This window comes from Serinicoccus kebangsaanensis, assembly GCF_008919445.1.
In the GTDB taxonomy this organism is placed as follows: Bacteria; Actinomycetota; Actinomycetes; order Actinomycetales; family Dermatophilaceae; genus Ornithinicoccus; species Ornithinicoccus kebangsaanensis.
In genome coordinates this window covers 56,462-112,301 of sequence record NZ_VSLG01000010.1, presented here as the reverse complement: position 1 = coordinate 112,301, position 55,840 = coordinate 56,462, and the positions used below count along the sequence as shown (strand labels likewise).

Sequence of the window (55,840 nt, the reverse complement as noted above, 5' to 3'; positions counted from 1 at the left end):
CGCGAGGTGCTCCAGCTCCGCCGGGCCCACGCCGTGCTCCACCGCACGCATCAGCAGGTCCCGCAGCTGTCCGCGGAAGCCGGCCGTGGACCGCGCCAGGTCGAGGTCGGCCGGCCAGGGTGGACCACCGCCGGTCTCCTCGTGGCCGGCGAGCAGCTCGCGCAGCACGGTGTCCTGCTCGGCGCCCGAGATCAACCGCGGCATGGGCTCCCGGTCCCGGGCCGCCACGAGGCGGAGGATCGCGAACGCCAGCGAGGCGGCGGTGCGGGCCAGCGGCTCGGTGTGCGTGGCGCCGAGGTCGCGGCCGATCGCCCCACGCAGCCGGGTCGCGCCCTGCCGGGTGGCGGCGACGACCAGGCACTCGTCCGGGGTCAGACCCTCACCGATGCGATCCTGCACCTGGCGGGTCAGCACGCTCGTCTTGCCGGTCCCGGGGGCGCCCAGGACCACCATCACCCCGCCCCGGTGCCGGACCACCCGCGCCTGCTCCGGGTCCGGCGCAGCGGCGCTGGTGGTGGCGGGTGGCATGGCCCCATCACACCACCCGCTGCGGACATACCGGCGTCCAGCCGTGACGTCGTAGAATGGTCGGTCCCACCCTGGAGAGGCACCCGTGACCGTCCCCCCGCCCCCCGACCGCCGGGTCCGCCTGCCCCGCGCCGAACGGCGCGCGCAGCTGCTCGGGGCCGCGCTCGAAGCCTTCGCCGAGTCGGGGTACCACGCGTGCGCGATGGACGACATCGCCGAGCGCGCGGGGGTCAGCAAGCCGGTGCTGTACCAGCACTTCAGCAGCAAGCTCGACCTCTACCTGGCCATCGCCGAGAGCGTCTCCGACGAGGTCGTGCGCACCATCGACACCGTGCTCGAGACCGCCGAGGGCAATCACGACCGCATCGCCGGCTGCCTGAGCAGCTTCTTCGAGTTCGCCGCGCGCCCGGCCTCCGGCTTCTCCGTGCTCTTCCAGTCCGACATGGGCTCCGACCCCGAGGTCGCGGCCATCCTGGACCGCACCCGGCAGGCCTGCGGGGAGTCGATGGGGCGGGTGCTGGCGGAGGAGACCGATCTCGCCTGGGACGAGTGCGTGCTGCTGGGGACCGCGATGGCGGGGATGGCGCAGGCGGCGGCGGTGTCCTGGTACGCCCGGCGGGACACGCTGCCCCGGGAGCGCGTCCTGGAGCTGCTCTCGACGATCGCCTGGCGCGGCTGGGGCGCGGTGCCCCCACGGGCCGGCGCGTCGGTGCACCCGGGCTAGGCTGTGCCGGTGTCCCGTCCCGGGACGCCTCGCCCCTGACCCGCGCTGGAGGTAGCCGTGGAGGTCCGCATCGGAATCCGAGACGTCGGTCGTGAGGTGACCTTCGAGTCGGCGCAGACCCCCAAGGTCGTCAAGCAGGCCGTCACCGAGGCGCTCACCACCGAGGCCCTGGTCCTCGAGCTCGAGGACGACAAGGGGCGGTCGATCCTCGTGCCCACGGCCGCGCTGGCCTACGTCGAGATCGGCGCCCAGGACAAGGGCCGGGTGGGCTTCGGCAGCCACTGACGCCGGTCCGGCCCGCAGCAGGGTCCCGGACCCCACGTCACGGATAGATCACAGTTGTGCCGACGCCCGCCGCGTCGGCTGGCGCGCCTGGCACCCGGTCATTACTGTGTGGGCCGATCAGAGCGGGCGTGCTGCGTCCGCCGCGATCACCCAGAGGGTTCTTCCCCTCCTGGGCTGACTTGTTCGAAAGGTTCGTAAGCCATGCTCTGGACCATCATTGTCGCCCTCCTCGCCGGATGCATCGTGGGCCCGTTGGCCCGTCTCATCCTGCCGGGTCGGCAAAACCTGTCGGTGCTGATGACGGTTGTCCTTGGCGCCGTGGGGTCCCTGCTGGGGTCCTTCCTCGGATCGCTCATCTTCGACTACAGCGGTGGGGCCTTCAACTTCTGGGGCCTCATCCTGGGCATTATCGGAGCCATCATCGTCATCCTCGCCTACGGGGCCATCACGGGCGGCAGCCGGGGACGCGTCGAGCGCTGACTCCACCCCTGGCTCAAGGCGGCGCGCCCTGCGTGAGCGGGGCGCGCCGTCCCGCGTGTGACGGGGGGCACCGGGGCAGCGGGTAGACTGAGGAGGTACACCGGTGCCCGGTCGGCCGCCCCGTCACGTCAGACGGGCGGTTGTCGCGGGTCGGGCGAGGCGCCCGACCCTCCCCATGGTTCATCTCCGATCGGCCCGGACCGCCGCCGTCTCCCGACGTGCAGGTGGCCGCCCCGATCGAGAGGACATCCATGCAGGAAGACCGCGCATTCTCCGACTTCGCCATCCACCCCGACATCGTGCGGGCACTGGCCGACGGCGGGATCACCCACCCCTTCCCCATCCAGGCCATGACCTTGCCGGTGGCCCTGTCGCGGCACGACATCATCGGGCAGGCCAAGACCGGCACCGGGAAGACCCTCGGTTTCGGGCTCCCCCTGCTCAACGGCGTCGTGGCCCCGGGTGATGACGCCTTCTCCTCGCTCGAGCGTCCGGGGGCGCCGCAGGCCCTGGTCGTGGCGCCGACCCGCGAGCTCGCGGTCCAGGTGGCCGGCGACCTCACGAAGGCCAGCACCCACCGCGGGATCCGCGTGCTGACGGTCTACGGCGGCCGCGCCTACGAGCCGCAGATCGATGCGCTCACCCGCGGGGTGGAGGTCGTGGTCGGCACACCGGGACGCCTGCTCGACCTGGCGTCCAAGGGCCACCTCACCCTCGCGCACGCGCGCACCGTGGTGCTGGACGAGGCGGACGAGATGCTGGACCTCGGCTTCCTCCCCGACGTCGAGCGGCTGCTCGCGCTCACCCCGGCGGGCCGGCACACCATGCTCTTCTCGGCCACCATGCCTGGGGCGGTGGTGTCCCTGGCCCGCGGGTACATGACCCAGCCGACCCACATCCGCGCGGTGAGCGAGGACGGCGAGGGGCACACCGTGGCCGCGGTGGAGCAGTTCGCCTATCGGGCGCACGCCATGGACAAGGTCGAGATGCTGGCCCGGATCCTGCAGGCCGACGGCCGCGGGCTGACCATCATCTTCGCCCGCACCAAGCGCACCGCCGCGAAGGTCGCCGACGAGCTCTCCGACCGGGGCTTCGCGGCGGCGGCCATCCACGGCGATCTCGGGCAGGGCGCGCGGGAGCAGGCCCTGCGGGCCTTCCGCGGCGGGAAGGTCGACATCCTGGTCGCCACCGACGTGGCGGCCCGCGGCATCGACGTGGAGGCCGTCACCCACGTCATCAACTACCAGTGCCCGGAGGACGAGAAGACCTACCTGCACCGCATCGGACGGACCGGCCGCGCCGGCGCCACCGGTGTCGCGATCACCTTCGTCGACTGGGACGACATGCCGCGCTGGGGCCTGATCAACAAGGCGCTGGACCTGGGCTACCCGGAGCCGGAGGAGACCTACTCCTCCAGCCCGCACCTGTTCGAGCAGCTGGGCATCCCGGAAGGGACCCGCGGCACGCTCCCCCGGTCGGCGCGGACCCGCGAGGGGCTCGCCGCCGAGCAGGTCGAGGACATCGAGGGCCCCGGCGGCCGGGAACACCGCGGCCGCTCGGGCCGCGGTGGCGGCTCGCGCGGTCGGGGGGACCGCGGTGGCGGTCGCGACCGGCGCGGCGGCGGCCGCGACCGCTCCGAGGACGGCACCGGTGGACCCGGGCAGCGGCGCCGCGAGCGCAGCAGCTCGACCAGCGAGACCGGTGGCGCCGGTCGCCGTCGTCGTCGCCGCCGCACCCGCAGCGGTCAGGGCGAGGCGCCCAGCAGCTGACCGTCCGTCTGCCCGACGAGGGCCTCGAGGACGGACGACGGCGTGAGGTTCTCGCCCAGCCGGTTGGGCTTGCCCGCCCCGTGGTAGTCGCTGGCCCCGGTCATGAGCAGCCCGTGCCGTCGCGCCAGGTCCCTGGCCCGGGCACGGTCCTGCGGTGCGTGGTCCCGGTGGTCGACCTCGATGCCCGCGAGCCCGGACGCCGACAGCTCCTCGACGAGCGAGTCCGGGACGGTATGCCCGCGGTGCTCGGCGAAGGGGTGTGCCAGCACCGCCGCACCCCCGGCGGCGCGGACCAGCCCGACCGCGTGACCGGGGTCCGGCGCGTAGTGGGCGACGTGGAACCGGCTGCGGGAGTGCAGCACGTCCCGGAACGCCGCGTCGCGGTCGGGGTAGCGGCCGTTGGCCACCAGGACGTCCGCGATGTGCGGGCGCCCCAGGGACCGGACGTCGCCGGCGAGGCCGAGCACCTCCTCGAAGGTCACCGGGTAGCCGGCACCCGCCAGCCGCTCGACCATCCGTCGCAGCCGCCCGTGCCGGCTGTCGCGGGTGCGGTCCAGCTCGGCCACCAGCGCCGGGTCCAGCGGGTCGAGGAGGTAACCCAGCAGATGGACCGACCTCCCCCGGAGGCTGCAGGAGATCTCCACCCCGGGCACCACCACCACCCCGAGCTCCTGCCCCGCACGGTCAGCCTCCTCCCAGCCGGACACGGCATCGTGGTCGGTGAGCGCCAGCGCGTCCAGGCCCGCGGCCTGCGCCTCACGCACCAGGTCGGCCGGACGTTGCGTCCCGTCGCTGTGGGTCGAGTGGGTGTGCAGGTCGATCCTGGCCGTCGACGCGAGGGTGGGCATGAGGACACGGTAGGTGCTCCCCCGAACCCGTCATACTGGACAGGACCGACACTCGACGCGCCGTCCGGCGCGCCCGATCATCAGGAGAAGCATGACGACCACCCGAGCCTCCCTCAGGAACGCCGCGGCCGCCGGCCTGCTGGCCGTGCTGGCCGTCGCCGGCTGCGCGCAGGAGGAGCCCGTGGCCGAGCCCCCGGCGACCAGCACGGCGAGCGAGGAGCCCTCCCCGAGCCCGTCCGACGACGCGGAGCAGACCTCCGCCGCCGACGAGGAGAGCCAGACCGAGGAGGCCGCCGCGACCAGCGAGCCGGAGGAGCCGGAGGCGCTCGAGCTCAGCCCGGAGGGCGACGCCTTCACGGTGACCCTCCCCGGGACCTGGGAGGACGCCACCTCGACGGCCCAGGAGCAGACGGAGACGGCGGTCCTGGCCGGTCGCGACAGCGAGCGCGTCGACGACTTCTACAGCAACATCGTCATCACCGAGGAGGAGTACGTCGGCAACCTCACCTCCGCCGTGGAGCGGGCCGCGGAGGACCTGGCGGGTGAGGACGGGGAGTACGAGCTGCTCGACCCGGCCGAGGTGGACGGGAACCGGGCGCCGGGCTACACCCTGGTCCGCGAGGTGCAGGACGCGACCGTGCACCAGACCCAGCGGTGGATCTCGCACGACGGCACGCTCTACGTCGTGACCCTGTCGGCCGTCGACAGCCAGGCCGAGGACGCTGCCCCCGTGCTGGAGGAGCTGCTCGCCAGCTGGACCTGGAACGACTGAGGCTCCCGCGCCCGGGCGGGGGCTCAGGCCTCTGCGACGTAGGTGCCGCGGGAGCGGCGCCGCGCGCGCAGGGCCGCCGGGTCGAGGCCGAACCGGCGCCGGGCGGCGAAGCTGCCGATCGCCAGGCCCGCCGCCAGGCCCAGGCCGGTCGCGACGGCGCTCACGAAGTAGATGACCGCCGCCGGCACGGTCGCCTCGTTGTTCTGCATGATGAGGTAGAGCGCGCGGTAGACCGCCAGCCCCGGCAGCAGCGAGACGATCCCCGCGGTGGCGATCGCGGCCTCGGGCACGCGGAAGACCTTGAACGAGGCGAAGGCCAGGGCGCCCACCACGGCGGCGGCCACGGCGACACCGGCCGGGGTCGCCAGCCCGAGGACCAGGGCCGCCTCCAGCACCAGCCAGGCGCCCGAGGCGACGACGATGCTCAGCACGACGACGCGCGCACCCGAGTAGGTGCTCAGGCAGAACCCGAGCGCGATGAGCGCCGCGCCGACGGTCGAGATGAGCGGGGTCCCACCGAGGGCCACGAACGGGGCAGCCTCCATCGACACCCCGAACCGGCGGGCGATGCCGAGCACGAGCGCCACCCCGACGGCGATCCCCAGGGTCATCATCATCACCTCGAGCCCGCGGGCACCGGCCGTCACGTAGTACCCGTCGATCGCGTCCTGCGCGGCGCCTAGCACGCTCAGCCCGGCCAGCAGCACGACGATCCCCGAGATGACCACCACGGACGGTGTCTCCCGCCCGATGGCATACATGAGCAGCGCGATCCCTGCAGGGATGGCGGCGCTCAGCACCTGGGTGAAGAAGGCCGCGATCCCCCAGATGTAGAGCAGCCGCTGGACGCGGTCGACGATGGCGGCGGACAGCGCGGCGACCACCCACATGAAGGGCCCGGCGCCATAGAGCATGACGACACCCACCGACATGAGGGCGACCCCCGCGGTGACCACCCACCGGCGGTACGGGTGCGGGGAGGCCAGCAGCGTCACCAGCTGGTCGGTGGCGGCCTCCACGTCGATCGTCGGACCGGTGCTCGTCGCCTCCGCCGAGCGGACGATGTCGTCGATGTGCCGTTGCACGGCCTCCAGCCGGGTGTAGTCCGGCGAGCGGTCCGTGATCACCCGCATCACGGTCAGGGAGTCCTCGAGGACACCGCGGTGCACCGACACCGAGATCGAGGTGTAGGTGATGTCGATGTGCATCGACCTGATGCCGTAGGCGTGGCCCAGCCGGAGCACGGTGGCCACGGTGTCCGCCGCGGACGCCCCGGTGGACAGCAGTGCCTCGCCGACCCGCAGCGCCAGGTCGCACACGGCCCGCGCGTGCCGCTGGCTCGCCTCGTCGGCCGTGCCACCCACCCCGATGGCGGTCGTGGGCGGCGAGCTGGAGCGGACCACGTGGACGGCGGCGTCCTTGAGATGGCGTCGCAGCCGGGCGGCGGGGATGAGCTGCGGGCGGGCGATGCGCTGCGGTCCGGTCACCTCGCCGGGCATGCTGGTGAGAGGGGTGTGCTCGTTCATCGAGGCACAGCCTAGGGCCGCATGCTGACCGCCCGCTCGGGGGTCGCTGGGCACGACCTACGATGGCCGACGTGAGTGAGAAGCAGCACAAGGCAGAGCACCGCAACCGTCCGACCGGGGCCGCGTTCATGGCCTTCATGCGCGAGGGCTGGGCCCCCAGGGCCGCCGGTCTCCCCGAGCTGAGCGAGGCGGCACGGTATGCCGCGGACCGCCGCGCGGCGGTGTCCGCGCAGTTCCCGGGTGAGCGGCTGGTGATCCCCGCCGGGGGCCTGAAGATCCGCAGCAACGACACCGACTACGTCTTCCGGCCGCACAGCGCCTTCGCCCACCTGACCGGGCTCGGCGCCGATCGGGAGCCGGACGCGGTCCTGGTGCTGGAGCCGTCGGACTCGGGCACCGGGCATGACGCGTGCCTCTACTTCGTCCCGCTCGCGGACCGGGACAGCGAGGAGTTCTTCGCCGACTCCCGGTCGGGCGAGTTCTGGGTCGGCTCCCGCCCGACGCTGCAGTCGGCGTCCGCGGAGCTGGGCCTGCCGACCCGCCACCTCAGCGAGCTGCCGGACGCGCTGGCCAAGGACGTGGGGCCCTCGGGCCTCGCGGTCCGGGTGGTGCGGGAGGCCGACCGCGAGGTGGCCCAGCAGGTGGACGAGATCCGCACCCAGGCGGGCCTGACCTCCGAGGAGCAGGTGAGCGCGGCGCAGGAGTCGGACCAGCAGCTGACGCGCACCCTGTCCACGATGCGGATGGTCAAGGACGCCTGGGAGGTGCAGCAGATGCAGGAAGCGGTCGACGCCACCGCCACGGCCTTCGACGCCGTCGTCGAGCAGCTGCCCGAAGCCGTCCGCCGGGGCAGGGGGGAGCGCTGGATCGAGGGGGTCTTCGGCCTGCACGCCCGGCACGCCGGCAACGGCGTGGGCTACGACTCCATCTGCGCCGCCGGTGACCACGCGACGACGCTGCACTGGATCCGCAACACCGGCGAGGTGCAGGACGGGCAGCTGCTGCTGCTCGACGCGGGCGTCGAGACCGACGCGCTCTACACCGCCGACGTCACCCGGACGGTGCCGGTCTCGGGCACCTTCACCGCGCCGCAGCGACGGGTCTACGAGGCGGTGCTGGAGGCCCAGGAGGCCGGGTTGGCCGCGGTGCGGCCGGGCAACCGCTTCAAGGACGTGCACGCCGCGGCCATCGAGGTGATCGCCCGCCACCTGCTGGACTGGGGCCTGCTCCCGGAGGACGTGACCCTGGAGCAGACCCTGGACGCCGAGGAGGGCCAGTTCCACCGGCGCTGGATGGTCCACGGCACCAGCCACCACCTGGGGATCGACGTGCACGACTGCGCCCAGGCGCTGCGCGCCGACTACGTCGATGCCGAGCTGCGCGAGGGCATGGTCCTCACGGTCGAGCCGGGGCTCTACTTCAAGGCCGACGACCTGCTGGTCCCGGAGGAGCTGCGCGGGATCGGGGTCCGCATCGAGGACGACGTGGTGGTGACCGCCGACGGCGCGCGCAACCTGTCCGCCATGCTGCCGCGCACCCCCGACGAGGTGGAGGCCTGGGTCCGCGCCGGCGGGGTCAGGTGAGCCGGGAGTCCAGCAGGTCCCGCGCGCGCTCGACCAGCTTGTGCTCGGTGAGCACCTCGTAGCGGGTGGCGACCACCTGGGTGACCGAGGTGAAGTCCCGCCGGCCGCGGGTGAAGGCATACCCGATCAACCCCCAGACCAGGCCGAAGACGGCGCCGAAGGCCGCGGTCCAGGCCACCGTCACGAGGGCGTCGGCGGGCGCGGCGAAGAGCGCGAAGACGAGCCCGACGAAGAGCCCGAGCCAGATCCCGGACAGCGCGCCGCCGAGCGCCACCCTCCCGGTGGTGAGCCGGCCGGTGACCCGCTCCACCTGCTTGAGGTCGGTGCCCACGATCAGCACCTGGTCGACCGGGAACTCCTGGTCGGAGAGGTAGTCGACGGCCTCCTGGGCCTGCTCGTAGCGGTCGAAGACGGCCAGGCTCTTGGGGTAGTCGAGGTCCAGCGTGGGACCGGTGAGCGGGCGCCGGGCGCCGGTGGGAGAAGTCACCCCGCCATTGTGCCAAGGGCCGACCTGCCTCGGCGACCGGTGCCGCCGCCCGGGCCCGGCGCCGTCGTATTCTTCCTCAGGTGAGCACCCACCGCGTCTTCGTCGCACGCCTCAACGGCCTGAGCGTCTTCGACCCGCTGGGTGACGAGGTCGGGCGGGTCCGGGACGTGGTGGTCACGCTGACCGGGCGGGCCGCCTCCCAGGGCCCGAGGGTCATCGGGCTGGCCGTCGAGGTGCCCGGCCGGCGCCGGGTGTTCGTGCCGATCACGCGGGTCACCTCGATCGAGGCCGGGCAGGTCATCACCACCGGCCTGGTCAACATGCGCCGGTTCGAGCAGCGGGCCGGGGAGACCCTCGTGGTGGGCGAGCTCTTCGACCGGCAGGTCACCGTCTCCGACGGTGAGCAGCGTCACCCGGCGGTGGTCGAGGACGTCGCCATCGACCAGCAACGCGGCGGGGACTGGCGGATCACCAAGCTCTTCGTGCGCAAGGGGCGAGACGAGGCACCCCGGCGCGGGCTGCTGCGTCGACGCCGGGGCGAGACGCTGCTGGTGGACATCGACACGGTCGCGGGGCTGCAGGAGCAGGGACCTCCGCAGGCCGCGACCGCGCTGCTGGAGGCCTACGAGGACCTCAAGCCGCAGGACCTGGCCGAGGCGGTCCACGAGCTCTCGACCAAGCGCCGGGCCGAGGTGGCCGACGCCCTCGACGACGAGACGCTCGCCGACGTCCTGGAGGAGCTGCCCGACGACGACCGGCTGGAGATCCTCATCCACCTGCCGACCGAGCGCGCGGCGGACATCCTCGAGGTGATGCAGCCCGACGACGCGACGGACCTGCTCTCCGACCTGCCCGAGGACGTGCGGGAGGAGCTGCTGGCCCTGATGGAGCCGGACGAGGCCGCGGACATCCGCAGGCTGCTCACCTACGACGAGAACACCGCGGGCGGGCTGATGACGACCGAGCCGGTCATCCTCGGGCCGGAGGCCAGCATCGCCGAGGCGCTGGCCCTGGTCCGGCGCGAGGAGATGCACCCGGCGACGGCCTCGCTGGTCTACGTCACCCGCCCGCCGCACGAGACGCCGACCGGCCGCCTGCTCGGCAGCATCCACATCCAGCGGCTGCTCCGGGAGGCGCCGCACCAGCCGGTGGGATCGATCCTGGACACAGACATCGACCCCGTCTCCCCGGGAGCGAGCCTGGGCGTGGTCACCCGGGCGCTCGCGACCTACAACCTGGTCGCCCTCCCGGTGGCCGACCCCGAGGGTCGGCTGCTGGGGGCGGTCACCGTCGACGACGTGCTCGACCACATCCTCCCGGACGACTGGCGCGAGGCGGATCTCGGGGAGGTCGAGGATGTCTGAGCCGACGCGGCACACGGCGCGCTCCCGCGGCGGCTCCCGGCGCAAGGAGGAGTCCAAGGCCGGGCCGCGGCTGGACCAGCCCCTGGCCAAGCAGTCCCGCTGGATGCCGCAGACGAGGATGGACCCGGAGAACTTCGGGGCCTTCGCCGAGCGCTTCGCCCGGTTCATGGGCACGGCGCGGTTCCTGGTGTGGATGACCCTGTTCGTCCTGGTGTGGATCGCCTGGAACACCGTGCTCCCGGCCGACGCGCGGTTCGACCCCTACGCCTTCATCTTCCTCACCCTCATGCTCAGCCTGCAGGCGTCCTACGCCGCTCCGCTCATCCTGCTGGCGCAGAACCGGCAGGACGACCGGGACAAGGTGCAGATGGAGCAGGACCGCGCCCGCGACGAGCGCACCCTGGCCGACACCGAGTTCCTCACCCGCGAGGTCGCCGCGCTGCGGCTGGCGATGCGGGACGTCGCCACGCGGGACTTCGTCCGGTCCGAGCTGCGCGACCTGCTCGACGAGCTGCGCGAGGAGACCGACGGCCAGGCCGAGGACCCGGACCGTGAGCCCCCGGCCGGTGGTCCTCGGCACCCGGGGGGTCCCCGCGACGGGTCGGGCTGAGCCCCTCCCCGGCCGTCGGCGCACCCAGCGGCGGCGCCTACCATGGAGGGTATGCCCGCCCCGAGTACCGACGCCCTGCACGCTGCCCTCGCCCGGGTCAACGACCCGGAGATCAAGAAGCCGATCACCGAGCTGGGGATGCTCGAGGCGGTCGACGTCACCGACGAGGGGCATGTCCAGGTCACCGTCCTGCTCACGGTGCCGGGGTGCCCGCTGAAGGACACCATCACCCGCGACGTGACCTCCGCCGTCGGCGAGGTCGAGCACGTCACCGGCGTCGACGTCCGGCTCGGGGTGATGAGCGACGAGCAGCGCGGCGCCCTGCGCGACCAGCTCCGCGGCGGGCAGGCCGAGCGGGAGATCCCGTTCGCCCAGCCCGACTCGCTGACCACGGTGTATGCCGTGGCCTCCGGCAAGGGCGGCGTCGGCAAGTCCTCGGTCACCGTCAACCTCGCGGTGGCGCTGGCCGACGAGGGCCTACGGGTCGGGGTCGTGGACGCCGACATCTACGGCTTCTCGGTCCCCCGGATGATGGGCGTGACCCAGCCTCCCACGCAGGTGGACGACATGATCCTGCCCCCGGTCGCCGAACCGAGCGGGGTCAAGGTCATCTCCATCGGGATGTTCGTGCCGGGCAACCAGCCGGTGGTCTGGCGCGGACCGATGCTGCACCGTGCCATGCAGCAGTTCCTCGCCGACGTCTACTGGGGCGACCTGGACGTGCTGCTGCTGGACCTGCCCCCGGGCACCGGCGACATCGCGATCACGGTGGCGCAGCTGCTGCCCAGCAGTGAGCTGCTGGTCGTCACCACCCCGCAGCAGGCGGCCGCCGAGGTGGCCGAGCGCGCCGGCGCGATCGCGTTGCAGACCCACCAGCGGCTGGCAGGAGTCATCGAGAACATGTCCTGGCTGGAGCTGCCGGACGGCTCCCGGTCCGAGATCTTCGGCAGCGGTGGTGGACAGGCGGTGGCGGAGTCGCTGTCGCGGTCGATCGGCGCCGAGGTCCCGCTGCTGGGGCAGGTCCCGCTCGACGTCGCCCTCCGGCAGGGCGGTGACCAGGGATCCCCCGTCACCGCCGACCCGGAGCAGCAGGACTCCCCCGCGGCGACCGCGCTGCGCGGCGTCGCCCGTCAGCTGGCGCGCCGTGGCCGGGGGCTGGCCGGACGCAAGCTCGGCATCACGCCCACCGCCCGACGCTAGGTCGCGTCGGGGTCGAAGGGCGTCGGCACCGACGGGTCGTGGACCTGCCCCGACGCCGGCTGCATCCTGGCGGAGACCGGCTTCTCCTCGGGCTCGTCGTCGTCCTCCCCCGGACGACCCGCTCCCGGCTCGCTGAGCGCCTCCCGCACGATCCGGCGGGGGTCGTACTGCCGGGGGTCGAGCTGACGCCAGTCGATGTCGTCGAAGCCCGGTCCGAGCTCGTCCCGCAGCTGGCCCTTGGCGCCCTCGGCCAGATCACGCAGGTAGCGGACCCCCTGACCGAGCTTGGCGGCATACCCGGGCAGCCTCGTGGGACCCAGGATGACCAGCGCGGCGAGGATGAGGAGGACCACCTCCCACCCGTGCAGGGTCCCTATCACGCCTGTCCTTCCGCTCGCCGGTCCTGTCCGGGTGCCTGCTCGGCCACACCGGCGCAGCCCAGCGTACCTACCCTCCGGACCCGACCAGCGTGATGCTCACGCTGCGCTGGTCGCCACCCTCGTCCTGGATCTCCAGCTCGACCGTGTCACCGACGGCGTAGGAGCGCAGGACCACGATGAGGTGCTGCGAGTCGCGGATCCTCGTGCCGTCCACGGACAGGATGATCTCGCCCGGGCGGATGCCCGCCAGGTCGGCCGGGCCACCGTCCACGACGGGCGGCTCCTCGCCCGCCGCCTCGCGGCGGACGCGGGCTCCGTCGCCGGTGTAGGTGAGGTCCACGAGGACCCCCATCACCGGGTGCTCGCTGGTCCCGGTCTCGATGAGCTGGGTCGCGGTGCGGTCGGCCAGCTCCGCCGGGACGGCGAAGCCCAGGCCGATGCTCCCGGAGGGGCCGCCGAACCCGGCAGCCTGAGGGATCTGGGCGATCGCGGAGTTCACCCCGACCACGCGCCCGGACAGGTCGAGCAGCGGCCCGCCGGAGTTGCCCGGGTTGATCGCGGCATCGGTCTGGATCGCGCTGATGTAGCTCGTGCTCTCCTGCGTGTCGCCCGCCACCACGGGCCGGTCGAGCGCGGACACGATGCCGCTGGTGACCGTGTTGTCCAGTCCCAGCGGGGCACCCACGGCCACGACCGTCTGCCCCACCTGCACCCCGTCGGAGTCGGCGAAGGCCAGCGGTGACAGGTCCTCCCGGTCCACCTTGAGCACGGCGATGTCGTAGGCCGGGTCGGACCCGACCAGCTCTCCGTCCATGGGGTCCTCGCCGGGCAGCTCCACGACGATGGAGTCACCGTCCGCGACCTCGATCACGTGGTGGTTGGTGAGCAGGTACCCGTCCTCGCGCACGACGAACCCGGAGCCCTGACCGAGGGCGCCGTCCTGCCCGACCGAGATCAGCGCCACGCTGGGCAGCACCGCGCGGGACAGCCCGCTGATCGTCCCGTCCGCCTGCACCGGGGCCGGCGGGGGTGCGGGCGTCGTGGGCTCGGGCGCGGCCACCGGGGTCTGGGCCTCCGGCTCGAGCAGGTCGGCGAGGACGGCACCACCCATGCCGCCGAGCAGTCCACCGAGGACCGAGACCACGACCACCGGCGCCAGGCTGCGCCGGGGGGCGGGGCGGCGAGGGCCGGTCCTGACCGCGGGGGCGGCCGGGGCGGGATGCTGCGGCTGGGGTGGGCGCCACGCGCCAGGGTCGGTCATGGAAGCCGATTGTGCCAGCGCCGGCCCTCAGCCGAGGGCTGCGGCCGGTCGACCCAGCGCGGGTCCGCCGCGGCTGGGGCCACGCGTCGGGCGACGGTGCGCCAAGGACTGCCGGAGCAGGGCCCGCCCACGGTGGATCCGGGAGCGGACGGTGCCCATCTTGATCCCGAGCGTCTGGGCGACCTCCTCGTAGGAGAGGCCCTCGATGTCGGACAGCACGACGGCGGCACGGAACTGCGGGGGCAGGGCGTTCAGCGCCTCCTGGATGTCCCCGTCCAGGTGGGTCATCGCGTAGACCTGCTCCGGGTCGGTGCCCGAGGCGCGCAGCGGCAGCCGGGCGGACAGCTCGTCGGTGAGGGCGTCGAAGCGGATGCGCTGGCGCCGGCGGACCTTGTCCAGGAAGAGGTTGGTGGTGATCCGGTGCAGCCAGCCCTCGAAGGTCCCGGGACGGAAGGAGTCCAGTGACCGGAAGACGCGCACGAAGACGTCCTGGGTGAGATCCTCGGCCTCGTGCGGGTCACCGGTCAGCCGGTAGGCCAACCGGTAGACGCGCGGCGAGTGCTCGCGCACGATCTCCTCCCAGCTCGGGGGGACCCAGTCTTGCGCCGACATGTCACCACGGTGGCAGACCTGGCTGGGAGCAGGCTGGACGCCGCTGACCTGCGGTGGCGCTAGGCTGACGCCCATGGCTGCACCCAAGGCTTCCTCGATCGCCTACGCCGAGGACTTCATCTCCCCCCATCCCGTCATCGAGTCGGCGCAGCGCCGTGGCGAGGAGCTCGGCGCGACCCCGCTGGGCAACGGCGCAGGCGCGACGCTGCGTCTACTGGCGGCCGCGGTGCAGGCCACGCACGTGGTCGAGGTGGGCACCGGTGCGGGGAGCTCCGGCCTGTGGATGCTGCAGGGCATGCCGCGGGAGGGGGTCCTGACGACGATCGACAGCGACCCGGAGAACCAGCGGGCGGCCCGGGAGGCCTACACCTCGGCGGGGATCCCGCCGCAGCGGACCCGGGTGATCAGCGGGGACGCGGCGGCGGTGCTGAGCCGGTTGACCGACGGCGCCTACGACCTGGTCCTGGTCGACGCCGACAAGGACGGGTACCCGGTCTACGTGGAGGCCGCGCTCCGGCTGCTCCGCCCGGGCGGGCTGCTGGTGCTGGACAACATGCTGTGGCACGACAAGGTGGCCGACCCCGCGGCGCGGGACGAGACCACGACGGTCCTGCGCGACCTGGGCAAGTCGCTGCGGGACGAGGAGGGGTTGGTCCCCGCCCTCCTGCCGGTCGGCGACGGCCTGCTCGTCGCGGTCAAGCGCTGAGCACACGACAGCCCCCGGACCGCTCGTCCGGGGGCTGGTGGTGGTCGCTCTGGGGCTCGGCGCTCAGCCCACGCAGTCCTTGATGGCGTCGCCGAGGGCGCCCGCCTCTTCGGGGTTCATCTCGACGACCAGCCGCCCACCGCCCTCGAGAGGCATGCGGAGGACGATGCCGCGACCCTCCTTGGTCACTTCCAGAGGACCGTCCCCGGTGCGAGGCTTCATTGCTGCCATGGTTGCCCTTCCTTGTGGCGCGGCCGCATGCCGCTCGTCCGCCGCGGTGTCGACGGAGCCCTTCCTCCCCTGATTATCCCCCCTCGCGCTCCGGCCGCATAATCGGGGTGGCCCTGGCCTGCAGCGGGACGGCGGCCAGGGTGCGGCACACTGGCACCGTGCACGCCCGCTCCGCCGTCGTCGACCTCTTCGGCGACCACCTGCGGCGACGCGGCTGGTGGGCGCCGGTCTCCGCCATCGTCACCCTCACCGGGACGGTGGAGGTCGGCGGCCCGGCGACCCGCACCGCCATCTCCCGGCTCGCGGCCCAGGGCTGGTTGGAGCCGCGCACCGACAGCGGTCAGCGGGGGTATGCCGCGACCGCCCGCGCGCAGGACCGCTGGCACCGCGCGCACGACCGGATCTATGCCCTCACCGCTCCCCCGTGGGACGGCCGGTGGCACGTGGTCCACGTGGACACCGGCGGGGACCGGCGTCGTCGCGAGCAGGTCGCGACGACGATGGCCTACCTCGGCTACGGGCGGCTCGGCGTCGGCGGCTGGGTGAGTCCGCGGCCCAGCCCGGAGCTCGCCTCCTCGCTGCGTCCGCTGGGGGTCGGGTGGGTCGCCGTGCACGGTGACCTCCAGCCGGCGCAGGACGGCGCCCGGCTGGCCGGCCGCGTCTGGGACCTGGCCGACATCGCCACGGCGCACCGCCGCTTCGAGCAGGGCCTCCCGCACCCGGACCAGGTCGCCCGGTCCGGGCCGGAGGAGTCCTACCGCGACCGGACGCTGCTGGTGCACGAGTGGCGACGGTTCCTCTTCCGCGACCCCGAGCTGCCCCCGGAGGTGCTCCCGCACGACTGGCCGGGGCACCGGGCCAGGATGCGGTTCCTCGAGGTGGCACGGGCGCTGGCGCCGGCGGCCGACCGCTACGTCGATGAGGTGCTGGCCGCCACGAGCAGATAGGTTGGGCAGATGCGCACCGACGCCTCACCCGTGCACGTGGAGCGCGAGTCAGGGGTGGCCACGCTCACCCTGAGCCGCCCCGACGCGATGAACTCGCTGGACGTCGCCACCAAGGAGGCCCTGCTCGCCGCGCTGCAGGACCTCGCGTCCGACCCGGAGGTCCGGTGCGTGGTCCTGACCGGCTCGGGGCGCGCGTTCTGCGTCGGACAGGACCTCAAGGAGCACGTCGGCCTGCTGAGCCAGGACGCCGAGTCGTTGTGGCGCACGGTGGCCGAGCACTACAACCCGGTCGTGGAGCTGCTGGCCACCATGGACAAGCCGGTCGTGGCCGCGGTCAACGGGGTGGCAGCCGGCGCCGGGGCGGCCTTCGCCTTCGCCTGCGACCTGCGCTACGTCGCCGAGTCGGCGGGCTTCAACCTCGCCTTCACCGGCATCGCGCTCTCCTGCGACTCCGGCACGTCCTGGTCGCTGCCGAGGCTGGTCGGCACCGCGCGGGCCAAGGAGCTGCTGCTCTTCCCGCGCACCGTCCCGGCGCAGGAGGCTCTCGACCTGGGGCTCGCCACCGAGGTCGTGCCGGACGCAGAGCTGGCCGGGCGGGTGGCGGAGGTGGCTCGCCGGCTGGCCGAGGGCCCCACCGTGGCCTACGGCGCGGTGCGCCGCGCGATCGCCTACTCCGCGGGCCACGGCCTCGCGGACTCGCTGGCCGTCGAGGAGCAGCTGATGACCCGGACCGGGACCAGCGCCGACCACCGGGCCGCCGTCGACGCCTTCCTGGCCAAGGAGAAGCCCGGCTTCACCGGTCGCTGACCCCGGCCCCCCACCGTCACGGCGGATAGTCGCTGGGCGGGACGAAGCGGAAGAGGTACCACCCCCACCACACCTGCCAGCCGAGCAGGAGCAGGGCGAGGACCACGGTCCTGACGGTCAGCAACCAGCGGGGCTGGTGCGGCCCCTCCCCCGGGCTCCAGCCGGCGCCGGCCGCCACGACGAAGAGCGGGAAGAGCAGCATCAGGTAGCGGTAGAGGCTGGTCCAGGGATCCAGCGCCGCGAAGAGGTAGAGCGCGTAGCCGAGGCACCAGGTGCGCAGGGCCAGACCCAGCCCGGCGGCCCACGGTCCGAGCACCGCGAGCACGAGCAGCCCGAGGCCTCCCGCGAGCACGACCAGGCCGAGGAAGTCGCCCCACAGCCACTGCGCCCGCTCGATGCTGGGCAGGAAGGGCAGGACGTCCGCGCCACCCCGCCACGCGGACATCGTCGCGGTGTAACCGTCCGGGCGGCCGGTGCGCGCCCACGCGACCGCGGGCCAGACCAGTCCCGCCAGCCCGCAGCCGAGCAGCGCGGACGCCATCGCGGCATACTCCCGGGGGGCGAGGGGTCGACGGTCCCGGTCGCGCCACCGGGCGAGGACCACCACGAGCGCCACCAGCCCGAGCGGGAGCGCCACCGGTCGGGCCAGCCCGGTGAGCAGGGCGACCGCCCCGGCGGCCCACCACCGCTCGCGGACGAGCAGCCACAGGGCGGCCGCGAGGACGAGCAGGGCCAGCGACTCGGTGTAGGCCACCTGGAAGGTCGGCGAGCTGGGGTAGGCGCCGAGCAGGGTCACGCCGGCGAGCGCTCCCGCCCTGCCCACCTTCTCGGCCAGCAGACCCGCGACGACGACGGCCGCGGCATACCCGAGCACGGTCGCGACGACCGGTCCGGCGACGGCGAACGGCCACCCGGTCAGCGCCATCACGCCGCGGGCGAGCATCGGGAACACGGGGTAGAAGGCCCACGGGTTCTGCTGGACCTGGCCGTCGGCTCCCACGGGCAGCGTGTCCGGGTAGCCCTGCGTCGCGATCCGCTCGTACCACTGTCCGTCCCAGAGGGTGGCGAACTGGAAGTAGCGGGCCACGCCCGGGTCGTCGTAGACGGAGGGGTCCTGGTGCTGGGTCGCCAGCCGCCACAGCAGGAGCGCGCTCACCGCGCGCAGCAGGGTCCACAGCAGCAGGACGGAGACCACGAGGCGCAGATCCAGGGGCCGGCGGCTGGTCGCGCCCCGCTCGGTCGGCGCCGCGGTCATGAGGTCGCGCGCATCTCCGTCAGCCGGGAGCCGGACCGGGAGGACCCCGCGCGGAAGCAGCCCACCAGGTGGTCGTCGACCAGGCCGCAGGCCTGCATGGTGGAGTAGAGCGTGGTGGGCCCGACCTGCTCGAAGCCGGCCTTGCGCAGCCGCTTGGCCAGGATCTCGGACTCGGTGGTCTGGGTCGGGACGTCCGCGAAGGTGCGCGGCCGAGGCGTCGGCTCGGGTGCGTGCGTCCACAGCAGCTCCTCGAGGCCGCCGTGCTCGCGCAGCTCCAGGGTCGCGCGGGCGTTGGCGACGGTGGCCTCGATCTTGCGCCGGTTGCGCACGATCCCCTCGTCACCCAGCAGCCGCTGCACGTCGGCCTCGCTGAAGCGCGCCACGATGTCGGGGTCGAAGCCGGCGAAGGCGGCGCGGAAGCCGGGTCGCTTGCGCAGGATGACCAGCCAGGACAGGCCGCTCTGGAAACCCTCCAGGCAGAGCCGCTCCAGCAGCGCGGTCTCCCCGTGGACGGGCTTGCCCCACTCCCGGTCGTGGTAGTCGCGGTAGTCGGCGTGGTGGATCCCCGGCCAGCCGCACCGGGTCACGCCGTCCTGGGCGACGAACAGGTCACCGTCGTTCGCTCGCTGCATCACTCCCCCTCTCGCGCTCGCTCGTCGTCGGCCCCTCCGGCTCGCCCCGCAGCCGCTCGATCTCCGCGTCTCGCTCGGCCAGCTCGTCCGCCAGCCGCTGCAACGCCTCGTCGACCTGCTCCATCCGGTAGCCCCGCACGGCCTGGTCGAAGCGGAGGGCGTGGACCTGGGCGGCGTCCACCGGCCCCGCGGCCAGCGCCCGGGCCGACTGTGTGCCGACCGCCTCGGGCACCCCGGGCACGTCGCGTCGGGTGATCGCCCACGCCAGCAGAGCCCCGAGGGCGACCACCGCGGCCACAACCCCGACGATGATCACGGCACAGATCATGGCACGTCAGGCCCCGCGGACCAGAACCCGCCCTGCGAGGTCAGACGTCGCGTTCCTCCGGCTGCGGACGACCGAGGCGATGGCTCGTCACCCAGCGGACGACCTCCTGCACGTCGTCGGTCACCCGCATCAGGTCCAGGTCGCCCGGCGAGATCATCCCCTCGGCCAGCAACGTCTGCTCGAGCCAGTCGAGCATCGGCGCCCAGTAGGCGCGTCCGACCAGCACGATCGGGAAGTTGGTGACCTTGCCGGTCTGGATGAGGGTGACCGCCTCGAACAGCTCGTCCAGGGTGCCCACCCCGCCGGGAAGCACCACGAAGCCCTCGGAGTACTTCACGAACATCGTCTTGCGCACGAAGAAGTAGCGGAAGTTGATGCCGAGGTCGACGTGGGAGTTCAGACCGGTCTCGAACGGCAGCTCGATCCCCAGGCCGACCGAGGTGCCACCTGCCGACCGCGCCCCCTGGTTGGCGGCCTCCATCGTCCCGGGGCCGCCGCCGGTGATGACGGCGTACCCGGCCTCGGCCAGGGCGGCCCCGACCCGCACGCCGAGGGCGTAGTAGGGATGGTCGGAGGGCGTCCGTGCCGAGCCGAAGACGGACACGGCCGGCCCGACCTCGGCCAGCGCGCCGAAGCCCTCGACGAACTCGGCCTGGATCCGCATGACCCGCCACGGGTCGGAGTCCATCCAGCTGACGGGTCCGGTGTCGTCGAGCAGCCGCTGGTCGGTCGTGGCCCGCGGACCCGGTCGGCCGGGCACGGGCTGCGGGCGCTGGTCGTCGTCGCTGCCTGGCACGCAGCCGACCCTACGCCAGTGGGTCGGGCGCCCACAGCCTCCCTAGACTGGTCCGGTGCCCCCCTCCCGTGCCTCCCGCGCCGTCGCCCCGGTCCTCGTGATCGGGCTGACGGCCTGCGCCGCGGTGCTGGGCGCCCGGTGGGTGTCGTCCGAGCTGGCTCCCGCCCGCTGCACCTTCGCCGCCGCCGGCAGGGAGGTGTCCCTCACCCCCGAGCAGTCCGCCAACGCCGCCACCATCGCAGCTGTGTCGGTGCAGCGCGGCCTTCCCCCACGGGCGGCCACCATCGGGCTGGCCACCGCGATCCAGGAGAGCAAGCTGCGCAACCTGCGCTACGGCGACGCCGACAGCCAGGGCCTGTTCCAGCAGCGGCCCAGCCAGGGCTGGGGCACGGTGGAGCAGATCACCGACCCGGTGTATGCGAGCAACGCCTTCTACGACGTGCTCATCGAGGTCGAGGGCTGGGACCAGGGGGTCGTCACGGAGGTGGCCCAGGAGGTGCAGCGCAGCGCCTACCCCGACGCCTACGCCGACCACGAGTGGGAGGGCCGGGTGCTGGCCTCGATCCTCACCGGGCAGGAGGGCGGAGGGAGCGACCTGACCTGCCGGCTGGGCGACCCGGCCGGCGCGGGGTCGGCCCAGGCGGTGTCGGACAAGGCCCTGGCCCAGCTGGGCATGCAGGCTCAGGTCGAGGAGCAGCTGGTCCGGCTCGACCCTGGTGAGGGGTCCAGGGCCTGGGCGGCGGCCACCTGGGCGGTCGCCCATGCCGAGGCCGAGGACGTGAGCGCGGTCAGCGTCGCGGGGCGCACCTGGGACCGCGGGTCCGGGCAGTGGTCGGACGACGAGCAGCCCGCGGCCGGGTCCTCGACCGCCGTCGTCATCGAGGTGGGCTGAGGCCGATCAGCCCCGCTGGTCCATCGGGGCGTAGGAGCGCTCGCCCTCCCCGATGTAGACCTGACGCGGACGGCCGATCTTGGTCGCCGGGTCGGCGATCATCTCGCGGTACTGCGCGATCCAGCCCGGGAGCCGACCGATCGCGAAGAGCACCGTGAACATGTCCGTCGGGAAGCCCATGGACTCGTAGATCAGCCCGGTGTAGAAGTCGACGTTCGGGTAGAGCTTGCGCTCCACGAAGTAGTCGTCCTCCAGGGCCTTCTGCTCCAGCTCGCTGGCGAGCTCCAGCAACGGGTTGTCCCCGGCCTTCGCGAGCATCTCGTGGGCCGTGTCCTTGACGATGGCGGCGCGGGGGTCGTAGTTCTTGTAGACGCGGTGGCCGAAGCCCATGAGCTTGACCCCGTCCTCCTTGTCCTTGACCTTCCGGACGAACTCGCCCACGTCGCCACCGTCGGCCTTGATCTGCTCCAGCATGGCGAGCACCGCGCTGTTGGCCCCTCCGTGCAGCGGCCCGGACAGCGCGTGGATGCCGGCCGAGATGGCGTTGAACAGGTTGGCCTCGGACGACCCGACCAGCCGCACGGTCGAGGTGGAGCAGTTCTGCTCGTGGTCGGCGTGCAGGATGAACAGCTGGTCCAGGGCCCGGGCCACCACCGGGTCCATCTCGTACTGCTCGGTGGGCTGGCCGAAGGTCATCCACAGGAAGTTCTCGACCAGGTTGTAGTCGTTGTTCGGGTAGAGGATCGACTGGCCCCGGCTCTTGCGGAAGGCGTAGGCCGCGATCGTGGGCAGCTTGGCCATCAACCGGATCGTGGAGATCTCGACGGCCTCGGGGTCGTGCGGGTCGAGGCTGTCCTGGTAGAAGGTGCCCATCGCGGACACCCCGGAGGAGAGCACCGACATGGGGTGCGCGTCCCGGGGGAAGCCGTCGAAGAAGTTCTTCATGTCCTCGACGAGCAGGGTGTGGCGACGCAGCCGCTGGTCGAACTCCTCCAGCTCGGACGCGGTCGGCAGGTGCCCGTAGATGAGCAGGTAGCTGGTCTCCAGGAAGGTCGACTGCTCCGCGAGCTGGTCGATCGGGTAGCCGCGGTAGCGCAGGATGCCCTCGCCACCGTCGATGTAGGTGATCTCGGACTGGCAGGAGGCGGTGTTGACGAAGCCCACGTCGAGCGTGACGTCTCCGGTGGTCTTCAGCAGGGCGCTGATGTCGAGGCCGTTGTTGCCCTCGACGGCCGGCACCACGGGCAGTGACAGCTCCTGGCCGCCGTGGGTGAGACTGGCCGGGGTCGGGCTGGTGGGCGTGTCGGTCATCAGGTCCTCCTGGTCGTGGTGGGCCGTGCGCGGGGTCGAGGTCGGCTGGGGGCTACTCGTCGTGGGACTGCGGAGGCAGGCCCGCGACGATGGGGTGGTCCTTGGCGATGACACCCATCTTGGCTGCGCCGCCGGGGCTGCCCAGGTCGTCGAAGAACTCGACGTTGGCCTTGTAGTAGTCCGCCCACTCCTCCGGGACGTCGTCCTCGTAGTAGATCGCTTCGACCGGGCAGACCGGCTCGCAGGCTCCGCAGTCGACGCACTCGTCGGGGTGGATGTAGAGCGAGCGCTCTCCCTCGTAGATGCAGTCGACCGGGCACTCCTCGATGCAGGCCTTGTCCTTCAGGTCCACACACGGCTGGGCGATCACGTACGTCATGGGCGACAGACTACGGCGTCCGGGGCGGTCCCGGACCCGTGGGGCTGCTGCGGCCCCCTGGCGCAGCGCGCTCAGGAGCCGGCGCGCGGGTTCGTGCAGATGATCTCGTCGGCGGCGTCGTAGGTGGTGGTGAAGTCGTCCCGGCCGACCTCCTCGCCACCCTGCCGCAGGATCCGGATGTTCCGGATGGTGAAGCCGTCCGCCGGGGACTGCGGCACGCAGTCGGCGCGGTCGTCCTCACGCCGCTCCCCGGTCGTGGTGTTCCGCCGCGGCCCGTCGATCGTCTCCACGGCGTACTGCCGGTCACCGAGGAAGACCATCTGGATCTCGTCTCCGCTGATCCAGCTCTGCACCACGATCGGGGTGCTCGTGTCGTTGGTCCACAGGTTGTCGATGACGGGGACGGCCAGCGTCGCCTCCCGGCCCGCGGGATACCGGGAGATGTAGAACGAGTGCGTCGTGTGGGCATCGAGCTGCACACCGGCGAACCAGCTCACGTTGAAGACCACGGTCGAGATCTGCGACAGGCCGCCACCCAGGCCCATGACGAGCCGGCCGTCCACGATGACCGGTGCCTCGACATACCCGTTCGCCTCCTCGATGGCACCCAGCGCGGCACCGAGGCTGAACTGCTCCCCCGGCATGACCACGGTCCCGTTGACGTTGGTGACACCTGCGCGCAGGTTCGCGGTGCGCGCCGCGTTGCTCTCCCCGGTCGGGAACTGGGAGGAGAAGGAGGCCATCTGGGTGAAGCTCCAGTTCTCCGACACCGAAGTCGGGATCTGCGGCTCGATCGTCTCCACCTCCGCCTCGACGGTGCGCCCGTCCCCCCGCTCCGGCAGTGCCGCCCGGACGGCGTCGACCAGACCGTCCTCCCTCAGGGCATACCCCACCTGGGCGCCGACGACCTGCACCGACGAGCCCTCGAGCCGGACGGTGGCGTCGCGCGGGCCCCGCTCCAGCCGTCCGAGGTCCTGGCGGATGCGGGCCAGCGTCGCCTTCTCCCTGACCCCCAGCGAGAGCGAGCCGTCCTCCTGCTCGACCCGCAGCAGCTGCAGCAGGTCGCGTCGCGCCAGCTGGGCCTCCGCGCGCTCCCTGCCCTCTCCCCGGCCCCGACCGGCCTGGACCACCACCGGCGCGTCGAGCGCCGGGGTCACGACCTCCTCGGTGAAGCGCTCGACCTCCTCCGCCGTGAGCTGCGGCCGCTGCCCGCTCGCGACGCCCGCGACGCGACGCTCCCCCTCCGTCGCCGACCGGTCGTCCCACACCTGCTCGGTCCACGCCTCGGAGACCGCGTCCGCGCTGGCCCCGACCTCGAGGGTGCGACCGTCCTGCGCATCCACCACCTGCACGCCGTCCTCGCTCAGGCTGACCTCCCCCTCGACAGGGGTGGTGTCGTAGTCCTCCGCCAGCCGGCTCAGCGTCGCCTCGAGGGCCGCAGGGTCCACGGCGCCGTAGAGCGGCAGGTCCTCGTCCGCCCCCGCCACGTGGTCCCACATGCGGGCCGGGTTGAAGGACAGTCCGGTCACGCCCCGGAGCGTCCGGTCCAGGTCGAGCGAGAGGCCGGCGTCCTCGGGCACGAGCTCGACCTCGACCGGCTCGGCCTCGCTCCCGGCACCGCCATCACCCTCGGGCACGAGCTCCACGACGATCGGCTCGGTCGTCCGGTCCTCGAACTCGCGTCCCAGCTCGGCCCGGGCCTCCTGGTCGGTGAGCGAGCCGATGTCCACCCCCGCGACGCTGACCCCGGACGGCGGGCGGTCCTTGAAGTAGAACGCCGCGCCGACGTAGATGAGCCCGAGCACGAGCAGCGCCGCGGCCAACCGACCGACGACGGCCCACCAGCCGCGGCCGTCGCCCTCCTCCCGCAGGGTGGCCGGTCGATCGCTGGCGTCAGCCATCAGCTCTCCTCGTCGTCACGGTGGTCCGGGAGGCACCGGGCGGCCCTGGCCTAGCGCAGCTCCCCGAGCCGTCCACGGTAGTGCACCAGGGCACGGTTGTCGGTGGGGCGCGCCTCGAGGCCGACGACCTCGCCCAGCACCAGGTGGTGGTCGCCCGCCTCCCGGATGTCCACGGTCCGGCACTCGAAGGCCGCCAGCGCGTCGTCCACCAGGGCCGTCCCGGTGACCTCGCCGCGGTGGTGCGACACCCGCCCGAGCTGGTCGTGCAGGGGACGCCCCACCTCCCCGAGCCACTCGGCGACGCCGCGCTGGGTGGAGGTGAGCACGCTGACACCGAAGTCGGACCCGTCCTCCAGCGCCTCGAGGACCCGCGCCTCGGGATGCAGGCTGACGAGGAGGAGCAGCGGGTCGAGCGAGACGCTGGTCAGGGAGTCCACGGTGAGCGCGACGTCGTGACCGCGCAGCCGCGCGCTGACGACGGCCACCCCGTTGGCGAACCGGCCCATCGCCAGCCGGTAGACCGCCGGGTCCACCGGCTCCGGGGCGTCGGCCTCGGTGGGGCTCACGGTGCAGGCACCCCCTGGAGGCTCACGAGCAGGTCACGGGCCTCCGGCCAGGCGGCGTAGGCCTCGCGGCCGGGCAACCGCGCCGCGATGTCGTTGGACAGGGTGTACCACCCGTCGTGCAGGGTCACCTGGGTCTGGTGCTCGGCCAGGGCCGCGCGCTGGCGCGGCAGGGCTGCCCCGTCCACGACGACGTGCGTGATCGCGTCGTCGTCGACGACGCCCGGCGGGAAGGGGTCCTCGGGCCCGGGCACCTGCGCGACGCCTCCGGCCGGGCTGCGGGTGCCTGCCGGCACGTGCTCGGCGAGCCACGCCCGGTCCTGCCGCGCCCAGCTGCGCGGGACGAGAGAGACGAACAGCCGGGGGCGTGCGGCCAGCAGCTCCACCGCCCGGGCGGTGACGCGGTGCGTCTGCACGTGGTCGGGGTGGCCGTAGCCACCCCACGGGTCGTAGGTGAGCACGACGTCCGGCGCGAGCTCCTCGAGCTGCCGGGCGAGCAGGGCTGCCGCGTCCTCCAGGTCGGCACCGGCGAAGGCCCGGGGGTGCGAGGCCGCTGCCGATCCGGCCATGCCGCTGTCCCGCCACCGAGGTCGCGGCCCGCCGAGGTAGTGGTGCCGCACCGCGAGCCGTGCCATGGCCCGCTCCAGCTCGCCCCTGCGGTGGTCCGCGAGCTCCTCGCTGCCCTCCAGGTGCGACAGCGCCGGGGTGATCACCTCACCCTCCTCGCCCAGGGTGCAGGTGATGACGTGCACCTCGTCACCGGCCTCGACGTGGTGCGCCAGGGTCAGCCCCGTGGCGAGGGTCTCGTCGTCGGGGTGGGCGTGCACCGCGACCAGACGCAGCGGCCGGTCCGGTGCGGCGGACAGGCCCGCCCGCAGGTCCGGGAGCGGCGGCACGGCTCAGCCCCGGGACCGGGCGGCCTTGGCCCGCTGGTTCGCGTCCAGGATGACCTTGCGCACGCGGACCGCCTCCGGGGTCACCTCCACGCACTCGTCCTCCCGGCAGAACTCCAGGGACTGCTCCAGCGACAGCACCCGCGGGGGGATCAGCCGCTCCAGCACGTCGGCACCGGCCGACCGGACGTTGGTCAGCTTGCGCTCCTTGGTGATGTTGACGTCCATGTCGTCGGCCCGGGAGTTCTCCCCGACGATCATGCCCTCGTAGACCTCGGTGGTCGGCTCCAGGAACATCGTGCCCCGCTCCTGCAGGTTGAACATCGCGTAGCTGGTCGCCACCCCGGACCGGTCGGACACCAGGGACCCGGACTGACGGGTGCGGATCTCGCCGAACCACGGGGCATACCCGTCGAAGACGTGGTGCGCGATGCCGGTGCCCCGCGTCTCGGTGAGGAACTCGGTGCGGAAGCCGATCAACCCGCGCGAGGGCACGACGTACTCCATCCGGATCCACCCGGTGCCGTGGTTGGTCATCTGCTCCATCCGCCCCTTGCGTGCGGCCATCAGCTGGGTGATGGTGCCGAGGTGCTCCTCCGGGGTGTCGATCGTGAGCCGCTCCACCGGCTCGTGCAGGGCGCCGTCGACCTCACGGGTCACCACCTGTGGCTTCCCGACGGTCAGCTCGTAGCCCTCCCGGCGCATCTGCTCCACCAGGATCGCCAGCGCCAGCTCACCTCGGCCCTGCACCTCCCAGGAGTCGGGGCGCTCGGTCGGCAGCACCCGCAGCGAGACGTTGCCGACCAGCTCCTTGTCCAGCCGGTCCTTCACCAGACGGGCGGTGACCTTGGCCCCCTTGACCCGCCCGGCCAGCGGGCTGGTGTTGGTCCCGATGGTCATCGAGATGGCCGGCTCGTCCACGGTGATGAGCGGCAGCGGCACCGGGTCGGTGGGGTCGGCGAGCGTCTCCCCGATCGTGATGTCCGGTATGCCGGCGATCGCGATGATGTCTCCCGGGCCGGCCTGGTCGGCCGGCTGGCGCTCCAGCGCCTCGGTCAGCAGCAGCTCGGTGATCTTGACCTGGGTGACCGAGCCGTCGCGCCGGCACCAGGCGGCCTGCTGGCCCTTGCGGATCTCACCCTCGTGCACGCGGCACAGCGCCAGCCGCCCCAGGAAAGGGCTGGAGTCCAGGTTGGTCACGTGCGCCTGCAGCGGCGCCCCCGGCGTGTAGGTCGGCGCCGGCACGGTCTCCAGGATCGTCGCGAACAGCGGCTCCAGGTCCGTGCTCTCGGGGAGCTCGCCGTCGCCTGGTGCCTCGAGGCTCGCCCGCCCGGCCTTCGCCGAGGCATACACCACCGGGAAGTCGAGGGCGGCCTCCACCTGGGCCGGGTCGTGCTCGTCGAGCAGGTCCATGAACAGGGCGTAGACCTCGTCCACCACCTCGCTGATCCGGCTGTCCGGACGGTCCACCTTGTTGATGCACAGGACGACGGGCAGGTGGGCGGCGAGCGCCTTGCGGAGCACGAACCGCGTCTGCGGCAGCGGCCCCTCCGACGCGTCGACCAGCAGGACCACCCCGTCGACCATGGAGAGCCCACGCTCGACCTCCCCGCCGAAGTCTGCGTGACCCGGGGTGTCGATGATGTTGATCGTCATCCCGCCCTCGGGAGCTGCCGCCCCGGTGTAGCGGATCGCAGTGTTCTTGGCCAGGATGGTGATGCCCTTCTCCCGCTCCAGGTCACCGGAGTCCATCACCCGCTCCAGGTCGGAGGACTCGCCCCGGTGGTCGGCGAAGGCTCCGCCCTGGGTCAGCATGGCGTCGACGAGGGTGGTCTTGCCGTGGTCGACGTGCGCCACGATGGCGACGTTGCGGATGTCAGCGCGGAGGGCGGCGGGCACGCCGGAGGAAGGGTCACCGTGGGGCATGGCGCCAGTGTCTCACCCCCGGCGCGACCTCACGGCACCATGTGTCCGGCGCCGGACCGGCCCGCAGCCCTGTCCTCAGCCGTGCAGCAGCGGCGCGAGGTGGCGGACGATCGGCAGGTCGTGCTCCAGCCAGGCCACCTGCTCCAGCTCCTCCCGGACCAGCCAGCGGAGCAGGTCGTGGTCCTCCAGCGGCGCGGGGTCGGGCTGGCCCGGCTCGACCACCGCCCACCACAGCTGCATCACCCACGGCGGCGTCAGCGGCCAGTCGCCCCCGATCCTGGCCCCCAGGCGGACGCTCACCCCCAGCTCCTCCTGCGCCTCCCGCACGGCCGCGTCGACGGCGCGCTCGCACGGCTCGACCTTGCCACCCGGGAACTCCCAGCCACCGGCCAGAGCCGGTGGCGCGCTGCGGCGACCGGCCAGCACCGTCGTCGGCCGGTCCAGGTCGTCGCACAGGGCCACTGCTGCGATCACAGGCATCCCGGCATTCTGGCAGCCACAGGTTGCCGTAGGGGCAGGTCACGGTCCCGTCACGAAGCGCCCGCCACCCTTGGCAACCGGCCCCGGGTGTGGTGTTCTCACCGGTTAGACCGGGCAAACCCGCGCCCGGACATCGATGACGTAGGAGGCACGATGAAGAACCGCAGGGTCGCGATCGCCGCGACCAGTGCAGCTCTGGCCCTCGTCCTGAGCTCGTGTGCCGAGTCCGAGCGCGACTCGGGCTCGGAGGGCGACGACCAGGGCTCCGGAGCGTCGGAGGAGGCCGGCGGCGGCGAGAGCTCCGACGCGACCTTCGTCTTCGGCGCAGCAGGCGCCCCGGCGACGTTCGACCCGTTCTACGCCAGCGACGGCGAGACCTTCCGGGTGACCCGCCAGATCTACCAGAACCTCATCGGCATCGAGCCCGGCGGCACCGAGAGTGTCCCCGAGCTCGCCACCTCCTGGGAGAGCGAGGACGGTCTCACCTGGACCTTCGAGCTGCAGGAGGGCGTGACCTTCCACGACGGCACGGAGTTCAACGCCGAGGCGGTCTGCGCCAACTTCGAGCGCTGGGCCGATCAGAACGAGACCGGTCAGCTCCCCGCGGCGGCCTACTACTACGGCAACGACTTCGGCTTCGGCGACGACAGCCTCTACGAGTCCTGCGAGGCGACCGACGACCTCACCGCCACGGTGGTCGTCAGCCGGGTGACAGGCAAGTTCCCGATGGTGCTCTCGCAGTCGTCGTACGCCATCTCCTCGCCGGCCGCGATGGAGGAGTACGACGCCAACGGCATCGCGGCCGAGGGCGACGCGCTGGTCTTCCCGGAGTATGCGCAGGAGCACCCGACCGGCACCGGACCCTTCACCTTCGAGTCCTACGACAACGCCGGCGGCACCGTGACGCTGGCCCGCAACGAGGACTTCTGGGGTGAGCCCGCCGGGGTCGCGAACCTCGTCTTCAACATCATCCCGGACGAGAACGCCCGCCGCCAGGAGCTGGAGGCCGGCACCATCAACGGCTACGACCTGCCCAACCCGGTCGACTGGCAGGCCCTCGAGGACGCCGGTCAGCAGGTGCTCATCCGGGACCCGTTCAACGTGCTCTACCTGGCGCTGAACCCGGTCGCGGACGAGCAGCTCGAGGACCCGTTGGTGCGTCAGGCGCTCTACCACGCGATCAACCGCGAGCAGTTCGTCGCGAGCCAGCTCCCGGAGGGCGCGTCGGTCGCCACGCAGTTCATGCCGGACACGGTCAGCGGCTGGAACGGTGACATCGCGCCCTACGAGTACGACGTCGAGCGTGCGCAGGAGCTGCTCGAGGAGGCCGGCGTGTCCGACCTGACCATCGAGCTGTGGTACCCCTCCGAGGTCACCCGGCCGTACATGCCGGACCCGCAGCGCGTCTTCGACGCGATCCGCACCGACTGGGAGGCGGCCGGCATCACCGTCGAGCCGATCACCAAGCCGTGGAACGGTGGCTACATCGACGACACGACGAGCTCGCGCGCACCGGCCTACTTCCTGGGCTGGACCGGCGACCTCAACTCGGCGGACAACTTCCTGTGCGCCTTCTTCTGCGGTGACGACAACCAGTTCGGCACCGGTGCCTACGACTGGAACGGCGAGCTGCAGGAGCAGCTCCAGGCCGCCGACGCCGAGGCGGACGAGGCGACGCGCGAGGAGCTCTACATGGAGCTCAACGCCAACATCATGAGCGAGGACTGGCTGCCGGGGCTCCCGCTCTCGCACAGCCCGCCCGCGATCGTGGTCGGTCCGAACGTCCAGGGGCTGGAGCCCAGCCCGCTGACGGCGGAGGACTTCTCCACCATCACCCTGAGCGAGTGATCCAGGAGATCTCGCGATGACACGCGTGGCGGGTCGGGCCCTTGGGGTTCGGCCCGCCACGCGTCTAGTCTCGTCGCGGACCGCGACCACCCCCTGTCCCTGAGACCCCCGCCGCCCGCCGGGCGGCACGCACAGATGCGGAGCAGCCACCGTGCTCAGATTCATCGTCCGCCGGATGCTGCAGGCGGTGCTCGCCCTCTTCGTGCTGAGCGTGCTGCTCTTCGCCTGGCTGCGCTCCCTCCCGGGTGGTGTCGTGAGCGCGCTGCTCGGCGAGCGCGGGACCCCGGAGTCCGCCGCGGCGCTGCGCGCGGCCCTCGGCCTCGACCAGCCCCTGCCGGTGCAGTACTGGCGCTTCCTGCAGCGGGCGCTCGAGGGGGACTTCGGCATCTCGAACGGCGTCTACCGCGGTCAGCCCGCGCTGGACGTCTTCACCCAGCGGTTCCCCGCCACCATCGAGCTGAGCATCTTCGCGATGGTGCTGGCGCTCACCTTCGCCATCCCGCTCGGCTACCTCGCGGCCCGCCGCAGGGGCGGGGTGTTCGACACCGGGAGCATCGTCTTCTCGCTGGTCGGCGTCGCCGTCCCGGTCTTCTTCCTGGCCTACGTGCTGAAGTACATCTTCGCGGTCCAGCTGGGCTGGCTGCCTCCCTCCGGGCGGCAGGACGTCACGATCAACGCCACCCACATCACGAACTTCTACGTCCTCGACGGGTTGATCACCCGGGAGTGGGACGCGGCCTGGGACGCCTTCAAGCACCTCATCCTGCCGGGGATCGCGCTGAGCTCTATCCCCTTCGCCATCATCTTCCGGATCACCCGCGCCGCAGTCATCGACGTCATGGACGAGGACTACGTGCGCACCGCCCGCGCCAAGGGGCTGCGGCAGCAGACCATCCGCGTCCGGCACATCATGCGCAACGCGCTGATCCCGGTGGTCACCATCATCGGCCTGCAGATCGGCGCGCTGCTCGCGGGAGCCGTCCTCACCGAGAAGGTCTTCGCCTTCACCGGCATCGGCCAGGCGCTGGCGCTGGGCTTCGAGCTCCGGGACTACCCCGTCCTGCAGGTGCTCATCATGATGGCGGCCCTCATCTACATCATCGTCAACCTCATCGTCGACGTGACCTACGCCATCATCGACCCGCGCGTGCGGACCTGACGAGGAGCATCCTGTGACCGACACGCACGACACCTCCTCCACCACCACCGGTGACGACACCGGTCACGGCCGACGCCGATCCGCCCTGGCCGCGCTGGGCGACCGGAAGAAGGAGCGCATCGACTCCCTCGCCGAGGCCGGCAGCCTGTCCTCCGCCGAGGGCGTCAGCCTGTGGCAGAGCGCCTGGCGCCGGCTGCGCCGCGACCCGGTCTTCCTCGTCGGGCTGGGCATCGTCACGGTCTTCGTCCTCATCGCGGCCATCGCCCCCTGGCTGGCCCCGCACGACCCCGCGGCCCGGCTGCTCATCGGCCAGGTCAGCCCAGCGACACCCATCCCCCCGGCGCAGGAGGGCTTCCCGCTCGGGGGCGACAACGCGGGCCGCGACACGCTCTCCCGGCTGCTCGTCGGCTCCCGGCAGACCCTCATCGTCGGGGTGATGGCCACGCTCGGCGGCCTGGCCGGGGGCATGGTGCTCGGCACGATCGCCGGTGGCATCGGCGGATGGGCGGACAGCCTGGTGATGCGGATCGTGGACGTGATGCTCTCGATCCCCTCGCTGCTCATGGCCTTCTCGATCGCCGCCCTCTTCGCCCGCCCCAGCCAGTGGACCGTCATCGCCGCCATCGCGATCATCCAGGTCCCGATCTTCGCCCGGCTGCTGCGAGGGTCGATGATCTCGCAACGGCACAGCGACCACGTGCTCGCGGCCAGGGCCCTCGGGGTGAGACCGGCCGCCATCGTGTTCCGCCACATGCTGCCGAACTCGCTCGGACCGGTCATCGTGCAGGGCACCCTGGTGCTCGCGGTCTCCATCATCGACGCGGCGGCCCTGTCCTTCCTCGGGCTCGGGAGCCAGGACGACTCCGTCCCGGAGTGGGGGCAGATGCTGGGCCGGGCGCAGGTCTTCTTCAACTCCTACCCGCACGTCGCGGTCTACCCGGCGCTGTGCATCATCGTGGTCGCCCTCGGCTTCACCCTGATGGGCGAGTCGTTGCGGGAGGCCCTCGACCCGAAGTCCCGGCGCTGAGGAGGCCGACCATGACCCGCACCGCCACGACCTCGACCACGACCGGATCCGGCTCCGGGGAGCCCCTCCTGAGCGTCCGCGACCTCTCCGTGACCTTCGGCCGGGGCCGCCGGGCCTTCGCCGCGGTGGACCAGGTCAGCTTCGACGTCCGTCCCGGACAGACCGTCGGCCTCGTCGGTGAGTCCGGCTGCGGCAAGTCGGTGACCTCGCTGGCGATCATGGGCCTGCTGCCGGCGCGGGGCAACACCGTCACCGGCGAGGTGATGTTCGACGGGCAGGACCTGCTGCGGCTGAGCCAGGAGCAGCTGCGCGAGCGCCGCGGCAGCGAGCTGGCGATGATCTTCCAGGACCCCCTCTCCTCGTTGAACCCGGTCGTGCCGCTGGGTGTGCAGGTCGCCGAGGTGCTGCAGGCGCACAAGGGGATGAAGTCGGGGCCGGCCAGCCGCAAGGCCACCGAGCTGCTCAACAAGGTCGGGATCCCCGACCCGACCAGACGGCTCAAGGAGTACCCGCACCAGCTCTCCGGGGGGATGCGGCAGCGCGCCCTCATCGCGATGGCGCTGGCGTGCGAGCCGCGGCTGCTCATCGCGGACGAGCCGACCACGGCGCTCGACGTCACCATCCAGGCGCAGATCCTCGCGCTGCTGCGCGAGCTGGTGACCGAGTCGGGGACCGCGCTCATCATGATCACCCACGACCTCGGCGTGGTCGCGGGTCTGTGCGACCAGGTGAACGTGCTCTACGGCGGCAAGGTGGTCGAGCGTGCCGAGCGGCACGACCTCTTCTCCCGGCCCAGGCACCCCTACACCGGTGGCCTGCTGGCGTCCATCCCCCGGCTCACCGAGGAGCGTGGCCGTCGGCTCAACCCCGTGCCGGGTTCGGTCGCCGACAACATCCCCTGGGAGGGCGGCTGCGCCTTCGCCCCGCGGTGCGCCTCCGAGGTCGAGGCGTGCCGCAGCACGACGCCCGAGCTGGAGCCGGACCGGGACGGCCTGGGCCCGGACCGGCTGCTGCGCTGCCACCACCCGCTGGAGGAGAACCCGTTGGACGACATCCGGACCCACCAGCCGGAGGACACCGAGGGAGGTCCGGCATGAGCACCGCCACCCGGGAGAGCACCCAGCCGCAGCCCGGGTCGGAGGAAGATCTGCTGGTCGACGTCCGCGGGCTCAAGGTGCACTTCCCGATCAAGAAGGGCGTCATCATCGACCGCACCGTGGGCCACGTCTACGCGGTCGACGGGATGGACGTGCAGATCCGGCGCGGCGAGACCTACGGGCTGGTCGGCGAGTCCGGGTGCGGCAAGTCCACCTTCGGGCGCGCCGTGCTTCAGCTCGAGCCCATCACCGACGGTGAGGTCCACTTCGACGGCGTCGACCTGTCCACCCTCAAGGGTGAGAAGCTGCGCACCCACCGGCGGCACATGCAGATGGTCTTCCAGGACCCGCTGGGCAGCCTCGACCCCCGGCAGACGGTGGAGCAGCTGCTGCTGGAGGGGATGCGCGCGCACGGCATGGCCCGGGACGGCAAGGCCGCGCGGGACCGGCTCTCCGAGCTGCTCACCGCGGTGGGGCTGCCCAAGGCGGCGCTGTCGAAGTATCCGCACGAGTTCTCCGGCGGTCAGCGCCAGCGCGTCGGCATCGCCCGCGCGCTGTCGGTGGACCCGCAGCTCATCGTCGCGGACGAGCCGGTCAGCGCGCTGGACGTCTCGGTCCAGGCCCAGGTCATCAACCTGCTCGGAGACCTGCAGGACGAGTTCGGGCTGACCTACCTGGTCATCGCGCACGACTTGGCGGTCGTCCGGCACATCAGCGACCGGATCGGTGTGATGTACCTCGGGTCGTTGGTCGAGGAGGCGGACGGGCAGGACCTCTACGACGAGCCGCTGCACCCCTACACCCGGGCGCTGCTCTCCGCTGTCCCGGTGCCCGACCCGGGCGTCGAGGACGCCCGCGAGCAGATCCTGCTGGTGGGCGACCTGCCCTCCCCCGCCAACCCGCCCGCCGGCTGCCGCTTCCACACCCGCTGCCCCTGGCGGCAGGAGACGCGGTGCGACGACGAGCGGCCCGAGCTGCGCGAGGTGCAGATCGAGGGGGTTCCGGGGTCCCACCGCGTCGCCTGCCACTTCGCCGAGCAGATCGCCTCCGGCGAGCTGGCGATGCACAGCGTCGAGGCGGTGGAGGACGAGCCCTACTGGGCCGGGCCGGAGCCGGACGAGGACGTCGACAGCGCGGGCTTCGCCGCGCGCGACATGCCGGACACCGGAGGCTGATCCGGGCGCGGCGGGACTAGCCTGGGCCGCATGAGTCCACGGGTGCTCGTGCTCCAGCACGAGGACAAGGCACCGCCCGGACTGCTGCTGCCGTGGCTGGAGCGCGCCGGCATCGGCTGCGACGTGCTCCCGGCGCACGAGGGGTATGCCGTGCCCGCGGCCCTCACCGAGCACGCGGGCCTGGTGGTGCTCGGTGGCTCGATGGCCGCGACCGACGACGCGCTGCACCGCTGGCTGCTGCCCACCCGTGCGCTGATCGCGGCCACCGTGTCCGCCGGCAGCCCCTTCCTCGGGATCTGCCTGGGCCATCAGCTCGCCACCGTCGCGCTCGGCGGCGAAGTCGGACCACACCCGGGGGGTCGCACCCGGGGCCTGTTCCGCTGGTCCCCCACGGAGGCCGGCAGGGAGGACGAGCTGACCCAGGTGCTGGCCGACACCGACGAGCTGCTGCACTGGAACCGCGACGTCGTCACCCGGCTGCCGGCGTCGGCACAGCCACTGGCGCACGCCCCGGACGGCACCGTGCAGGCGGCACGCTTCGGCCCCCGTGCGTGGGGTGTGCAGTTCCACCCGGAGGTGGACGCGGACCTCGTCGTCGGGTGGACCGAGGGAACCGAGCCGGAGGCCGAGCTGCGCGCGCTGCACGACCTCCGCGCCCGGCAGGACCTGCTGCACCCGGCGTGGGAGCGGCTGCTGCGCCGGTTCGCCGTCCTCGCCACCGCCCCGGAGGCCCTCCCCGCCTGAGCCGCACCTCCGCAGGGGCGGCTGGTCCGTCGGTCGCCGTGCGAGGATGTGACCCACCAGACGTGCGGCCGCGCTGTCCGAGGAGCCTGCCATGAGCGACGCAGCGATCTTCATCGCCGCGACCTTTGCCGCGGGTCTGCTCGCCACCACCTTCCGTCTGCCGGCCCTGCTGGGCTTCCTGCTCGCCGGGTTCACCCTGAACTGGCTGGGCGTCGACGAGCTGCCCTACCTGGACTTCATCGCCGACCTCGGGGTTACGCTGCTGCTGTTCGGCATCGGCCTCAAGCTCAACGTCCGCAGCCTGCTGTCCCGCGAGGTGTGGGTGACGACGGTGGGCCACATGGCGCTGTCCGTGGCGGTCGGCACCTCCTTCCTGTGGGTGGTCGGGCTGCTCGGCTACCCGCTGCTGCGGGGGCTGGACCTGCAGACCCTGGCCCTGATCGGCTTCGCCCTGTCCTTCTCCTCCACCGTCTTCGTGGTCAAGGTGCTGGAGGAGCACTCCGAGCTGCAGTCCTTCTACGGACGGGTGGCCATCGGGATCCTGGTCATGCAGGACCTGGCCGCGGTGATCTTCATGACCCTCTCCGGTGGACGCATCCCGAGCATCTGGGCGATCCCCGTGGTCCTCGCCCTGGTGCCGGTCGCGTGGTTGGGCCGCTGGCTGTGGGACCGCATCCCGCACGGCGAGATGCAGGCGTTGTTCGGGCTGGCGATGGCCCTCGGGCCGGGGTATGCCGCCTTCGACGCGGTGGGGCTGAAGGGGGACCTGGGTGCGCTCATCGTCGGCATGATGCTGGCCGGGCACCAGGCCGCCAGCGACCTGTCCCACTCCCTCTTCCTGGTCAAGGACCTGCTGCTGATCGGCTTCTTCGTGTCGATCGGCTTCATCGGCATACCGACCACGTCGTCGGCCGTGCTCGGCCTGCTGCTGCTCCTCCTGCTGCCGGCCCAGATCGCGCTCTACATCTTCCTCCTGGACCGCCAGAAGCTGCGGCGACGGACCTCGGTCAAGGCGGGGGTGCTGCTCGGCAACTACTCCGAGTTCGGGCTGATCGTCACCTCGGTGGCGGTGGCGAGCTCCATGCTGGACGAGGAGTGGCTGGTGGTCATGTCGGTCGCGGTCGCGACGAGCTTCGTGGCCGCCACGCTGATCAACGAGAAGTCCGACGCCATCCTGCGCTGGGCGCGGTCGGTCATGCCGATGCATCCCCCGACCGACGTCCACCCGCACGAGCTGCCCATCTCCTTCGGCGACGCGCGCGTGGTCATCATGGGGATGGGGCGGATCGGCCGCAGCGCCTACACCGAGCTCTCCGAGGTCTACGGCCTGGACGTCCTCGGCGTGGAGAACCTCCCGACCCGGGTGAGCAGGCTGCGGCAGCAGGGGATGCGGGTGGTCGAGGCGGACGCGGCCGACGGCGACTTCTGGGGGCGGTTGGAGTCCACCCGCCAGGTGGAGATCGTGGTGCTGGCGATGCCCTTCCACGGGGCCAACAAGGTCGCCCTCGAGCAGCTGACCGCGAGCGACTACGACGGCGTGATCGCGGTGGTGGCGCAGTACGACGACGAGGTGGACGACCTCGAGCACCGGGGCGCGGACGTCGTGGTCAACCTCTACGAGGGCGCCGGCGCGACCATCGCCGAGCGGGCCGCCGAGGCCACCACCGGCGGTCTGTAGCGGCTCACGCGGCCCGGGACACGATCACGGGGCAGGGCGCGCTGCGCATCAGCCGCTGGCTCACCGATCCCAGCAGCCGTCCGCGGATGCCGCCCCGGCCGCGACTGCCCAGGACGAGCGCGTCCCACTCCCGGGCGGCCCCGAGCAGGGTCGGCACGACCGGTCCGCGCCGCACCTCCCAGTCCACCGGCACGTCGGGGTATGCCTCGACCGCCGGCTGCAGGACGCGCACGATCGTGTCGGCGTGGCGCCGTTCGACGGCCGCCCACTCAGGGCTGTCCGGCTCGGTCACGACATACCCGTCCACCACCTCGAGGAACCAGCTGGTGAGGGCGGTGACCGAGGAGCCCGTGAGCTGCGCCAGCGCGAGCGCTGCCCGGGCGGCCCGGGCGCTGTCGTCGCTGCCGTCGACGCCGAGTCCGACGACCCCGTGGTCCAGCCCGTCGACGTGCACCCCCGCGTTGACGACCGCGACGGGACGCCGGGCGTGCGCGGCGACGCCGAGCGAGGTGCTGCCGAGCAGGAACTCCTCGACCGCGGTCCTGCGCCCGGTGCCGACGACCAGCAGCGCGGCCTCGTCCTGGTGCGCGAGCAGCGCAGCCACCGGGGACCCGCGCGTGACGTCGGTGCGCGCACTGATGCTCAGCCGCTGCGCCATCGACCTCACCTGCTCGTCCAGCTCGGCGACGAGCGCGTCCTCGGCCTCGAGCACCGCGGTGACCGCGACCGCCTCGCCACCGGCCATCCGCGCGGCGAGCACCTCGGGCTCGCTGGCGTGCACCACGACCAGGGAGGCGCCCGTCCGCGCCGCCGTCCGCCCCGCCCACTCCAGCGCCTGGTCGTCCTCCCCCGCTCCTGCCACACCCACGACGACGGGGTGCTCCAGTCGTGCCGACATCGCCACCACCTCCGGGAGGTCCTGCGCAGAGTGCCTCCAGGGTACTGCTGCGGCGCCCGTAGACTCGGGGACCGAACGTCCCGTCCGCACCTGACCAGGGAGAGGCATGTCCACGATCATCTACACCCGCACCGACGAGGCCCCGCTGCTGGCGACGTACTCGCTCAAGCCGATCATCGAGGCCTTCGCCGGGGCGGCGGGGATCGACGTGGAGACGCGGGACATCTCGCTGGCCGGGCGGATCCTGGCGCAGTTCCCGGACCGGCTCACCGACGAGCAGCGGGTCGGGGACGCGCTGGGCGAGCTGGGGGAGATGGCCACCACCCCCGAGGCCAACATCATCAAGCTCCCGAACATCTCGGCCTCGGTGCCGCAGCTCAAGGCGGCGATCGCCGAGCTGCAGGGTCAGGGCTACGCGATCCCGGACTACCCCGAGTCCCCGGAGACGGACGAGGAGCGCGACGCCCGCGCCCGCTACGACAAGGTCAAGGGGTCCGCCGTCAACCCGGTGCTGCGCGAGGGCAACTCCGACCGCCGGGCACCCGAGGCGGTCAAGACGTATGCCCGTGCCTACCCGCACTCGATGGGTGAGTGGAGCGAGGGCTCCCGGACCCGGGTCGCGACGATGGAGTCCGGCGACTTCCGGCACAACGAGGACTCCGTCGTCGTCGACGCGGACGACACCCTGAGCATCCGGCACGTCGCGGAGGACGGCACCACCACCGTGCTCAAGGAGTCCGTGCCCGTGCTGGCCGGCGAGGTGGTCGACGCGACCTTCATGTCGGCGTCCGCGCTGGAGGAGTTCCTCGCCGGGACCGTCACCACCGCCGCGTCCGACGACGTCCTCTGGTCGCTGCACCTCAAGGCCACGATGATGAAGGTCGCCGACCCGATCGTCTTCGGGCACGCGGTCACGGTCTTCTTCGCCGACGTGTTCGCGCAGCACGGCGAGCAGCTCGCCGCGGCCGGGCTGTCGCCGAACGACGGACTCGGCGGGATCCTCGCCGGGCTCGACGCGCTCGGCGACGAGGCCGCGGCGGTGAAGCAGGCGATCGAGGCACGGCTCGCCGAGCTGCCGCGCCTGTCGATGGTCAACTCGCGCAAGGGCATCACCAACCTGCACGTCCCCAGCGATGTCATCATCGACGCCTCGATGCCGGCCATGATCCGCAACGGCGGTCAGCTCTGGGGACCCTCCGACGAGACCGCGGACACCCTGGCGGTCATCCCGGACTCGTCCTACGCCGGCGTCTACCAGGCCGTCATCGACGACTGCAAGGCCCATGGTGCCTACGACCCGACGACCATGGGCTCGGTGCCCAACGTCGGGCTGATGGCCAAGAAGGCCGAGGAGTACGGCTCCCACGACAAGACCTTCGAGGTCGCCGGCCCGGGGAGGGTCGAGGTCGTCGGCGGTGACGGCACGGTGCTGCTGAGCCACACCGTGGAGGCCGGGGACATCTGGCGCGCCTGCCAGACCAAGGACGAGCCGATCCGCGACTGGGTGAAGCTGGCCGTGAGCCGCGCCCGCGACACCGGCGACCCCGCGGTCTTCTGGCTGGACGAGGAGCGGGCGCACGACCGGAACCTCATCGGCAAGGTGCGGGCCTACCTCGCCGAGGAGGACACCGACGGGCTGGACCTGCGCATCCTCTCCCCCGTCGACGCGACGACCCTGTCCGTGCAGCGCATCCGCGAGGGGAAGAACACCATCTCGGTCACCGGCAACGTGCTGCGCGACTACAACACCGACCTCTTCCCCATCCTCGAGGTCGGCACCAGCGCCAAGATGCTGTCCGTCGTGCCGCTGATGAACGGCGGCGGGCTCTTCGAGACCGGTGCCGGCGGGTCGGCGCCCAAGCACGTCCAGCAGCTGCAGGAGGAGAACTACCTGCGCTGGGACAGCCTGGGTGAGTTCCTGGCGCTGGCCGAGTCGCTGCGGCACCTGGCGCAGCGGGACGGCAACGAGCAGGCCCGCGTCCTCGGCGACGCGCTGGACGTCGCCACCGGGCGGGTGCTCACCGAGGGCAGGTCCCCGGCCCGCAAGCTGGGCGAGATCGACAACCGCGGCAGCCACTTCTACCTGGCGCTCTACTGGGCGCAGGCGCTGGCCGAGCAGACCGACGACGCCGGCCTGGCGGACCGCTTCGCTCCGGTCGCGGCCGAGCTGGGCGAGAAGGAGCAGCAGATCTCGGAGGAGCTGCTCGCCGTCCAGGGCAGCCCGGTCGACCTGGGTGGCTACTACCAGCCGGCGGACGAGCTGGCGTCCGCGGCGATGCGCCCGTCCCAGACCCTCAACAGCGTGATCGACGCCTTGCGTGGCTGAGCCACCGGCCGGCGCCCCGCACGGCGGCGTCGGACGGCCCCTCCCCCACCTCGGTCTGCTCGCGCTGGTCGCGGTGGCCCTGGTCTCGGTCAACCTGCGGCCGGGTGCCACCTCGGTCGGCCCGGTGCTGGCCGAGCTGGAGTCCGGGGTCGGGCTCACCCCCACGGTGGCCGGGGTGCTCACCGCACTGCCCGGCCTGTGCTTCGGCGTCGTCGGCGCGCTCGCGGTGCCGCTGTCCCGCCGGCTGGGGCTGACCGGGAGCATCTGCCTCGGCCTGGGGCTGGTCGTGCTGGGACTGGTGCTGCGGTCCCTCACCGGTTCCAGCGGCCTCTTCGTCGCCCTGTCGGCACTCGCGCTCGGCGGCATGGCGGTGGGCAACGTCCTCGTCCCGGCGTGGATCAAACGGCAGGCCACCGGCGGCGTGGGTCTGATGACCATTTACAGCACCGGGCTGACCGTCGGCGGCGCGGCCGGCTCCGCGCTCGCCGCGCCGGTCGCCGCGGCCGCGGCGGGCTGGCGGCCCGCGCTGGGGATGTGGGGCCTGGTGGCCGTCGGGGCCCTCCTGGCCTGGCTGGTGGTCGCCCACCGGGAGCGCGGCAGCGTCGCGCTGGCGGACGCGGGTGGTGCCACCGGACGGCTGCTCCGCTCGCCGACGGCGGTGGCGCTGACGGTGCTCTTCGGGGTGCAGTCGATGAACGCCTACGTCCAGTTCGGCTGGCTGCCGCAGATCTACCGCGACGCGGGGCTCTCCGCGTCGGTGGCCGGCCTGCTCACCGCCTCGGTGGCCGGCCTGGGCATCGTCGGTGGCCTGGTGATGCCGACCGTCATCGACCGGTCCCGCTCGCTGGCGGGGTGGATGCTCGCCTTCGGAGGCCTGGCCGTCCTGGGCTACCTCGGTCTCCTGCTCGCGCCGACCACCGTCCCGTGGCTGTGGGCGGTGCTGCTCGGCCTCTCCGGCTGGGCCTTCCCCACCGTGGTGGCGCTGCTCGCGGCCCGGACCAGGCACCCGCAGGTCACCGCGCGTCTCTCCGGCTTCGTCCAGCCCCTCGGCTACCTCCTGGCCGCGGCCGGCCCCTTCGTCGTCGGACTGATCCACTCCTTCTCCGGCAGCTGGCAGCTGGTCCTCGTCCTCCTGGCGGCCAGCGGCATACCCCTCGCGCTGGCCGGGCTGCGGGTCGCCCGCCCGGTCTACGTCGACGACGAGCTCGGCCCGTCCACCCGCCCGGGCGCAGGGGCCTGAGGCCCGTCGGGGGATAACCCCCGGCAGGCCTGGTGGTCCGCACCATGTCGACCACGGTGCCCGGGCGGCCACGATGACGGCATGCGCCCTCATCCTCCCGTCGACCCGCGGTCGGAGCCGGACCACCGGCCGTTCCGACCATGGTCGCCCCGACCCGATACCCCAGGACGATGACCTCCTCGCGCCCGTGGGTGCACGATCGGGCCATGCCGCACCCTCGCCGGTCCGGGCAGCGCCGGGTCCTGCTGCTCACCGACTCCTACCGTCCCACGGTCAACGGGGTCGTCAGCTCGGTCGACGAGCTCTGCCAGGGGCTGCTGGAGGCAGGGCACGAGGTCCGTGTCCTGACCGTCGGGCCGACGCGCCGGACCACCTTCGACGGCCGCGTCTACCGGCTGCCGTCGCTCGACGCGAGCCACATCTACCCGCACGCCCGGCTGGGTCGGCCGGTCGACGGCGACCTGCTGGCCGACCTGGTCGCGTGGCGACCGGAGATCCTGCACTCGCACACGGAGTTCGTCGCCTTCTGGTGGGCCCGGCGGCTCGCCCGACGGCTGACCGTCCCCCACGTGCACACCTACCACACGCTGTACGCCGACTACACCCACTACTTCTGCCCGCACGAGCGGCTCGGCCGCGCGCTGTGCGCCTCGTTCGCACGCGGCACCGTGGGTCGGACCGACCTCGTCATCGCCCCCACCGAGAAGATCCGGACCCTGCTCGAGGGGTATGCCGTCCGGCCGCCGGTCGCCGTCGTCCCCACCGGCGTGGACCTGACCCGGTTCACCCCGGGGGACCGTCCGGAGGAGCTGTCCGCGTCGCTGGGTCTGACGCCGGGCGTGCCGGTCGTCCTGAGCCTCGGCCGGCTGGCCACCGAGAAGAACCTCGCCGAGGTCGTGGACCTGCTCGCCGGCGTGACCGCCCCCTGGCAGCTCGTCGTCGCCGGTGACGGGCCGCAGGCGGGTCCGCTGCACCGGCAGGTCGACCGGCTCGGCCTGGGCCCGAGGGTGCGTTTCGTCGGGGCGATCGAGCCGGCCAGGGTCCCCGAGTTCTACCGCCTCGCGGACCTCTTCGTGTCGGGCTCCCGGACCGAGACCCAGGGGCTGACCTATCTGGAGGCCCTCGCCAGCGGGGTGCCGGTGCTGTGCCGGGACGACGCCTCCCTCGACGGCATCGTCGTCCACGGCCACAACGGCTTCCGCTACTCCGGCGCGGAGGACTTCACCCGCTCCGCGACGCGGCTGCTGCTGGATCCCGACCTGCGTCTGCGATGCAGCCGTGCCGCGGTCCGCACCGCGGCGGGCTTCGGCCGCGAGAGCTTCGTCGCAGCGATCTGCGCCGCCTACGACACGGCCGGCGAGCCCAGCACGACCAGGGTGGCGGCGTGACCACCGGGCTGGGCGTGGGGCAGCGGCAGGCGCACCCGGTGCGGACGCACCCCGCGCCGCCGAGGACGGACCGGCCGGCCACGTCGCTGGTCACCGGTCCGCGCTCGCCTGGGGCGAGCCCCGCGCCCTCGCCCGAGGCACAGGCATACCTGCGGTGGGCACGGCGCGTCGCGATCGGAGGGTGGGTGGCCCTCGCCGGTGCGATCGTCTGGGGTGTCCGGTCGGGGGTGCTCACCTCCCTCTCCTCGCTCCGGGACTTCCTCGACGGCTTCGGCGCTCTCGCGCCGCTGGTCTACACCCTGCTGGGGGCGGGCGAGGCGGTCTTCCCGGTCGTCCCCGGGTCCGCGACGATCATCGCCGGACCGATCCTCTTCGGCCCGGTCCCCGGCCTCGTGGCCGCCTACTGCGCCACCTGCCTGGGCTCGGTCGCAGTCTTCGCGCTGTCCCGGCACGTCGGCCAGGACCTGCTCACCGCGCGCTTCCGGCCCGCGACCGTGCAGCGGTGGCTCGGTTGGCTGCAGCACCGGCACTTCACCCGGTGGTTCGCGCTCGGGATCGCGCTCCCCCTGGCTCCGGACGACCTGCTGTGCTATCTCGCCGGGCTGTCAAGGATGCGCTGGAGCACCTTCGTCCTCGTGGTGCTGCTGCTCAAGCCGTGGGCCCTGGTCGTCTACACCTTCGGCGTGCTCACGCTGCTGTCCCGCTGGGTCCCGTGGCTGGCCGGGTGAGGGGGCCGCGGATGAGCACGGCAGCACCGATGGTCGTCAACATGGCGAGCGAGAGCGACATCAGCGTGCAGGGCCACGGGGTCCACACGGCCTACGTCGAGATGGCGCAGGCCCTGGAGCGACGCGGAGACGTGCGGCTGGTGCGGGGGGACTACGGCCGCCGGGTGGGCTGCGACGTCTACCACCTGCACACCCTGGGCTGGGCCGTGTGGCCCAAGCTGCTCGACCCGCGCGCGCCGACGGTGGTCTCGGCCCACGTCGTCCCGGACTCCCTCGTCGGCTCCCTCCGCGGGGCCCGATGGTGGCGGCCCGTGGCCCGGGCCTACATGCGGTGGTTCTACGGCAGGGCGGACCGGGTCCTCGCCGTCTCGGGTGCGGTCGCGCGGACGTTGGAGACCGAGCTGGGCGTGCCGAGGGAGCGCATCGAGACGGTCCCGAACACCCTCGCCACGGCGGCCTACCGCACGGACGCGGACGGGCGTGCCGAGGCGAGGCGGCGGCTGGGGGTGGAGCCCGCCTCCTTCCTCGTGCTGGGGGTCGGTCAGGTGCAACCGCGCAAGCGGATCGACGTCTTCGTGCGGCTGGCGCGCGAGCACCCCGACGTGCAGTTCGCGTGGGTCGGCGGCATCCCCTTCGGCCCCGCGGGCGCCGAGCACGGGGCGATGCGCAGGCTGATGCAGGATGCCCCGGCGAACCTGCGCTTCCCGGGCGCGGTCCCGCGGGCGGAGGTGACGGCATACCTCCACGCGGCCGACGTCTTCCTCCTGCCCGCCGAGCAGGAGAACCACCCGATGTGCGTCCTCGAGGCCGCCGGTGCGGGGCTGCCCGTCGTCGTCCGCGACCTGCGGGAGTACGACGACACCTTCGGCGAGGACGTGCTGCGCTGCGGGGAGGACGGCTTCGGGGCGGCGATCACCTCGCTGCGGACGGACCCGGAGGAGTATGCCGCGGGACGCCAGGGAGCCGCCCGCATCGCCGCCCGTTTCGACAGCGCCGCCGGGGCCGAGCGGCTCGTCGGGATCTACCGCGCGCTGGTCCACGACGGGCGGCGACCGGGCACCGGTCGACACCCGGTCGGCACGACGTCATCCCGTGCGAGCAGGTGAGCTGTCGACGGTCCGACAAGCGCGCCCCGCGCTATCCTGGAGCCACGTGCTCTTCGCCGGGAGGAGGCGGACGTGGTCACGAGGTGGAGCGGCGGCCTGCTGTGGCTGCTGACCGGCGGCGCGGGGACCCTCGCCCTGCTGAGCCTCCCGAGCATCGGCCTGCTGCTGGTCCCGCTCGTCGGTCTGGGTGCCGTCCTCGCCGTGCGCGGCGACGCACGGTCCTTCCCCTGGGCCCTCGTGGGTGCCGCCGGCCCGCTGCTGTGGGTGGCCTGGCGGCATCGCCAGGGGCCGGGCGAGCACTGCCGGCGGGCGGACGGTGTGACCGGCTGCGGCGAGCTCCTGGACCCGTGGCCCTTCCTGGTGGCGGCCCTCGCCGCGGTCGCCGTCGCCGCGACCCTCTTCGCGCTGCGGCGAGGACGTCGCTCAGCGGGCGTCCCCTGACCAGACGCCACCGAGCCAGCGGACCGAGCGCTCCCACTGGCAGGACCCACCGCCCTCGTGCCGGTTGTAGGGATAGACCTCGACGGTCGGCGGGCTGGGCAGGTGGTTCGCGGCGGCGAAGACGGTGGACGGGGGGCAGGTGGGGTCCATGAGAGCGACCGAGACCTGGGTGGGCACCGTGATCCTGCGCGCCATGTTGACCCCGTCCACGTAGGACACGGTCCGCAGCACCCGCTCCTCGGCACCACGGTGGACCGCGAGGTAGGCGACGAGCTCCTGGTAGGGGAAGGAGTCGGTGATCGACATCGCCCGCTCGATGTGACAGAGGAAGGGCACGTCGGCGATCACGGCAGCGACCTGCTCGTGCAGGGCGCCCGCGGCGAGCGCCAGCCCCCCGCCCTGGCTCGTCCCGGCCACGGCCACCCGCTCCGGGTCCACCTCCGGCCGGGTCAGCACGTAGTCCACGGCCCGCACCGCGTCCGTGACCAGCCGTCGGTAGTAGTAGTCCTGCGGTGCCTCGACGCCGCGCGTCAGCACGCCGGGATAGGACGGTCCCGCACCGTGCGGGTCAGGGGTGTCTCCCCCGCCCCACGTCGACCCCTGGCCCCGCGTGTCCATCACGAGGTGGCCGAAGCCGGCGCTGGCCCAGGCCAGCCGGTCGTGCGCCAGTCCACGGCCACCGCCGTAGCCCACGAACTCGACCACGCAGGGCAGCCGCTGCGCCCCGGGAGGCCTGAGCCACCAGGCGCGGACCGGGTCGCCGCCGAAGCCGGGGAAGGTGACGTCGTCGACGGCCAGCGTGGTCAGCGGGGTGTCGGCCGGCTCCGCCCGGGGCGGGCCGCCGGCCGACCGCGACTGGTCGAGGGTCGCCGCCCAGAACGCGTCGAAGTCCTCCGGCTCGGCGACCGTCGGGCGGTAGGAGCGCAGCTGCTCCAGCGGCAGGTCGGTGTGCATCCGGTGGTCCCCTCAGGCGGCGACGTAGGCGCTCGGGTTCTGGACCACCTGTGAGAGCTGGCGCAGCGCCGCGCCGGTCGCCCCGGCGACGTCGTCGCGGTCCCGGGTCACCTGGATCGTCATCCAGGGCGAGGCCATGACGCGCTCCTGCAGCGTCTGCGTCAGCACCGGGGCGAGGTCCTCGGCCAGGTCGCCGATCTCCCCACCCAGGACGACGGTGGGCAGGTCCAGCAGGTTGATCGCGCCGGACAGCACCACCCCGAGCGCCTCCGCGGCGAGGGCGAGGGCCCGACTGCTGCCCTCGTGCCCGTGCCGGGCCAGACGCCCGAGCTCGACCAGCGTGGTGGACGGCGGCAGTCCGGCGCGCGTCGTCATGGCCAGCCGCCCGGCATACCGCTCCAGGCAGCCGGACGAGCCGCAGGGGCACGGGTCGCCACCGGGAAGGTAGGTGACGTGGCCGATCTCGCCGGCGAAGCCGTGCGACCCCTCCTGGACCTGGTGGTCGGTCACCACGGCGCCCCCGATGCCGATCTCTCCGGACAGGTAGACGAAGTGGGCGTGCGCCGAGCGGCGCCCCGGGGTCGGCTGCGCGAAGGCGTGCGCGGCGAGGTTGGCCTCGTTGGCGACGGACAGGGGTATGCCGGCCAGGACCGGGGCGAGGCCGGCGCGCGGGTCGACCTCGGTCCAGCCGAGGTTGGGAGCCTTCAGCAGGCGCGTCCCGGCCGCGTCCACGACACCCGGGAGGGCCAGGCCGGCACCCAGCAGTCGGGCACCGGCCGGACCCTGGTCCAGGACCCGGCGGACGTGGCCGGCGAGCAGCTGCAGCCCCTCGTCGGGATGCGAACCCACCAGGTCCGGCTCGGACCGGGACTCGGCGAGCACCTCCCCCCGCAGGTTGATCATGCGCACGGCCACGTGCGCGGCGTTGACCTGCAGCCCCAGGGCGCACACCCGCGCCGCGGGCAGCAACGGGGTGGCCGGGCGGCCTGGGCCGGCCAGCCGGGCCACGCCCTCGTCCACGAGACCGCTGCCGACCAGCTCGTCCACCAGCCGGGAGGCCGTGGACCGGGTGATCCCCGCCTCCGCCGCCACCGTCGCGCGGGAGGGTGGGGAGGGCGCCGCACAGATCGTCGCGAGGGCCAGGCCGAGGTTGCTCTCCCGCACCGTCGACTGGCGCGCCGCACCGGTGGCCCGCGCCACGGTGCGAGCGGGTGATGGATCGAGCATGCGGCCAGCCTACGCGGCCGGCAACGGTTGCAGGGCGCTCGACACGGAGTTAGTTTTGTGCCGATAGTTTTGGCACGCAACGAACAGGCCGAAGCATCTCGACGAGGAGAAGCCACATGCACGCGACGACGCGTACCGTCCTGACCACCGGCCTGGCGGCCGCCCTGCTCACCCCGCTGGCGGTCGCCGCCACGGCCTCCCCGACCGAACCGTCCGGGACGACCCGCCACGACGCGGCCGGTCGGGACCACGGCGGCAAGGATCGCGGCAAGGGGCACAAGGACGGCCTCCGCCGCGAGGCACCCAAGGACCTGGCCGTCGGCAGTGCCGTGTGGGGCCAGCGGGACCTGCTGGACCAGGACCGGAGGCGGCCCACGACCTACCAGCGCGTCCTGGCGCGCGAGTTCAGCTCCCTCACCCCGGAGAACGACATGAAGTGGGCGCAGATCCACCCCGAGCCGGGTGAGTACGACTTCAGCGGTGCGGACGCCGTCATGCGCTTCGCCCGCCGCAACGGGCAGGAGGTCCGTGGTCACACCCTGCTGTGGCACAGCCAGAACCCGGAGTGGGTGTCGGAGTCCGACTGGTCCTGCGCCGAGGCCCGCGACGTGCTCGAGGAGCACATCAGCACGGTGGTCGGTCGGTATGCCGGGGACATCTACCAGTGGGACGTCGCCAACGAGATCTTCCAGGACCCCTCGTCCACCGGCGAGGTCACGCTGCGCCTCGAGGCCAACCCCTTCCTCCGGGCCTGCGCCGAGGACCCGGTGGCGCTGGTCGGTGACGCCTTCCGCTGGGCGCACGAGGCCGACCCGGAGGCGGTGCTGTTCCTCAACGACTACAACGCGGAGGGGATCAACGCCAAGACCGACGCCTACTACGCGCTGGCCCAGGAGCTGCTCGCGGAGGGGGTGCCCCTCGGCGGGTTCGGCGCCCAGGGGCACCTGTCCCTGCAGTACGGCTTCGACACCTCGCTCCAGGCGAACCTGGAGCGGTTCGCGGACCTCGGGCTGGAGGTCGCCGTGACCGAGGCGGACGTGCGGGTCCCCCTCGACCCCGAGCTCGGCGAGCCCACCGCCGAGCAGGTCCAGCTGCACGCGGAGCGGCACGACGCCATGCTCCAGGCCTGCATCGACGTGCCGGCCTGCACCTCGTTCACCGTCTGGGGCTTCCCGGACGCCAACTCCTGGGTCCCGGACGTCTTCCCCGGTGAGGACTGGGCGACGATCTTCCTCGACGACTTCACCCCCAAGCCCGCCTACCACGCGATGCTGGAGTCGCTCCGGGACGCCACACCTGGTCGCTCGCCCCGAGGCGCACACCGGCGCTGACGACGGCGCACCGCGGGCCAGGATCGCTCCCGGCCCGCGGTGCGGCCGGTAGATTGACCTGATGCACACGAACGGTCGCGTCCGGATGGAGGACGTCGCCCGGACCGCGGGAGTCTCGGTCGCCACCGTGTCCAAGGTGGTCAACAACCGGTATGGCGTGTCCGCCGCCACCAGCTCGCGGGTCCAGGAGGTCATCGAGCAGCTGGGCTACCAGGCCAGCCTGGGCGCACAGAGCCTGAGGAGCACCCGGACGAACATCATCGGTGTGCTGGTGGCGGAGTTCGAGCCGTTCAGCACCGAGCTGCTCAAGGGGGTCTCGGAGTCCGTCCTCGACAGCGGCTACGAGCTGCTCGCCTTCGCCGGGGCGACCCAGGGGACCAGCGTCGGCTGGGAGCGCCGCTCGCTGAGCAGGCTCGGGGGCACGCTCATCGACGGAGCGATCATCGTCACCCCCACGGTCGTGGCCACCGGAGGATCCATCCCCGTCGTCGCCATCGACCCGCACACGGGGACCAGCGACATCCCCTCCGTCTACTCGGACAACGTGGCCGGCGCCCGGAGCGCCACCGAGCACCTCATCTCCTGCGGGCACACCCGGATCGGCATGATCCGTGGTCGTGAGGACCTGGAGTCCGCGCGGCTGCGCGAGCAGGGCTTCCGCGCCGCCATGGCCGACGCCGGGCTGGAGATCGACGAGACCCTGCTCGCCACCGGCTCCTACCGCGCCGAGTCCGCCGACGGCCCGGCACGGCTGCTGCTGGACCGCCGGGACCGGCCCACCGCCGTCGTCGCGGCCAACGACCTGATGGCGCTGCGGACCATGACGGTGGCGGGTGAGCTGGGGCTGGGCGTCCCGGACGACCTGTCCGTCGTCGGCTTCGACAACATCCCGGAGTCCGCCCTGTCCCAGCCACCCTTGACCACGGTGGCCCAGCCGCTGCGGGAGATCGGCAGCACCGCCCTGCGGATGCTGCTCGAGCTGCTCGCCGGGAGGGTGCCCGAGCGCCCGCACGTGCGGCTGGAGACCCGACTGGTCGAGCGGGCCTCCACCCGCGTGCTCAGCTGACGGAGACCGTCGAGCGGCGCGGGTCCTGCAGGGAGACCTCGTGCACCTCGCCACAGAGGCTCACCACGTGCCCCAGGGTGCGGTCCTGCACCGACGCCCCGACCCACACCTCGAACTCCCCCGGCTCGACCACCCTCCGCCCGTCACGGGCGGTGAAGGCCAGCCGGCTGCTCGGGACGGACAGCGTCACGGTGCGGGACTCCCCCGCCTGCAGCCTCACCCGGGCATAGCCGGCCAGCTGCGCCACCGGGCGGGTGACCGAGCCCACCAGGTCCTGCACGTAGACCTGGAGGACGTCGTCGCCCGCACGCGCGCCCGAGTTCGTGACCCGCACCGAGACCTCCAGCCCGGCATCCACGCCCTCCCCGCGCACCACCAGGTCCGAGTGCTCGAAGCTGGTGTAGGACAGGCCGTGCCCGAAGGGCAGCGCGGGCCTGCTGGACAGGTTGGTGACGTCGGTGTCCCCACCTAGGGAGGGGTGGAGGTAGGAGTAGGGCTGGCTCCCGGCGGAGCGCGGCAGGCTCACCGGCAGCCGCCCCGAGGGGTTGACCCTGCCGGAGAGCACACCGGCCATGGCCCCGGCCCCCTCCTCCCCCGGGAAGAAGGCCTGCACCACCGCCGCGCAGGAGTCCAGCGCCCAGTCCACGGCGTAGGGCCGGCCGGTCAGCAGCACCAGCACGACCGGCCGGCCGGTGGCGAGGACCGCCTCGACGAGCTGGCGCTGCACGCCGGGCAGCTCCAGGTCGTCCCGGTCGCAGCCCTCGCCCGAGGTGCCGCGCCCGAACAACCCCGAGTGGTCGCCCACCACGAGCACGGCGACCTCCGCCTCGCTCGCGGCCGCGACCGCGGCCCCGAAGCCCGAGGTGTCGTCACTGTCCACGTCGCAGCCCTGGGCATACCTGGTCCGGGCGCCGTCCCACTCCCGCCCGAGGGCCTCACGCACGGTCGACGCCACGATCCCGGCCTCGGTGCCCGGGTGCTGGGGGATGACGTGGTTGACGAAGGAGTAGCAGCCGAAGAGCGCCTCCAGGCGGTCCGCGTTGGGCCCGATCACCGCGACCTCGCCCGGCTCCGTCAGCGGCAGCGTGCCGTCGTTCGCCAGGAGCACCACCGACTCCTCCGCGAGCCGGGCCGCCAGGGCACGGTGCTCCGGCCCGTCCAGGTCGACCGCGGACGGGGGGTCGTCCTCGAAGGTCTGGCCGAGCAGCCCGAGCTCGGCCTTCTGCTGCAGCGCCCGCAGGCAGGCGCGGTCCACCAGGGACTCCTCGACCGCACCGTCCCGGACGGCGGCGGCCAGCGGGGCGAGGTAGGCGTCGCCGGTCGGCAGCTCGACGTCGACGCCGGCCGCCAGCGCCTGACCCGCGGCCTCGCCCAGGTCGCCGGCCACGTGGTGGAGCAGGTGGAGGAAGGCCACCCCGAAGTAGTCGGCCACCACGGTGCCGTCGAAACCCCACGACTCCCGCAGCACCCCGGTGAGCAGGGACGGGTCCGCGGCGACCGGCACGCCGTCGATCTCCGCGTAGGAGTGCATCACCGACCGGACCCCACCCTCGAGGACCGCCATCTCGAACGGCGGCAGCAGGACGTCCGCCACCTCGCGGGGACCGGCGTGGACCGGGGCGAAGTTGCGGCCCGCCTGCGAGGCCGAGTAGCCGACGAAGTGCTTGAGGGTGGCGTGGACGCCCTCGGACTGCAGCCCTTCGACGTAGCTCGTGCCGACGGTGGCCACGAGGTAGGGGTCCTCGGAGATGGCCTCCTCGACGCGGCCCCAGCGCGGGTCCCGGATGACGTCGAGCACGGGAGCCAGCCCCTGGTGCACCCCCAGCTCGCGCATGGACCGGCCGATGGAGGCCGCCATGTCCCGGACCAGGTCGGGGTCGAAGGACGCGCCCCAGGCCAGCGGGGTGGGGAAGGTCGCCGCCCGCCAGGCGGACAGCCCGGTGAGGCACTCCTCGTGCACCAGGGCCGGTATGCCCAGGCGCGAGCTCCGAACGATCCAGCGCTGGAACTCCCACAGCCACCTGGCCCGCTCGACCGGGTCGACCGGGGTGGTGCCGTAGACCCGGGTCAGGTGGCCCAGCCCGTGCCGGGCCACCTCGTAGAGCTCAGGTGCGGCACCGAAGTCCCCCTGGAGCGGTGCCACCGCGTCCCCGTCGCCCTTGTCCCAGAAGCCGACGATCTGGGCCAGCTTCTCCTCCAGGCTCATCGCGGCCAGGATCGTCGCGGGGTCGGTCGGGCGGTCCTGCGTCCGGGGCCGCTCGACGGTGCTCCGCTGCTCGGCGACCGAGGTGGCGTCAGGCATGGTGGTCCTTTCTGTCGTGGTGGTGGCAGGACGGGCGTCAACCCTTCACGGCCCCTTGGAGGCCGCTGACGATCCGTCGCTGCATCGCGAGGAAGAAGATCAGCGCGGGCACCATCGCCAGGGTGGTGAAGGCGAAGACGCCCGCGGTGTCGGAGGAGTACTGCGAGGAGAAGTCGGCCACGCCCAGCGGCAGCGTCTTCATGTCGCCCTGCAGCAGCAGCAACGGCAGCAGGTAGGCGTTCCACGACCCGACGAAGGCCAGCACGCCGACCGTGACCATCCCCGGCCCGGACAGCGGCAGCAGGATCCGCCAGAAGAACTGCAGCCGGCTGGCCCCGTCGATCAGGGCGGCCTCCTCCATCTCCCGCGGGATCGCCATGAGGAACGGGCGCAGGATCACGATGGTCATCGGCAGCGCGAACGCCGCCTGCGGCAGGGCCACGCCCCACCAGGTGTTGCCGAGCTGGAGATCGCGGGTGACCAGGATGAACAGCGGGATGATGGCGACGGTGGCCGGGAACAGCAGGCCCACGACGAAGACCATGAACAGCGGCTCGCGCCAGCGGAAGTGGTAGCGCGCGAGCGGGTAGGCCGCCATCAGGCCGAAGACCACCGTGACCGCGGTCGTGATCACCGCGACGACCGTGGAGTTGAGGGCGTAGGCCCAGAAGTCGCGGCTGGCGAGGACTCCCCGGTAGTTGTCCAGGACCCAGGGGTCGGGCAGCCCCGCCGGCGACGCCGCCAGCTGCGCGTTGGTGCGGAAGCCGCCGAGGACGGCATACAGGACCGGTCCGAGGGTGACCGCGACCACGAGCAGCGCGACGAGGTAGACCACCGGGCCGCCCTCGCTGCGCCCGCTCCCCTCCCGGGGGCGACCGCGTCGCAGCGTCGCTGCCGTGCTCATCGCACCTCCCTCGCGTCCGAGGCGTCGTTGTCCCGGCTCAGGATGAACCGCTGGTAGAGCAGGGCCAGCACCAGCGCCACCACGAAGAGCACCACCGAGGCGGCCGCGGCGATGCCGTAGTTCTGTCGCTTCGTGCCCTCGTTCACCAGGAACGTGGCCATCGTGGTGGTGGCGTTGGCCGGCCCGCCCCCGGTCAGGATCCACACCATGTCGAAGAGCTGCAGCGAGCCGATCATCGACAGGAAGGCCCACATCCGGATGGTCGGGCCGAGCAGCGGGATCGTGATCCTGCGCTGGGTCTGCCACCAGGAGGCGCCGTCGATCTGGGCGGCCTCGGAGAGCTCCTCCGGGACGCCCTGCAGGCCGGCGAGGAACAGCAGGACGGCGAGGCCCAGGTACTTCCAGGTCAGGACGGCCAGGACGGTGTAGAGCGCCAGCCCCGGGGTGCCCAGCCAGCCCTGCTCCGGACCGGAGAGCCCGACGGCCTCGGTGAGGTTGTCGACGACGCCGTACTGCGGCTGCAGCAGCTGGAACCAGACGACGCCGGCGATGACCTCGGCCAGGACGTAGGGGACGAAGATGATGGTGCGCAGCATCCCCTGCCCCCTCATCCTGCGGTTCAGCAGCAGCGCGATGGCCAGGCCGAGGGGCAGCTGGACCACGATGGAGAGCACCACGATGATGAGGTTGTGCATCAGCGCATCGGTGAACACCTCGTTGCGGAGCACGGCGAGATAGTTCTGCAGGCCCACGAAGTCGACCAGCGGACCGAAGCCCTTCCACCGGTAGACGGAGAACTGCACGGCACGCAGGATCGGCCAGACGACGAAGAGGAGGAAGAGGGCCAGGGCCGGGGCGGTGAAGCCGATGACCTCCAGGGCCATCCGCCAGTCCCGCCGTCGGCCGCCCGCCGGTCGCGAGGTGCGGCCGGCGGGCGCCTCCTGCTTCTCCTCAGCTCCCCTGGGGAGCGCTGGGGTGATGGTCATGAGGCGGTGGTTCAGCCCTCCGCGTCGGCGGCCTGCTGGGTGGCGTCCACGATCTCCTGCGGAGAGGCCTGGTCGGCGAACATCAGGGCGATCGCGTCGTTCATGGCCCCGCCCACCGACTGGCCGAAGGCGGTGTCGAAGTAGAGCTGCACGTAGGGCGCGCCGTCCCGGACCTCGAGCAGCGAGCCCAGCGCCGGGTCGCCGACGAACTCGGACGCCGTCGGGTTGGTGGGCAGCCCCATGTCCAGCTCGGCGAAGCCCTTCTGGACCTCGTCGGAGAGCAGGTACTCGGCGAAGTCGACCGCGGCGTCCGGGGCGTCGGCGGAGACCGCCCACGCGTCGCCGCCGCCGAGCTGGGCGGCCGGGTCTCCGGCCCCGCCGTCCATCGCCGGGAACGGGAACCAGCCGAGCTTGTCACCCAGGCCCTCACCGTCCTCGGTGAGTCCCTGCATCACGCCCGGCTCCCAGTGGCCCTGCATCTCCATCGCCACCTTGCCGGTGGCCAGCAGCCCCGAGGCGCTGGTGGGCCCGGTCTGCGCCGGCGTGGACAGGAAGCCACGGTTGAAGGGCTCTGCGTCGACCAGCTGCTGGGTGGCCTCTCCCGCCTCCACGAAGCAGGGGTCGGAGAAGTCCAGGCTGGTGACCGCGCCCTCGAGGACCTCTTGCGAGCAGGACCGGAGGGCGAACTGGTACCAGTAGTGCGCGGCCGGCCACTTGTCCCCGGCGCCCACCGAGATGGGGTCGATCCCGGCCTGCTTGAGCGTGTCGATCGCGTCGTACATCTGCGCCCAGGTCTCCGGGGCCTCGGTGATGCCGGCCTCCTCGAACTTCTCGGTGTTGTACCAGAACCCCACCACACCCATCGAGAACGGCAGCGCGTAGGTCTGGCCGTCCACCTGGAAGCCCGCGACGTTGCCACCGAGCTTCTCGATGGTCTCGCCCGCCTCGTCGGACAGGTCCTTGGTCAGACCGGCCTCGACGTGGTCGGCGAGCTCACCGCCGCCGCGCTCCATGTAGACGTCCGGCGCGTCGCCCGCCTGGAAGGCCGCGTCCAGCTTGGTCAGCATGTCCTCGTGCTGCATCGCGCTGACCTCGACCGTGACGCCCTCGTTCGCCGCCTCGAAGTCCCGGGCCACCTGGTCGTAGTAGTCCTTACCCTCGCCGGTGTTGGAGTTGTGCCACCAGGTCAGGGTGCTCGCCCCTCCGGCGGCCTCACCCCCGGAGTCGGAGCCGCCGCCCGTGTCGCCTCCGCCGCCACACGCGGCGAGGGTGAGGGCGAGGCTGCCGGTGGCCACCAGGCTCAGCGTGCGGGTGTTCTTCATGGGAGTTGCTCCTCGACGGTGAGAGAGATCAGTGGTGCCGAGACTGCCATCGCAGGACCCGGGTGTCAATCGATGTCGATAACGATTTCGTTACGGCACGGCGGGACTTGCGGGCGTTGGCGACCCCCTATAGTTTTGTCACACAACCAATCAGGAGGTCTTCATGGCGAGCAGCGCGGCACCGATCAACTTCACCTTCGGCCTGTGGACGGTCGGTTGGCAGGCCCAGGACCCGTTCGGCGATGCGACCCGGCCCGCGCTGGACCCGGTCGAGTCGGTGCGCCGACTGGCCGAGCTGGGCGCCTCCGGGATCACCTTCCACGACGACGACCTGGTGCCGTTCGGTGCCTCGGCGGCCGAGCGTGAGCAGACGGTCGCACGCTTCCGGGCCGCGCTGCAGGAGACCGGTCTGACCGT

55 protein-coding genes (2 of these 55 cut by a window edge) are annotated in these 55,840 nt (G+C 72.6%); 29 read left to right on the top strand and 26 right to left on the bottom strand.

The annotated features are described in order from the left end of the window. A protein-coding gene (locus FXF60_RS11655) for an ATP-dependent DNA helicase (RefSeq protein ID WP_192796713.1) crosses the window boundary here: on the bottom strand, positions 1-528 show its 5' end (the start). The gene continues 2,664 nt to the left of window position 1, outside the view; only the first 528 of its 3,192 coding nucleotides appear in the window; its start codon is at positions 526-528; the stop codon falls past the left edge of the window. A gap of 85 nt (positions 529-613) precedes the next feature. On the opposite strand from FXF60_RS11655, the gene FXF60_RS11650 reads away from it, so the two are divergent. From FXF60_RS11650 to FXF60_RS11635, 4 genes are all read left to right on the top strand, one after another. Next, on the top strand, positions 614-1,252 hold the full coding sequence (locus FXF60_RS11650) for a TetR/AcrR family transcriptional regulator (RefSeq protein WP_151526135.1): 639 nt from the start codon (positions 614-616) through the stop codon (positions 1,250-1,252). A gap of 57 nt (positions 1,253-1,309) precedes the next feature. Next, complete coding sequence (locus FXF60_RS11645; protein WP_151526134.1) at positions 1,310-1,537, top strand: DUF3107 domain-containing protein; 228 nt, start codon at positions 1,310-1,312, stop codon at positions 1,535-1,537. Between the two features lie 201 nt (positions 1,538-1,738). After that, positions 1,739-2,017, top strand: a complete 279-nt coding sequence (locus FXF60_RS11640; RefSeq protein ID WP_151526133.1) for a GlsB/YeaQ/YmgE family stress response membrane protein — start codon at positions 1,739-1,741, stop codon at positions 2,015-2,017. Positions 2,018-2,268: 251 nt separating this feature from the next. Further along, positions 2,269-3,786 carry a DEAD/DEAH box helicase gene (locus tag FXF60_RS11635; protein WP_151526132.1) on the top strand — a complete coding sequence of 506 codons (1,518 nt, stop codon included), beginning with the start codon at positions 2,269-2,271 and terminating at the stop codon, positions 3,784-3,786. Here FXF60_RS11635 and FXF60_RS11630 read toward each other — a convergent pair. After that, complete coding sequence (locus FXF60_RS11630) at positions 3,762-4,634, bottom strand: PHP domain-containing protein (RefSeq protein ID WP_151526131.1); 873 nt, start codon at positions 4,632-4,634, stop codon at positions 3,762-3,764. The genes FXF60_RS11635 and FXF60_RS11630 overlap by 25 nt on opposite strands. 91 nt (positions 4,635-4,725) lie before the next feature. On the opposite strand from FXF60_RS11630, the gene FXF60_RS11625 reads away from it, so the two are divergent. Further along, a complete protein-coding gene (locus tag FXF60_RS11625) occupies positions 4,726-5,406 on the top strand; it encodes a DcrB-related protein (protein WP_151526130.1) in 681 nt (226 codons plus the stop codon). Between the two features lie 23 nt (positions 5,407-5,429). Here the strand turns inward: FXF60_RS11625 and FXF60_RS11620 are convergent, their stop codons facing one another. Further along, positions 5,430-6,932, bottom strand: a complete 1,503-nt coding sequence (locus tag FXF60_RS11620; protein WP_151526129.1) for a threonine/serine exporter family protein — start codon at positions 6,930-6,932, stop codon at positions 5,430-5,432. Positions 6,933-7,003: 71 nt separating this feature from the next. Here FXF60_RS11620 and FXF60_RS11615 point away from each other — a divergent pair, with 71 nt between their 5' ends. Then, on the top strand, positions 7,004-8,515 hold the full coding sequence (locus FXF60_RS11615; protein ID WP_192796712.1) for an aminopeptidase P family protein: 1,512 nt from the start codon (positions 7,004-7,006) through the stop codon (positions 8,513-8,515). Here the strand turns inward: FXF60_RS11615 and FXF60_RS11610 are convergent. Continuing rightward, on the bottom strand, positions 8,508-9,002 hold the full coding sequence (locus tag FXF60_RS11610; protein ID WP_151526127.1) for a YflT domain-containing protein: 495 nt from the start codon (positions 9,000-9,002) through the stop codon (positions 8,508-8,510). The genes FXF60_RS11615 and FXF60_RS11610 overlap by 8 nt on opposite strands. 80 nt (positions 9,003-9,082) lie before the next feature. Between FXF60_RS11610 and FXF60_RS11605 the strand changes: the two genes are divergently transcribed. The 3 genes from FXF60_RS11605 to FXF60_RS11595 are packed head-to-tail and all read left to right on the top strand — an operon-like array spanning position 9,083 to position 12,176. After that, entirely contained in the window at positions 9,083-10,366 is a 1,284-nt protein-coding gene (locus tag FXF60_RS11605; RefSeq protein ID WP_151526126.1) for a magnesium transporter MgtE N-terminal domain-containing protein, read from the top strand. Next, the gene (locus FXF60_RS11600) at positions 10,359-10,976 is read left to right on the top strand and encodes a DUF1003 domain-containing protein (protein ID WP_238335828.1); all 618 of its coding nucleotides are present in this window, start codon (positions 10,359-10,361) and stop codon (positions 10,974-10,976) included. The genes FXF60_RS11605 and FXF60_RS11600 overlap by 8 nt, the downstream gene beginning before the upstream one ends. 51 nt (positions 10,977-11,027) lie before the next feature. After that, entirely contained in the window at positions 11,028-12,176 is a 1,149-nt protein-coding gene (locus FXF60_RS11595; RefSeq protein ID WP_151526125.1) for an Mrp/NBP35 family ATP-binding protein, read from the top strand. Here the strand turns inward: FXF60_RS11595 and FXF60_RS11590 are convergent. From FXF60_RS11590 to sigE, 3 genes are all read right to left on the bottom strand, one after another. Then, entirely contained in the window at positions 12,173-12,556 is a 384-nt protein-coding gene (locus FXF60_RS11590) for a twin-arginine translocase TatA/TatE family subunit (RefSeq protein ID WP_151526124.1), read from the bottom strand. The two genes, FXF60_RS11595 and FXF60_RS11590, sit on opposite strands and share 4 nt — an antisense overlap. A 67-nt stretch (positions 12,557-12,623) precedes the next feature. Next, on the bottom strand, positions 12,624-13,817 hold the full coding sequence (locus FXF60_RS11585; protein WP_151526123.1) for a S1C family serine protease: 1,194 nt from the start codon (positions 13,815-13,817) through the stop codon (positions 12,624-12,626). A 27-nt stretch (positions 13,818-13,844) separates the two neighbouring features. After that, positions 13,845-14,429 (bottom strand): RNA polymerase sigma factor SigE, encoded by a 585-nt coding sequence (gene sigE, locus FXF60_RS11580; RefSeq protein ID WP_151526122.1) that lies wholly within the window; start codon positions 14,427-14,429, stop codon positions 13,845-13,847. Between the two features lie 73 nt (positions 14,430-14,502). Here sigE and FXF60_RS11575 point away from each other — a divergent pair, with 73 nt between their 5' ends. Then, the gene (locus FXF60_RS11575) at positions 14,503-15,135 is read left to right on the top strand and encodes an O-methyltransferase (RefSeq protein WP_151526121.1); all 633 of its coding nucleotides are present in this window, start codon (positions 14,503-14,505) and stop codon (positions 15,133-15,135) included. Positions 15,136-15,198: 63 nt separating this feature from the next. Here FXF60_RS11575 and FXF60_RS11570 read toward each other — a convergent pair whose 3' ends face one another. Beyond that, entirely contained in the window at positions 15,199-15,366 is a 168-nt protein-coding gene (locus tag FXF60_RS11570; protein WP_151526120.1) for a DUF3117 domain-containing protein, read from the bottom strand. Positions 15,367-15,524: 158 nt separating this feature from the next. Here FXF60_RS11570 and FXF60_RS11565 point away from each other — a divergent pair, with 158 nt between their 5' ends. Together FXF60_RS11565 and FXF60_RS11560 are read left to right on the top strand one after the other, a co-directional pair. Further along, entirely contained in the window at positions 15,525-16,313 is a 789-nt protein-coding gene (locus FXF60_RS11565) for a PaaX family transcriptional regulator (RefSeq protein WP_192796711.1), read from the top strand. A 9-nt stretch (positions 16,314-16,322) separates the two neighbouring features. Then, positions 16,323-17,120: an enoyl-CoA hydratase/isomerase family protein gene (locus FXF60_RS11560; protein WP_151526118.1), complete on the top strand. Its 798-nt coding sequence runs from the start codon at positions 16,323-16,325 to the stop codon at positions 17,118-17,120. Between the two features lie 16 nt (positions 17,121-17,136). Here FXF60_RS11560 and FXF60_RS11555 read toward each other — a convergent pair whose 3' ends face one another. Genes FXF60_RS11555 through FXF60_RS11540 form a run of 4 tightly spaced genes read right to left on the bottom strand, consistent with a single transcriptional unit; the run spans position 17,137 to position 20,131 of the window. Next, a complete protein-coding gene (locus FXF60_RS11555) occupies positions 17,137-18,375 on the bottom strand; it encodes a putative hexosyltransferase (protein ID WP_238335827.1) in 1,239 nt (412 codons plus the stop codon). Further along, positions 18,372-19,007 (bottom strand): DNA-3-methyladenine glycosylase I, encoded by a 636-nt coding sequence (locus FXF60_RS11550; protein ID WP_151526117.1) that lies wholly within the window; start codon positions 19,005-19,007, stop codon positions 18,372-18,374. The genes FXF60_RS11555 and FXF60_RS11550 overlap by 4 nt, the downstream gene beginning before the upstream one ends. After that, a complete protein-coding gene (locus tag FXF60_RS11545) occupies positions 18,985-19,323 on the bottom strand; it encodes a DivIVA domain-containing protein (protein ID WP_238335826.1) in 339 nt (112 codons plus the stop codon). Before FXF60_RS11545 ends, FXF60_RS11550 begins: the two co-directional genes overlap by 23 nt. A gap of 52 nt (positions 19,324-19,375) precedes the next feature. Then, complete coding sequence (locus tag FXF60_RS11540) at positions 19,376-20,131, bottom strand: LOG family protein (RefSeq protein WP_202879622.1); 756 nt, start codon at positions 20,129-20,131, stop codon at positions 19,376-19,378. 55 nt (positions 20,132-20,186) lie between these two features. Here FXF60_RS11540 and FXF60_RS11535 point away from each other — a divergent pair, with 55 nt between their 5' ends. Then, a complete protein-coding gene (locus FXF60_RS11535; protein WP_151526115.1) occupies positions 20,187-21,023 on the top strand; it encodes a hypothetical protein in 837 nt (278 codons plus the stop codon). Between the two features lie 6 nt (positions 21,024-21,029). On the opposite strand, the gene FXF60_RS11530 is transcribed toward FXF60_RS11535, so the two are convergent. From FXF60_RS11530 to FXF60_RS11500, 7 genes are all read right to left on the bottom strand, one after another. Beyond that, positions 21,030-22,334, bottom strand: a complete 1,305-nt coding sequence (locus FXF60_RS11530; RefSeq protein ID WP_151526114.1) for a citrate synthase — start codon at positions 22,332-22,334, stop codon at positions 21,030-21,032. Positions 22,335-22,386: 52 nt separating this feature from the next. Continuing rightward, positions 22,387-22,713, bottom strand: coding sequence for a ferredoxin (gene fdxA, locus FXF60_RS11525; protein WP_151526113.1), 327 nt, complete (start codon positions 22,711-22,713; stop codon positions 22,387-22,389). Positions 22,714-22,784: 71 nt separating this feature from the next. Continuing rightward, positions 22,785-24,614 (bottom strand): VanW family protein, encoded by a 1,830-nt coding sequence (locus FXF60_RS11520; protein WP_151526112.1) that lies wholly within the window; start codon positions 24,612-24,614, stop codon positions 22,785-22,787. A gap of 50 nt (positions 24,615-24,664) precedes the next feature. Continuing rightward, complete coding sequence (locus tag FXF60_RS11515; RefSeq protein WP_238335825.1) at positions 24,665-25,180, bottom strand: flavin reductase family protein; 516 nt, start codon at positions 25,178-25,180, stop codon at positions 24,665-24,667. Continuing rightward, positions 25,177-26,073, bottom strand: a complete 897-nt coding sequence (gene mshB, locus FXF60_RS11510) for an N-acetyl-1-D-myo-inositol-2-amino-2-deoxy-alpha-D-glucopyranoside deacetylase (protein WP_151526111.1) — start codon at positions 26,071-26,073, stop codon at positions 25,177-25,179. Before mshB ends, FXF60_RS11515 begins: the two co-directional genes overlap by 4 nt. A 3-nt stretch (positions 26,074-26,076) precedes the next feature. Continuing rightward, positions 26,077-27,996, bottom strand: a complete 1,920-nt coding sequence (gene typA, locus FXF60_RS11505; RefSeq protein ID WP_151526110.1) for a translational GTPase TypA — start codon at positions 27,994-27,996, stop codon at positions 26,077-26,079. Between the two features lie 75 nt (positions 27,997-28,071). After that, positions 28,072-28,476 (bottom strand): NUDIX domain-containing protein, encoded by a 405-nt coding sequence (locus FXF60_RS11500; protein WP_151526109.1) that lies wholly within the window; start codon positions 28,474-28,476, stop codon positions 28,072-28,074. 153 nt (positions 28,477-28,629) lie between these two features. Between FXF60_RS11500 and FXF60_RS11495 the strand changes: the two genes are divergently transcribed. The 7 genes from FXF60_RS11495 to FXF60_RS11465 all read left to right on the top strand — a co-directional run bounded on the left by FXF60_RS11495 (position 28,630) and on the right by FXF60_RS11465 (position 37,204). After that, complete coding sequence (locus FXF60_RS11495) at positions 28,630-30,324, top strand: ABC transporter substrate-binding protein (RefSeq protein WP_151526108.1); 1,695 nt, start codon at positions 28,630-28,632, stop codon at positions 30,322-30,324. A gap of 151 nt (positions 30,325-30,475) precedes the next feature. Next, entirely contained in the window at positions 30,476-31,483 is a 1,008-nt protein-coding gene (locus FXF60_RS11490; protein ID WP_151526107.1) for an ABC transporter permease, read from the top strand. A gap of 118 nt (positions 31,484-31,601) precedes the next feature. Beyond that, positions 31,602-32,510 carry an ABC transporter permease gene (locus FXF60_RS11485; protein WP_437440865.1) on the top strand — a complete coding sequence of 303 codons (909 nt, stop codon included), beginning with the start codon at positions 31,602-31,604 and terminating at the stop codon, positions 32,508-32,510. 11 nt (positions 32,511-32,521) lie between these two features. Then, on the top strand, positions 32,522-33,607 hold the full coding sequence (locus tag FXF60_RS11480) for an ABC transporter ATP-binding protein (protein ID WP_151526106.1): 1,086 nt from the start codon (positions 32,522-32,524) through the stop codon (positions 33,605-33,607). After that, a complete protein-coding gene (locus FXF60_RS11475) occupies positions 33,604-34,782 on the top strand; it encodes an ABC transporter ATP-binding protein (RefSeq protein WP_151526105.1) in 1,179 nt (392 codons plus the stop codon). The genes FXF60_RS11480 and FXF60_RS11475 overlap by 4 nt, the downstream gene beginning before the upstream one ends. A 30-nt stretch (positions 34,783-34,812) precedes the next feature. Continuing rightward, positions 34,813-35,526, top strand: coding sequence for a type 1 glutamine amidotransferase (locus FXF60_RS11470; protein ID WP_151526104.1), 714 nt, complete (start codon positions 34,813-34,815; stop codon positions 35,524-35,526). Positions 35,527-35,617: 91 nt separating this feature from the next. Next, a complete protein-coding gene (locus FXF60_RS11465) occupies positions 35,618-37,204 on the top strand; it encodes a cation:proton antiporter family protein (protein ID WP_151526103.1) in 1,587 nt (528 codons plus the stop codon). A gap of 4 nt (positions 37,205-37,208) precedes the next feature. Here the strand turns inward: FXF60_RS11465 and FXF60_RS11460 are convergent, their stop codons facing one another. Continuing rightward, a complete protein-coding gene (locus FXF60_RS11460; protein WP_192796710.1) occupies positions 37,209-38,102 on the bottom strand; it encodes a universal stress protein in 894 nt (297 codons plus the stop codon). Between the two features lie 106 nt (positions 38,103-38,208). Between FXF60_RS11460 and FXF60_RS11455 the strand changes: the two genes are divergently transcribed. The 6 genes from FXF60_RS11455 (at position 38,209) to FXF60_RS11430 (ending at position 45,331) form a co-directional block, all read left to right on the top strand. After that, the gene (locus FXF60_RS11455) at positions 38,209-40,428 is read left to right on the top strand and encodes an NADP-dependent isocitrate dehydrogenase (RefSeq protein ID WP_151526101.1); all 2,220 of its coding nucleotides are present in this window, start codon (positions 38,209-38,211) and stop codon (positions 40,426-40,428) included. After that, complete coding sequence (locus FXF60_RS11450) at positions 40,421-41,668, top strand: MFS transporter (protein WP_151526100.1); 1,248 nt, start codon at positions 40,421-40,423, stop codon at positions 41,666-41,668. The genes FXF60_RS11455 and FXF60_RS11450 overlap by 8 nt, the downstream gene beginning before the upstream one ends. A 206-nt stretch (positions 41,669-41,874) precedes the next feature. Then, on the top strand, positions 41,875-43,056 hold the full coding sequence (locus tag FXF60_RS11445; protein ID WP_151526099.1) for a glycosyltransferase: 1,182 nt from the start codon (positions 41,875-41,877) through the stop codon (positions 43,054-43,056). Next, the gene (locus FXF60_RS11440) at positions 43,053-43,784 is read left to right on the top strand and encodes a TVP38/TMEM64 family protein (protein WP_238335824.1); all 732 of its coding nucleotides are present in this window, start codon (positions 43,053-43,055) and stop codon (positions 43,782-43,784) included. The genes FXF60_RS11445 and FXF60_RS11440 overlap by 4 nt, the downstream gene beginning before the upstream one ends. Next, a complete protein-coding gene (locus FXF60_RS11435; protein WP_437440862.1) occupies positions 43,712-44,890 on the top strand; it encodes a glycosyltransferase family 4 protein in 1,179 nt (392 codons plus the stop codon). The genes FXF60_RS11440 and FXF60_RS11435 overlap by 73 nt, the downstream gene beginning before the upstream one ends. 72 nt (positions 44,891-44,962) lie before the next feature. Then, positions 44,963-45,331, top strand: coding sequence for a hypothetical protein (locus FXF60_RS11430; protein WP_151526096.1), 369 nt, complete (start codon positions 44,963-44,965; stop codon positions 45,329-45,331). Here the strand turns inward: FXF60_RS11430 and FXF60_RS11425 are convergent. Beyond that, positions 45,314-46,285 carry an acetylxylan esterase gene (locus FXF60_RS11425; protein WP_151526095.1) on the bottom strand — a complete coding sequence of 324 codons (972 nt, stop codon included), beginning with the start codon at positions 46,283-46,285 and terminating at the stop codon, positions 45,314-45,316. The two genes, FXF60_RS11430 and FXF60_RS11425, sit on opposite strands and share 18 nt — an antisense overlap. Before the next feature lie 12 nt (positions 46,286-46,297). Further along, positions 46,298-47,512, bottom strand: a complete 1,215-nt coding sequence (locus tag FXF60_RS11420) for an ROK family protein (RefSeq protein ID WP_151526094.1) — start codon at positions 47,510-47,512, stop codon at positions 46,298-46,300. 116 nt (positions 47,513-47,628) lie between these two features. On the opposite strand from FXF60_RS11420, the gene FXF60_RS11415 reads away from it, so the two are divergent. Both FXF60_RS11415 and FXF60_RS11410 read left to right on the top strand, forming a co-directional pair. Beyond that, positions 47,629-48,843 (top strand): endo-1,4-beta-xylanase, encoded by a 1,215-nt coding sequence (locus FXF60_RS11415; protein WP_151526093.1) that lies wholly within the window; start codon positions 47,629-47,631, stop codon positions 48,841-48,843. A 61-nt stretch (positions 48,844-48,904) separates the two neighbouring features. Further along, positions 48,905-49,909: a LacI family DNA-binding transcriptional regulator gene (locus FXF60_RS11410; RefSeq protein WP_202879621.1), complete on the top strand. Its 1,005-nt coding sequence runs from the start codon at positions 48,905-48,907 to the stop codon at positions 49,907-49,909. Here the strand turns inward: FXF60_RS11410 and FXF60_RS11405 are convergent. Genes FXF60_RS11405 through FXF60_RS11390 form a run of 4 tightly spaced genes read right to left on the bottom strand, consistent with a single transcriptional unit; the run spans position 49,902 to position 55,423 of the window. Beyond that, entirely contained in the window at positions 49,902-52,211 is a 2,310-nt protein-coding gene (locus FXF60_RS11405; protein WP_151526092.1) for a beta-xylosidase/alpha-l-arabinosidase, read from the bottom strand. The two genes, FXF60_RS11410 and FXF60_RS11405, sit on opposite strands and share 8 nt — an antisense overlap. 37 nt (positions 52,212-52,248) lie before the next feature. Beyond that, positions 52,249-53,115 (bottom strand): carbohydrate ABC transporter permease, encoded by an 867-nt coding sequence (locus FXF60_RS11400; protein WP_151526091.1) that lies wholly within the window; start codon positions 53,113-53,115, stop codon positions 52,249-52,251. Continuing rightward, entirely contained in the window at positions 53,112-54,101 is a 990-nt protein-coding gene (locus tag FXF60_RS11395; RefSeq protein ID WP_151526090.1) for a carbohydrate ABC transporter permease, read from the bottom strand. The genes FXF60_RS11400 and FXF60_RS11395 overlap by 4 nt, the downstream gene beginning before the upstream one ends. A gap of 11 nt (positions 54,102-54,112) precedes the next feature. Further along, positions 54,113-55,423, bottom strand: a complete 1,311-nt coding sequence (locus tag FXF60_RS11390; RefSeq protein ID WP_151526089.1) for an ABC transporter substrate-binding protein — start codon at positions 55,421-55,423, stop codon at positions 54,113-54,115. A gap of 163 nt (positions 55,424-55,586) precedes the next feature. Between FXF60_RS11390 and xylA the strand changes: the two genes are divergently transcribed. Next, positions 55,587-55,840: the start of a xylose isomerase gene (gene xylA / locus FXF60_RS11385; protein ID WP_151526088.1), read on the top strand. It continues 934 nt past the right edge of the window; only the first 254 of its 1,188 coding nucleotides appear in the window; it begins with the start codon at positions 55,587-55,589; its stop codon lies off the right edge, out of view.

Excerpts from the sequence above, each read along its gene's own strand:
- FXF60_RS11625 (WP_151526130.1), top strand. The coding sequence starts at position 4,726 with ATGACGACCACCCGAGCCTCCCTCAGGAACGCCGCGGCCGCCGGCCTG.
- FXF60_RS11425 (WP_151526095.1), bottom strand. The coding sequence starts at position 46,285 with ATGCACACCGACCTGCCGCTGGAGCAGCTGCGCTCCTACCGCCCGACG.
- FXF60_RS11400 (WP_151526091.1), bottom strand. The coding sequence starts at position 53,115 with ATGAGCACGGCAGCGACGCTGCGACGCGGTCGCCCCCGGGAGGGGAGC.
- FXF60_RS11620 (WP_151526129.1), bottom strand. The coding sequence starts at position 6,932 with ATGAACGAGCACACCCCTCTCACCAGCATGCCCGGCGAGGTGACCGGA.
- FXF60_RS11415 (WP_151526093.1), top strand. The coding sequence starts at position 47,629 with ATGCACGCGACGACGCGTACCGTCCTGACCACCGGCCTGGCGGCCGCC.
- FXF60_RS11575 (WP_151526121.1), top strand. The coding sequence starts at position 14,503 with ATGGCTGCACCCAAGGCTTCCTCGATCGCCTACGCCGAGGACTTCATC.
- FXF60_RS11410 (WP_202879621.1), top strand. The coding sequence starts at position 48,905 with ATGCACACGAACGGTCGCGTCCGGATGGAGGACGTCGCCCGGACCGCG.
- FXF60_RS11570 (WP_151526120.1), bottom strand. The coding sequence starts at position 15,366 with ATGGCAGCAATGAAGCCTCGCACCGGGGACGGTCCTCTGGAAGTGACC.
- FXF60_RS11470 (WP_151526104.1), top strand. The coding sequence starts at position 34,813 with ATGAGTCCACGGGTGCTCGTGCTCCAGCACGAGGACAAGGCACCGCCC.
- FXF60_RS11585 (WP_151526123.1), bottom strand. The coding sequence starts at position 13,817 with ATGACCGACCCTGGCGCGTGGCGCCCACCCCAGCCGCAGCATCCCGCC.
- FXF60_RS11530 (WP_151526114.1), bottom strand. The coding sequence starts at position 22,334 with ATGACCGACACGCCCACCAGCCCGACCCCGGCCAGTCTCACCCACGGC.
- FXF60_RS11495 (WP_151526108.1), top strand. The coding sequence starts at position 28,630 with ATGAAGAACCGCAGGGTCGCGATCGCCGCGACCAGTGCAGCTCTGGCC.
- FXF60_RS11550 (WP_151526117.1), bottom strand. The coding sequence starts at position 19,007 with ATGCAGCGAGCGAACGACGGTGACCTGTTCGTCGCCCAGGACGGCGTG.
- typA (WP_151526110.1), bottom strand. The coding sequence starts at position 27,996 with ATGCCCCACGGTGACCCTTCCTCCGGCGTGCCCGCCGCCCTCCGCGCT.
- FXF60_RS11630 (WP_151526131.1), bottom strand. The coding sequence starts at position 4,634 with ATGCCCACCCTCGCGTCGACGGCCAGGATCGACCTGCACACCCACTCG.
- FXF60_RS11560 (WP_151526118.1), top strand. The coding sequence starts at position 16,323 with ATGCGCACCGACGCCTCACCCGTGCACGTGGAGCGCGAGTCAGGGGTG.
- FXF60_RS11640 (WP_151526133.1), top strand. The coding sequence starts at position 1,739 with ATGCTCTGGACCATCATTGTCGCCCTCCTCGCCGGATGCATCGTGGGC.
- FXF60_RS11480 (WP_151526106.1), top strand. The coding sequence starts at position 32,522 with ATGACCCGCACCGCCACGACCTCGACCACGACCGGATCCGGCTCCGGG.
- FXF60_RS11455 (WP_151526101.1), top strand. The coding sequence starts at position 38,209 with ATGTCCACGATCATCTACACCCGCACCGACGAGGCCCCGCTGCTGGCG.
- FXF60_RS11465 (WP_151526103.1), top strand. The coding sequence starts at position 35,618 with ATGAGCGACGCAGCGATCTTCATCGCCGCGACCTTTGCCGCGGGTCTG.
- FXF60_RS11520 (WP_151526112.1), bottom strand. The coding sequence starts at position 24,614 with ATGGCTGACGCCAGCGATCGACCGGCCACCCTGCGGGAGGAGGGCGAC.
- FXF60_RS11405 (WP_151526092.1), bottom strand. The coding sequence starts at position 52,211 with ATGCCTGACGCCACCTCGGTCGCCGAGCAGCGGAGCACCGTCGAGCGG.
- FXF60_RS11635 (WP_151526132.1), top strand. The coding sequence starts at position 2,269 with ATGCAGGAAGACCGCGCATTCTCCGACTTCGCCATCCACCCCGACATC.
- FXF60_RS11600 (WP_238335828.1), top strand. The coding sequence starts at position 10,359 with ATGTCTGAGCCGACGCGGCACACGGCGCGCTCCCGCGGCGGCTCCCGG.
- FXF60_RS11445 (WP_151526099.1), top strand. The coding sequence starts at position 41,875 with ATGCCGCACCCTCGCCGGTCCGGGCAGCGCCGGGTCCTGCTGCTCACC.
- FXF60_RS11500 (WP_151526109.1), bottom strand. The coding sequence starts at position 28,476 with ATGCCTGTGATCGCAGCAGTGGCCCTGTGCGACGACCTGGACCGGCCG.
- FXF60_RS11390 (WP_151526089.1), bottom strand. The coding sequence starts at position 55,423 with ATGAAGAACACCCGCACGCTGAGCCTGGTGGCCACCGGCAGCCTCGCC.
- fdxA (WP_151526113.1), bottom strand. The coding sequence starts at position 22,713 with ATGACGTACGTGATCGCCCAGCCGTGTGTGGACCTGAAGGACAAGGCC.
- FXF60_RS11420 (WP_151526094.1), bottom strand. The coding sequence starts at position 47,512 with ATGCTCGATCCATCACCCGCTCGCACCGTGGCGCGGGCCACCGGTGCG.
- sigE (WP_151526122.1), bottom strand. The coding sequence starts at position 14,429 with ATGTCGGCGCAAGACTGGGTCCCCCCGAGCTGGGAGGAGATCGTGCGC.
- FXF60_RS11460 (WP_192796710.1), bottom strand. The coding sequence starts at position 38,102 with ATGTCGGCACGACTGGAGCACCCCGTCGTCGTGGGTGTGGCAGGAGCG.
- FXF60_RS11395 (WP_151526090.1), bottom strand. The coding sequence starts at position 54,101 with ATGACCATCACCCCAGCGCTCCCCAGGGGAGCTGAGGAGAAGCAGGAG.
- FXF60_RS11595 (WP_151526125.1), top strand. The coding sequence starts at position 11,028 with ATGCCCGCCCCGAGTACCGACGCCCTGCACGCTGCCCTCGCCCGGGTC.
- FXF60_RS11475 (WP_151526105.1), top strand. The coding sequence starts at position 33,604 with ATGAGCACCGCCACCCGGGAGAGCACCCAGCCGCAGCCCGGGTCGGAG.
- FXF60_RS11555 (WP_238335827.1), bottom strand. The coding sequence starts at position 18,375 with ATGACCGCGGCGCCGACCGAGCGGGGCGCGACCAGCCGCCGGCCCCTG.